Genomic DNA, 56,127 nt, shown 5'->3' with positions numbered 1-56,127 from the left:
GCGCCGCTCGCGTCGGGAGCGGCCGGCACGGGCGGCTGGGCCGGCGCAGCCGAAGGAGCGGCGGCCGGCGCAGCACCGAGGCCCGAACTGCCCCCGCCTGGCGTGCTCGCCCCCGCTGGCGGCTGAGCGGGCTGCGGTTGCGATGCGCCGGCCGACAGCGCGGCAGCCGACGCGGCCACTTCGGACGCCGGGACCCATTCCTCGACGATGCCACCCGATGCCGCCTCCGGCGCGGAGGCGGCCGAGGCGGTCGATTCCGTGCCGGTGTCAGCCTCGGGCGCGCGCTCCACCCGCTGCGTCCTGACCGGCGCGGGCGCCTTCTCAGGCTTGGGCGGGAACCATGTGTCGAACAGGTCCGTCACGCGCTCGCGCAGCGACGCGAACCAGCCCGGCGACGGCTCGGTATCGAATTTCGCCTTCGTGTCGACGATCCGGGCGCGCTGCGCACGCTGGAAGAAATCGCCGACGATCGGCAGCGCGCTGTGCGCACCCTGCCCCCAGTAATCGCTGCGCAACGTCACGCGGCCGTCGTCGAAACCGACCCACGCGCCGGCAACGAGGCCGGGCTGCATCAGGATGAACCAGCCGTCCGCGTTGTCCTGCGTCGTGCCCGTCTTGCCGGCCACGTCGCCGCGAATCCCGAAGCGCGTGCGGATGCTGCCGCCCGTGCCCCGCGTCACGACGTCGCGCATCACGCTGAGCAGCGTCTTGTCGGTCTCGGCGTCGAGCGCGCGCTCGGGCGGCGCCGGAGCGTACTCGGCGAGCACGTCGCCCTGGCGGTTCTCGATGCGCGTCACCATCTGCGGTTCGACATACAGCCCGCCGTTCGCGACCGTCGCGTACGACGCGACCATTTCCTTCAGCGTGACCGGGCTCGTGCCGAGCGCGAGCGACGGCACGCGTTCGAGCGGGCTTTCCCGCACGCCCATGTCGCGCGCGAGCCTGGCGACGGAGGCCGGCCCGACCTTCTCCATCACCTGCGCGGTGATCCGGTTGCGCGACAGCGCGACCGCGTCGCGCAGCGTCATCGGCTTGCCCGTCGGCGGCACGTCGTCGTTTGGCCGCCAGATCTCGCCGCCCTTCAACGGGATCTCGACCGGCTGGTCGATGAACGTGTCGTCCGGCTTCATCCCGTTCGCGAACGCGACGCCATAGACGAACGGCTTGAACGTCGAGCCCGGCTGGCGCCGCGCCTGCGCGACGTGGTCGAACGGCTCGCTGGTGAAGTCGCGGCTGCCGACCCACGCGCGGATCTGCCCGTTGCGCGGGTCGATCGCGAGGAAGCCGGCCTGCACGTCGGTCTTGGTCTTGCACAGCGCACGCATGAAGCCGCGGTCGGCCGCGAGCAGCTTCATCGCGGCCGCGTCGTCCTTGCCGGCGTCCTGCGCGGCCTTGTACTCGGGCGACTCGCGCATGAAGGTGCGGAAGACCTCGTTGTCGGTGCCGCAGCCGTCGCGGCCGCTCCACGCGTTGTTCGCGATGCCCTGCAACTGGTTGCCCTGCAGCGTGAGCGCCTGCGTCGCCATCTGCTGCAGCCGCGAGTCGATCGTCGTGCGCACGATCAGCCCGTCCGCGTAGATGTTGTAGTCGTTGCGGTCGGCCCACGCGATCAGCCATTTGCGGAGTTGCTGCGCGAAATGCGGTGCCGGCCCGGGCGGCTCCTTCTGGCGCTCGAAATCGATCCGCAACGGCCGGCGCTGCAATTGCGCGAACTGCGCGGGCGACAGCTTGCCGTACTTCACCATCTGGCCGAGCACCGTATTGCGCCGCTGCAGCGCGCGCTCGGGATTCAGCACCGGGTTGTAGTAGCTGTTGCCCTTCAGCATCCCGACGAGCGTCGCGCTGTCGAGCACGTCGAGCTCGTCGGCGGACTTGTCGAAATAGGTGCGCGCGGCCATCTCGACACCGTACGCGTTGTACAGGAACGGCACCGTGTTCAGGTAGGTCTCGAGGATCTGGTCCTTGCTGTAGACGGCCTCGATCTTCAGCGCGGTGATCGCCTCCTTCACCTTGCGCGTGAGCGTCGGCGCGCGGCCGATTTCGTCCGGATAGAGGTTGCGCGCGAGCTGCTGCGTGATCGTCGAGCCGCCCTGGCGGCTGCCCGAGAACGTATGGAGCGCGGCCGATGCCGTGCGCTTCCAGTCGAGGCCGTGGTGCTCGTAGAAGCGGTGATCCTCGGTCGCGATCAGCGCGTCGACCATGTGCGGCGAGATCTGCTTGAGCGGCACCCATTCCCGGTTCGACGGCTTGAATTCGGCCAGCAGCTTGCCGTCGGCGGACAGCACCTGCGCAGGCTGGTCGACACGCGCCTTGCGGATGTCGCCGATGCCCGGCGTAAACGGGATGAGCACGACCACGTACACCACGAACAGCGCCGGCACGGCGGCGCCCGCGAGCAGCACGCCGCGGCGCGTCGGATGACGCAGGTGGCGCCACGCAACGGCGGCGAGAGGCTTGACCCGCGCGACGGCGGCAGCCGCGACGGGTTGGGCGCGCGCGACCCATCTGGCACAGAAGTCACGCACTGACGACACGTTTCGGCGATTCACGCGGGTGGAGTTCGGCTGAAAAGGGTGCATCGTACCAAACTCGCGCGGCCCGCCGAACCGCGACGGCGTCGCGCCCGCCTGCACGGGCGGCCGGGCGCCGGTTCACACGCAAAAAAGGCGCGCGCTCCCTGACGGGAACGACGCGCCAAGCCTGGTACGACAAACGGGAAGCCGCGCAACGCGCGGCCGATCGGCGCGGCGACTCAGCGCACGAGAAAACCGTAGGTCAGCGGATCGCGCTCGTCGACGATCCAGTTCGCGAACCCGCAGATATGCGCGTTGCCTTCCACTTCCGGAATCACGGCGGGCATGCCGCCGACCGTCGTTTCGCGCAGCACGCGCCCCTTGAAGACCGTGCCGACGATCGATTCGTTGACGAGCGTGTCGCCGGCCGCGAGCAACCCGCGCTGGTAGAGCTGCGCGACCCGGCCGCCGGTGCCGGAGCCCGTCGGCGAGCGGTCGACCTCGCGATCCGCGAACACGCAGCAGTTCGCCTGCGTCGAGCCCGGATGGCGCGGCGCGTTCGCGATGATCGTGCCGTAGATGTGGTTGATTTCCGGAATCTCCGGATGCACGACCGGGTATCTCGCGTTCGCGGCGGCCTTCACTTCCGCGCCGAAGCGGATCAGCCTTTCCACCGCCGCTTCGCGCACCGGCAGGTCGAACGGCGCGCCGTCGACGTAGAAATAGAACGCGCCGCCGTACGCGATGTCGCCGGTCACGGTGCCGAACGACGGCGTCTCGACCGACACGTCGCGTTGCCAGATGAACGACGGCACGTTGACGAAGCGCACCGGCCCCGCATGCTCGCCGTCCCACTTCACGAAAGCCTCGATGAAGCCGCACGGCGCGTCGATGCCGACCCGCGTTTCCGGCACCGTGCGCTGCACCCAGCCGAGCTCGACGGCGGCGGTCGACAGCGCGATCACGCCGTGTCCGCAATGGTCGCTGTAGCCTTCGTTGTGCACGAAGATCACGCCGAAATCGGCAGTCGGCGACACCGGCTCGGTGAGGTAGCCGCCGTACATGTCGGCGTGGCCGCGCGGTTCGAACATCAGCGCGCGGCGGATCTCGTCGGCGTTCTCCTTGAGCCACGCGCGGCGCTGGACGATCGTGTCGCCCGGCAGTCTCGGCAGCCCGCTCGTGACGATGCGGAACGCTTCGCCGCCCGTATGCACTTCGACGGTGGAAAGGGATCGGGAAATTTTCATGGTCGATCGGATGCGTGGAAACGAAGGACGGCGGTCGCGCCGCCGTCCGGTGACAGGCTTGTGCGGCGCTCGGTGCGTCGCTTACTTCGCGTACGGTTCCGGCAGGCCGTTGCGGATTACGTAGACGGTCGTCGGCGCGCCCTTCAGGTCGCCGTTCGCGTCGAACGAATAGGTGCCCGCGACGCCCGCGTAGTTCGACTTCGCGAGCTGCGCGATCAGCTTCGCCTTGTCGGTGGTCGTACCGGCCTTGACCATCGCGTCGGCGAGCAGCTTCATCCCGTCGTAGTAGTTCACGCCGTAGACCTGCGTATCGGTGTGATACGTGTCGTGGTACTTCTTCAGGAATTCGCGGCCGGCCGCCGTCTTCTCGAGCGCGACGCCGCCCTGCGCGCAGTAGACGATCGATGCCGCGTCGCCCGCGACCTTGCCCATGTCGGCCGAGCAGATGCCGTCACCGCCGAGCAGCTTCGCGCGCAGGCCGCGCTGCTTCATCTGCTTGGCCATCGGCGCACCCTGCGCCGCATAGCCGCCGAGGAAGATCACGTCGGGGTTGCTGGCCTTGATCTTGGTGAGGATGCCGAGGAAATCGGTGGCCGACGAGTTCGTGAATTCCTGGTCGACGATCCTGATCCCGTTCGCCTTCGCGACGTTCATGAACTGTTCGGCGACGCCCTGCCCGTACGCGGTGCGATCGTCGATCACGGCGGCGGTTTTCGCGTTCAGCGTCTTCGCGGCGAACGTGGCCATCGTGCCGCCGAGCTGCTCGTCGCTCGCGCCGATCCGGAAGATGTTCTTGAAGCCCTGCTTGGTCAGCGCCGGGTTCGATGCGACCGGCAGCATCGGCACGCCGGCATTCGAGTACACGCGCGATGCGGGAATCGCAACGCCCGAGTTGTACGGGCCGAGCACCGCGACGACGCCCTTGTCGACGAGGTTCTGCGCCACCTGCACGCCCGCTTTCGGGTCGGCCTGGTCGTCGTCGGAAACCAGTTTGAACGTGACGGTCTTGCCGGCGACCTTGATGCCGGCCTTGTTGAGTTCGTCGACGGCCAGGCGCGCGCCGTTTTCATTGTCCTTGCCGTTCGCGGCCTGCGGGCCGGTCAGCGGCGCCGAATGGCCGATCATCACGACTTCCTGCGCGTGCGCGGAAGTCAGCGCGCCGGCGGCGATGGCCACCGAAAGCGCGGTAACGAGATGTCGCATGATGTCTCCTGATTGGTTTTGTGTGAAACCAATGTAGGACACGCGTGGTCACCGCGCAAGCAATTTCAAAATAAAGTGTTCGATTCTGGTCATTTTTCAGACCAGAACAATTTTGGCGCGGTCACTTCGGCGCGATGTCGCGCCGCACGCGGCGGATGTGCTGTTCGACATAGAACGCCGCCGCATCGGCGTCGCCCGACACGATCGCCTCGTAGATCAGCCGATGCTCGGACACGTAGAGCCGGATCCGGCCCGCGTCGTAGATGCCGTCGTCCTTCAGCCGCTTCCACAGCGGCTGATCCATCGTCTTCGCCACTTCGTCGGCGATCTTCACGATCAGCGCGTCGCCCGTCATCAACGCGAGTTGCCGGTGGAACAACCGGTCGCTCTCGTTCCACAGGGCCCGCTGATGGGGATCGTCGACGTCGGTAATGGTTTCCATCTGCGCCAGGTAGCGTTCGGCGCCGGGGTCGGCCCGGCCGTGCGCGGCCGCGAGGCGCGCGATCGCCGGCTCGAGGATCAAGCGCACGTCGAGCGTCGACGTCGGGCTGAAATCGGCTTCGGACGCCTCGTGCGTGTCGCCGCGCTGCGCGAGCACGTCGAGCGGCGCCGCGACGACGTAGGTGCCCGAATTGCGCTTCGTGAACACGAGCCCTTCGTTCTGCAGCGCGCCGAGCGCTTCGCGCACGGCCGGCCGGCCGACCTGGAACAGCCCCGCGAGCTCGCGCTCGGACGGCAGCCGCGACTCGGCGGCGTAGCGCCCCGCGCGGATCTCGTCGCGGATCTTCTCGGCCACCTGCTCGTAGATCTGCAGCGGCTTGAAACCGCCTTCGAGTGAGTCGGGACGCGCGGACATCATCGTGTAGCTCCTGCCCGGTCGAGGGCGTGAATCTGGAATGGGTTCGCACTATACCGGAGCGCGCCGGCATCGAGGCCATGGCGGCCCTTCTGGACAGATATTAGAACCAAAACCGGCACGGCGCTTTATTTTTTGGGTTGCAGACGGGCCAGCAAGTGGTATAGATTCGATCCACACTGCCCTGTGTCACGGTACCCGGCAGATTTGTGGCGGGCGCGGCACGCGCCCGTCGTCCACGCTCACCGACGCATGCGACGTACACGATGACCGCGCTTTCCCCGATTCCCGTTTTCGATGCGGCCGACACGGCCGCGCTGCTCGACTACCCGGCGCTGCTCGCCACGCTCAGGCAGGCCGTCGCCGACTATGCGGCGGGCGAGATCGTCAGCCCCGAGCGCCTGGTCGTGCCGCTGCAGGCCGGCGGCGTGATGCTGTCGATGCCGTCGAGCGCGCGTGACCTCGCGACCCACAAGCTCGTGAACGTGTGCCCGGGCAACGGCGCGCGCGGGCTGCCGACGATCCTCGGCCAGGTGACCGCGTACGACGCGACCACCGGCGAGATGCGCTTCGCGCTCGACGGCCCGACGGTCACCGGACGCCGCACGGCGGCCATCACCGCGCTCGGCATCCAGGCGCTGCACGGCGCCGCGCCGCGCGACATCCTGTTGATCGGCACCGGCAAGCAGGCGGCCAATCACGCGGAAGCGCTCGCGGCGATCTTTCCCGACGCGCGCCTGCACGTGCGCGGCAATCGCGCCGACAGCGCGGCGGCATTCTGCGCCGCGCACCGCGCGCACGCGCCGCATCTCGCACCGCTCGACGGCGACGCGGTTCCCGATGCGATCGACGTCGTCGTGACGCTGACGACGAGCCGCACGCCCGTCTACCGCGAAACCGCGCGCGAAGGCCGGCTCGTGGTCGGCGTCGGCGCGTTCACCGCGGATGCCGCGGAAATCGACGCGAATACCGTGCGTGCCAGCCGGCTGGTCGTCGACGATCCGGCCGGCGCCCGCCACGAAGCCGGCGACCTGATCGTCGCGCAGGTCGACTGGCAGCAGGTCGCGTCGCTCGCCGACGTGCTGGGCGGCGCATTCGACCGTACCGGGCCGCTGCTGTTCAAGAGCGTCGGCTGTGCGGCGTGGGATCTGGCCGCGTGCCGAACCGCGCGCGATGCGCTGGACGCGCGCCGGGCCGGCTGATCCGGCAGCACGACCCGCCTGCCCCACAGGCGGCACGTCACACCGGGGCCGCTCCGGCGGTTTCCCGTACGCGTTGTAGGAATCGCCCTACAACGCGTCGCCGCGGCCTACATCAACTTCCAATTCGGCCGATTTCATTTTCGGCGGCGCAACACGATACTGCCGGCATGAATGCCAGCCAGTTGCCCGCCGCGCTCCGGGTGTTTCTCGTCGATCACGCCGTCGCCGTCCGACAGCGGATCGCGCTGCTCGTCGGCGCGATCCGCGGTGTCGCCGTCGTGGGCGAGGCGGAAGACGGCCAGGACGCGTGGACGCACATCCGCAGCAGTCAGGCGGATGTCGTGATCGTCGACCTGAGGCTGGCGGACGGCAGCGGCCTCGACCTGATCGGGACGCTGTCGAAGGCCGCGCCGCGCATCGTCACGATCGTGCTGACGAATCACTCGGCGCCGGCATTCAGAGAGGCATGCGCGTCGGCCGGAGCCGACTACTTCTTCGACAAGACCGTCGAATTCGACGCCGCATGCCGCGTCATCGAATCCCTGGTGCACGCTCGCGTGCACCGCCTCTGACGAGCCGGAGTGACTCATGTCCACAGCCACCGCCTGCGCCGCCGACGTATCCATCACACCCCGGCCGACGATTCCGCTTCGCGCGGTCACGCGTGCCGACGCCGCCAAGCATCCCGCCGCGCGCTGCTCGGCGTGCGCGATGCGCTCGATGTGCCTGCCGCCGCAATTGACGGCCGCCGAATACGGCCGCCTCGACGCGATCATCTGCACGACCCGGCAGGTGCGCCAGGGCGACGCGCTGTTCCGCACCGACGATCCGTTCCAGAGCATCTACGCGGTGCGCGCGGGTTCGTTCAAGACGGTGATGATGCATCGCGACGGCCGCGAGCACGTGACGGGCTTCCAGATTGCCGGTGAAACGCTCGGGATGGACGGCATCGGCAGCGGCCAGCACTGCTGCGACGCGATCGCGCTCGAAGACAGCGTCGTATGCATCATCCCGTTCGGCGCGCTCGAAGCGGCGTGCCGCGAGATCAAGCCGATGCAGCACTTCCTCTACCAGATGCTGAGCAGCGAGATCGTCCGCGAATCGAGCCAGATGCTGCTGCTCGGCACGATGTCGGCCGAACAGCGCGTCGCGCAATTCCTGCTGAACCTGTCGTCGCGCTTCGAGGCACGCGGCTATTCGGCGACGGAATTCAACCTGCGGATGACGCGCGAGGAAATCGGCTGCTATCTCGGGATGAAGCTCGAAACCGTCAGCCGGATGTTCTCGCGGTTCCATCGCGAAGCGCTGGTCGAAACGCGCGGCAAGCGCGTGCGCATCATCGACTCGCAAGCGCTCGCCCGGGTCTGACCGGGCGCGCCGGCGCCCGGCCGCCGGCGCGGCATCGCGTGCGATGCCTCATTGCGCCGCGCTGCCTGCCGCCGCATCGCGCAGCCCCACCCTTGCACCGCCCGCCTGGCATGCGATCAGCGCCTGTTCGGCCTGCATGAACGCGCGGCGCAGCGTGTCGTCCATGTCGTCGCCGACACACGCCGGCAGCAGCCAGAGCGACGTGTCGCGCATCACGAGGTCGAGCCGCACGTCGTACCGGCGCGCGCCATCGGCGGCGGCGCGCGATTCGATGGCGAGGTGGCAGCCGTCGATCAGCGCGCGGAAGCGCTCGAGCCGCACCAGCAGCGCGCCGGCTTCGGCTTCGATCGCGGCGGTACCCGCGAATCCATGGCAGGCGATCTGCATGCCCACGCCCATGTCGTGTCTCCTGACGGGGCCGCCCGCTCGTCGACCGCCTTGCATATGCCGCCCGCATCGACATGCGGCGGCACGTGTTGCCCGTGGCACGGCGCGATTTCTTCGATCGCTGCCCGGCCGATAGTCTGCCCGCGCCTTCGTCGGCGCGGGATCGTTCATACGTTGAAGGTCTGCGACGCCTTCATCTCGATCCATGTCATGCCTGCCCGCAGCCCTTCGATCATCGCCTCACGCTCGGTCGGATACGCATGGCTGTGCTCGAACGTATGGTGAAAGCGCGCGGCGCCGGTGCCATGCTCGACCGACACGCGGCAGCGGAATTCGCCCGATTCGCACGGGCGCGTCTCGACTTCGACGGACCAGTCGCGTTCGTGAATGTTGCCCTGCAGTGTCATGCACCCTCCTGCTGTATCCGTCTCAGAGCCGGAAGTGGCCGCTGTGCAGCAGCACCGGCCGGCCGCCGATTTCCTCGAGCATGCGTCGCGCCATCGCCTCGATCGCCGACCGGTGCGCTTCGAATGCGGCCAGCAGGTCGCGTTCGAGCAGCGACGGCGCGCCGAAATGATCTTCCAGCGCCTCGGCCGTGACCGCGCACTGCACGCAACGTCCGTCGACCAGCGCCGAAAACGCCACGACCAGGTCGCGTGCGCAATATTCGGGCGGTTCCGGCGGGAAGGCAATCTGCATCTGTCCGCCTGTCATCGTCGTGATGGCTCCATGACAAGAGCATAGTGGCGCGCGCGCCTCCACGCTTGACCCACGTCAACGGGTTCGCTGCGCTGCACGATGGACGGCGCGGCAGCGTGCCGGCCGCGACTGCGCGACGCCCCCTCGCTCGCTTTCAACCCGCCTTCAACCCACGTTCAACCCGCGTCGGGCTCGATCGTCGCGCCGCGTTCCGCGAGCAGTTCGCGCAGCACGCTGCGGTGGCAATGGCGTTCGTCCTCGCAATAGCAGCCGATCGAGAACGCGGTGGTCGCCGACAGCGCCGCCAGCAGGTCGAGCACCTTCGGCGCGTCGCCATGCGCCATCTCCGCGCGGAAGTGACGCCGGAACGCGTTCCATTCGGCGTCCGTTTCGGCGGCCTGCGCCTGCGCGACGAGTTCCGGGCTCGGCGACAACGTCGGCAGCCATACATCATAGTAGTTGCGCGACGCGAATTCCGCCTTCGGCACGCCGCGCGGCGGCCGCCGCACCGTGCCGATCCGCAGGCCCTCGCCGGCCGCGCGCGGCGTGCCGAGCTGGATGATCCGGATGCCCATGTCGCTCCTTTTCGTGTTGCGTCCGATTGCGTGATCGTACCGCCGCGCCTGCGCCGCCGTCAGCCGGGTGGCGGACATTGCGGCCGCACAAAGAAAAACCGGCTGCCCCCTTGCGGGAGACAGCCGGTTCGGCCAGCCGCGTTGCGCGCCGGGGCGCGCCGCGATCAGACGCCGCTCTTCAGCACCTTGCCGATCGCATCGGCGACGATGGCGACGTTCGAGTCGTTCAGGCCCGCGACGCACATCCGGCCCGAACGCAGGATGTACACGCCGTGCACTTCGCGCAGCGCGTCGACCTGCGATTCGGTCAGGCCCGTGTACGTGAACATGCCGCGCTGCTTCACGTAGCGCGTCAGCGCCTCGCCGCTGACGTGGTCGCGCAGGCCGTCATGGATCGACTGGCGCATCCGCGCGATGCGGCGGCACATCGCCGCCAGTTCCTCTTCCCACTGCTTGCGCAGCGCCGGCGTGCCGAGCACGGCGGCCACGACCTTCGCGCCGTAGGTCTGCGGGTTGCTGTAGTTCGAGCGCACGGCGCCGGCCAGCTGGCCGAGCACGCGGTCGGCCGCGGCGGCATCCTCGCAGACGACGCTCAGGCCGCCCACGCGTTCGCCGTACAGCGAGAAGTTCTTCGAGAACGAGTTCGCGACCAGCGCCGGCACGCCGCGGCGGGCCAGTTCGCGCACCGCGAACGCGTCCGCGTCGAGGCCCGCGCCGAAGCCCTGGTAGGCCATGTCGACGAACGGCAGCAGCCCGCGCGCCTCGATCACGTCGATCAGCTTCTCCCACTGGCCTTCGTCGAGGTCGACGCCGGTCGGGTTATGGCAGCACGCGTGCAGCAGCACGATGCTGCGCGCCGGCAGCGCGTCGATCGCCGCGAGCATCGCGTCGAACTTCAGGCCGCCCGTCGCCTCGTCGTAGTACGGATACGTGTTCACCGTGAAGCCGGCGCGCTCGAAGATGAAGCGGTGGTTTTCCCAGCTCGGATCGCTGAGCCACACCTGCGAATCCGGGAAATAGCGCTTCAGGAAATCGGCGCCCACCTTCAGTGCGCCGGAGCCGCCGAGCGTCTGCAGCGTCGCGATGCGGCCGGCCGCGCGGGCCGGGTGATCGGCGCCGAACACGAGCGCCTGCACGGCATCGCGATACGCGGCGAGGCCGACCATCGGCAGGTACGGCTTCGCGCCGAGGTCGCGCTGCAGCGCGGTTTCGGCTTCGCGCACGGCGCCCATCACCGGAATCCGGCCTTCGGCGTCGAAGTAGATGCCGATGCTCAGGTTGACCTTCTGGTCGCGCGGATCTTTCTGGAAGTTCTCGTTGAGCGTCAGGATCGGGTCGCCCGGGTACGCGTCGATGTGTTCGAACATGGCTTGAGTCTGTCTCGTTTGGAAGAATGATCGGGCCGGCCTGCGTCAGCGTGCGGATGCGCCGTCGTGCACCGCATAGCCTGCATTCTTCTGACGGAAGCGATACCCGACCGCGAGCACCGCGAGCCATACCGGGATCAGGTACACCGACAGGCGGAGATCCGGCGTCAGGTACATCACGACGAGAATGCCGGCCATGAATGCCAGGCACAGGTAATTCGTGAAAGGATAGCCCAGACTGCGGAAGGAAGTCTCCTCCCGGGCCGCACGCTTCGCCTGGCGGAACTTCAGGTGGATCAGCGTGATCATCGCCCAGTTGATGATCAGCGCCGACACGACGAGGCCCATCAGCACCTCGAACGCCTTGCCCGGCATGAAGTAGTTGACCAGCACGCACACGCCGGTCGCGAGCGCCGACGCGCCGAGCGCGGCGAGCGGAATGCCGCGCTTGTTCACCGAGCACAGCACCTTCGGCGCATTGCCCTGCTGCGCGAGGCCGAACAGCATCCGGCTGTTGCTGTACACGCCGCTGTTGTAGACCGACAGCGCGGCCGTCAGCACGACCACGTTCAGCACGTTGGCCACCAGGTTGCTGCTCAGCGCGTGGAAGATCAGCACGAACGGGCTGCCGCCGGTGACGACCTTTTCCCACGGATACAGCGACAGCAGCACGGCGAGCGCGCCGATGTAGAAAATCAGGATCCGGTAGATCACCTGGTTGGTCGCGCGCGGAATGCTGCGCTTCGGATCGTCGGCCTCGGCCGCGGTGATGCCGATCAGCTCCAGCCCGCCGAACGAGAACATGATGGCGGCCATCGACATCACCAGCCCCGACACGCCGTTCGGGAAAAAGCCGCCGTGCTGCCACAGGTTCCGGACGCTCGCCTCCGGGCCTGCATGGCCGCTCGCGAGCAGCCAGCCGCCGAAGCCGATCATGCCGACGATCGCGGCGACCTTGATGATCGAGAACCAGAATTCCGTCTCGCCGTACGACTTCACGCTCGCCAGGTTGAGGAGGTTGATCGCGACGAAGAACACCAGCGCCGACACCCAGGTCGGCACGCCGGGCCACCAGTACTGCACGTAGATCCCGACGGCCGACAGCTCGGCCATGCTGACGAGGATGTACAGCACCCAGTAGTTCCAGCCCGACAGGAAGCCGGTGAAGTGGCCGACGTACTTGTTGGCGAAGTAGCTGAACGAGCCGGCGACGGGCTCGTCGACGACCATCTCGCCGAGCTGGCGCATGATGAAGAACGCGACGATGCCGGCCACCGCGTAACCGAGCAGCACGGACGGGCCCGCCATCTTGATCGTCTGCGCGATACCGAGGAACAGCCCCGTGCCGAGCGCGCCGCCGAGCGCAATCAGCTGGATGTGCCGGTTCTTCAGCCCGCGCTTCAGGCCGTCGCTCTCGTTTCCAGAAACCATGTCTTCTCCACTCTGTCCGCCTCCGCCTGAAGCGGGGTGCGGTGCGCCTCGGTGTGCCGGGCGCTGTTTTGCTGTGCCGGGGCCGTTCGTGGAGCCGCCGGGTTGGGGACTGCAATCTTCGCGTGGCGGCGCCCGATTCGCGTCGGCGTCCCCGCCAGACCGGCCGCCGACCGTCGCCGCGCCCGCCTTGCTGCGATCGCACACGAAAATCCGGCGTCAGTTTAGCGTCGCGACGGCGAAATCGGGTTTCGTAACCCGTTCATGCAAACCCTACATTATGAGATAAGATTGCACCCAGGAGACGGATGAGGAAATAAAAATGCATGAACCGGTTCTGGATCGCCTCGATCGCCACTTGCTCGCGATCCTGCAGGAGAACGGCCGCGCGTCGAACCTCGATCTGGCGAAGGCGGTCGGCCTGTCGCCCGCGCAGACACTGCGCCGCCACCGGCGGCTGGAGGAAATCGGCGCGATCCGCCGCTACGAAACCCGGCTGTGCCCCGATACGCTCGGTTTTGGCGTCACCGCCTTCGTGCACGTGACGATGGAGCGCGGGCATATCCGCGACCTGTCGAAGTTCCAGAAACTCGTGTCGGATCTCGCGCAGATCCAGGAGTGTTTTTCAGTGACGGGCGATATCGACTACGTGCTGAAAGTCGTCGCGCGTGACCTGAAGGGGCTGTCCACGTTCCTGCTCGAGACGCTGATGCGCATTCCCGGCGTGAGCGGCGTGCATTCGAGCGTGTGCCTCGACGAGATCAAGTGCACGAGCGCGATGCCGGTGGAAGGGTGAAGCACCGGCCCGCACGCGCGGCCCGCTTACCTCACAGCCTCGAACGCACTGATCAGCAACGCCCCCGCCGCGATCACCAGGCAACCGGCCGCCCGGCGCGGCGTCAGCCGCTCGCCGAGATACACGCGTGCGATCAGCGCCGCGAACACCACGCTCGTTTCCCGCAGCGCCGATACCGGCCCCATCGGCGCGCGATCCATCGCCCAGATCACGATGCCGTACGCGAGCGCCGCGAACACGCCGCCGCACGCGGCCTTCGCCGTTTCGCCGACATCCCGCGTCAGCCGTAACGGCCCCGCCCGCAGCCGGTAGTACGCGGCCATCATCGCGCCCGTCAGCACGAACATCCACGCGGTATAGCCGACCGTGTTGCCGCTTTCCCGCACGCCGATTCCGTCGACCACGCTGTAGGCCGCGATCGACACGCCGGTCGCGAACGCGGTCGGCAGGACCTGCATCATCCGGTGCTTCGCGTCGCGCCCGCGCTCCAGGCCGATCGCCAGGATGCCCGCGCAGATCAGCACGAGCCCGCATTGCGCGCCGGCATTCAGGTGCTCGCCCGCAAACACCGCCGCGCCGAGCGTGACGAGCAGCGGCGCGGTGCCGCGCGCGACCGGATACGCGACGGTCAGGTCGCCGTGCTCGTACGCACGCACCAGCAGCAACGTATAGACGACGTGGAGCACGGCCGATGCGACGACACAGAGCCAGCTCGCGGGCGTGATCGGCGCCGCGGCCGGCAGGAACAGCAGCGCGAACAGCCCGATGGCGATCTGCAGCACGGTGGCCGACCGCAGCCGGTCGCCGCTGCTGCGCACGAGCGCATTCCATGACGCATGCAGGAACGCGGCACACAGAACGGCAAACAGAACGGGGATCGGCACGATGCGTACTCGCTGACGGTCGGCCACGCGAAATCGTCGCCGCAGGGCGTTCATCGTATGAATACGTCATCCGGTTGTCAAAAAACCTGCGCTGCGCAGCGTCCTGTGCCCCCGCGCCGCCATGCCGTTTCGCCTGTCCCGCCCGCCCCGTGCGGCATCCGCGGCAATCGCCCCGCCCGCCGCGGAATGTGACGCGAAGGTGGCAGGCGGTCCGCCCCTTTCCGTTCTCTTTCGGTTCGTGCCCCGGCGTAATGAAATCGATACCGCAGCGCAATCGGCGCGAAACCACTCCGTCCCCATATCTTCATACGGGACTGTTTCAATGCGCGTGCTCTCTCACGAGCTCCGCGCCGAACCGACACGGCGACGGGGCCGCTCTCCACCATCGAAGACCTTACCTGGAGTTTCCCGATGTTCCGTCAAGCCTTGCTCGTCACCGCCTGCGCAGCCGCGGCGCTGGCGCTGTTCGCCTGCGGCGGCAGCGACGATCCCACGTCGACGCCTGCCGTGTCGTCGCAGGATGCGCTGCAGACCGCCACGCCGATCAAGCATGTCGTCGTGATCTATGGCGAAAACATCTCGTTCGACCACTACTTCGGCACCTACCCGAACGCGACGAACCCGTCGGGCGAACCGGCGTTCACCGCGAAGGCCGGCACGCCGACGCCGAACGGGCTGACGGGCACGCTGCTCACCGCGAACCCGAACTTCACGAACACGGCCAACGGCACCGACGCGGCGAACCCGTTCCGCCTCGACCGCACGCAGGCCGCGACCGCCGACCAGAACCACGCGTACACGGCCGAACAGCAGGCCGAGGACAACGGCCTCGCCGACCTGTTCCCGAAATACACCGGCAAGGGCTCGTCCGGCGGCGCCGGCGCATTCGGCACGAAGGGCCAGGTGATGGGCTACTTCGACGGCAACACCGTGACCGCGCTGTGGAACTACGCCCAGCGCTTCGCGATGAGCGACAACACGTTCACGACGGTCTATGGGCCGTCGACGCCGGGCGCGCTGAACGTGGTGTCGGGCCAGACCAACGGGATGCAGATCGTCAAGACGTCGAAGCAGCCGTCGACGCTCGCGTCCAGCTCGTACTACATCAATGACGGCCAGGGCGGCCTCACGATGATCAACGACGTCGACCCGGGCTTCGACGTGTGCTCGAGCACGACCGACCAGGCGATGATGACGGGCAAGAACATCGGCGACCTGCTGAACGGCGCGAAGATCACGTGGGGCGGCTTCATGGGCGGCTTCAACCTGTCGACGACGAACGGCAACGGCACGACGGGCTGCGCGCGCAGCACGGTCGCGACCGCCGTGAACGCCGCGACGGCCGACTACATCCCGCACCACAACTGGTTCCAGTACTACGCGTCGACCGCGAACCCGCAGCACACGCGCCCGAGCTCGGTCGCGGCGATCGGCTCGAGCTTCCAGACCGACGGCAAGACCGCCGAACCCGCGAACCACCAGTACGACACGGACGACTTCTTCGCCGCCGTGAAGGCCGGCAACTTCCCGTCGGTCAGCTACCTGAAGGCCCCGGCCGCACAGGATGCGCACGCCGGCTATTCGGATCCGCTCGACGAGCAGGCGTTCGTGACGAAGGTCGTCAACTTCCTGCAGCAGCAGCCGGACTGGCAGAACACGGCCGTGATCGTCACCTATGACGACTCGGACGGCTGGTACGACCACGTGTATACGGCGCCGACCCACGCGTCGTCCGATCCGGTCGACCAGGTCAACGGCAACGGCAAGTGCGGCACGGGCGGCACCACCGGCGTGAACGGCGCGACCGTGAACGGCCGCTGCGGCCCGGGCGTGCGCATTCCGCTGATCGTGATCTCGCCGTACGCAAAGCAGAACTACGTCGACCACACGATGCTCGACCAGTCGTCCGTCGTGCGCTTCATCGAGGACAACTGGCTGGGCGGCCAGCGCATCGGCGGCGGTTCGTTCGATGCGACGGCGGGCGACCTGCGCGCGCTGTTCGACTTCTCGTCGAAGCCGAACACGACGCCGCTGTACCTCGACCCGACGCTCGGCACCGCATTGAGCGCGGCACCGGCGATCTGACCGGTATTGCATGACCGCATGGCCGGCGCCTCACGCGCCGGCCGTTTCCGTTTGTTCCGTTCAACGCGCCGCTTCGTGCGGCGCCCGATTTCCGACCGACAGCATGACAGCTCGCCCCGCGTTCCCGTCTCCCGACGCCTCCGGCACCGCCGCGCCGCGCGCCCCTTCCCGCCTTCTGCGCCGCGCGGCATTCGCGATCGGCGCCGCCGTGCTCGGCTACGGCGCGTTCGCGATCGCGTTTCCCGCGCAGGTACCGGCGGCGATCGGCACCGTCGCCGCCGACTGGACGGGCGCGAACCCGCATCCGGTCGTGCTGCAGCGGCCCGCCGCGCAGCCTCTGTCGGCAGTCGCGCAGCTCGGGCGCGCGTTGTTCGCCGATCCGTCGCTGTCCGCGTCGGGCAAGCAGTCGTGCGCGTCGTGCCACAGCCCCGATCACGCGTACGGCCCGCCGAACGCGCTCGACGTGCAGCCGGGCGGCCTCGCGATGACGCAGCAGGGTTATCGCCCGCCGCCTTCGTTGATGTACCTGTACCGCCAGCCGAACTTCAGCATCGGCCCCGACGCCGGTGAAAACGACGCCGCACCGAGCGTCGCGCAGCAGGCCGCTTCGGCCGCCGGCGTGGTGAAGGCGCAGAAGGTGGCCGGCACGTCGGCCGCGCCGCAACTCGTGCCGCAGGGCGGGATGTTCTGGGATGGCCGCGCCGATACGCTGCAGCAGCAGGCGTTCGGCCCGCTGCTGAATCCGGTCGAGATGGCGAACGCGAGCGTCGACGACGTCGCGCGCAAGCTCGCGCAGTCGTCGCACCGCGCGCAGTTCGAGAAACTGTTCGGCGCGCGCGTGTTCGACAGCCCGCAGCTCGCGGTGTCGGAAGCGATGTTCGCGATCGCGCGCTATCAGGTGGAGGATCCGTCGTTCCACCCGTACAACAGCAAGTACGACCGCTGGCTCGAAGGCCGTGCGCGGCTGACTCGGGCCGAACTGCGCGGGCTGCGCCTGTTCAACGACCCGGACAAGGCGAATTGCGCGGGCTGCCACCTGTCGAAGCCCGGCAAGGACGGATTGCCGCCGATGTTTACCGACTACCAGTACGAGGCGCTCGGTGTGCCGCGCAACCAGCAGCTCGCGCAGAACCGCAACCCGGCGTTTCACGATCTCGGCGTGTGCGGGCCGTTCCGCGACGACCTGAAGGACCAGACGCAGTATTGCGGGATGTTCCTCACGCCGACGCTGCGCAACTCGGCGACGCGCCATGTGTTCTTCCACAACGGCGTGTTCCACACGCTCGACCAGGTGATGGCGTTCTACAACGAGCGCAGCATCTCGCCGCAGAAGTTCTATTCGCGCGGCGCGGACGGCAAGGTCGACGAGTACGACGACATTCCGCCGAAATACCGCGCGAACGTCGACGTGACCGATGCGCCGTTCGATCGCAAGCCGGGCGACAAGCCTGCGATGACGGCGCAGGACATCAGGGATATCGAAGCGTTTCTGGGAACGTTGAACGACGCGCCGGCGCGCTGAGAGGCCGGCGGTCGGTTGCCGTGCGCGCCGTGTTCGTCAGCGGCGCGCACGGATGCACAGGAAGGCCGGCGCCAGCGACAGCTCCGCGTGGAGCCGCTCCGATACGGCCTTCATCTCGGGTAGCGGTGTCGGTTCGACGAAACGGTCGAGGCGCCAGCCGGCGTCGGCGAGCGCATTCAGGATGTCGGCGAGCGGCCGGCGCCAGGCCTCGACATAGGGTTTCGGTTCGCCGAAGCCCGACCAATGGAAGCCGAAACGGCTCGTATCGAAGTACGTGCCGTCCCCACGCGTGCGTTCGTCCATCCAGTCGCGCATCGGATGCGCCATCGAGAACACCAGCGTCGCGCCCGGCCGCGCGACGCGTCTGAATTCGCGCAGCGTCGGCGTCAGATCGCGCACGTAGTCGAACGCGAGCGAGCACAGGATCTTGTCGAAAGCGTGGTCGGGCAGCCAGTCGAGCGGCGCCGCGAGATCGCCCTCCGCGACGTCGACCGCGAGCCCCGCGCAACGCGCCTTCGCGAGCGCGACCATCTCGGGCGTGATGTCGAACGCATGGACGGTCGCACCGTGGCGCGCGAGGTGCTCGCTGCAGATGCCGGGCCCGCAGCCGGCGTCGAGCACCGTCAGGCCGTCGACGTCGCCGAGCAGCGCCATCGTAGCCGGCCGCTCGTAAAGCGCGTTGTGTGCCTTGGTCGGCGCGATGTCCGCGTAGCGTTGCGCGAAGCTCGCGTAAACGCGGCGGGCGGACGGTTCGTTCGGGTCGGTCATGCGGCATCCGTCGGTGGAGACTGGGCAGGCCGATTCTGCCCGATCCGACGGCGGCTGGCGACCTGCCCTCGCGCCGGCGTCAGGACAGGCTGTCGAGCAACCGATACCACGCGACCCCGGCCGCGATATAGAAGCGCTGCAACCCGTGCAACGGGATCGGGCGGATCGGCGTGACCCGGAACGGCAGCGGCAGTTGCGCATCGCCCGACAGATGCGCGGCCAGGTGCTTGCCGAGCGTCGTCGCCATCGCGATGCCGCGGCCGTTGTAGCCGAGCGCGATCGTCACGCCCGGCGCGGGCTCGTGCACGTGCGGCAGGAAATCCGCGGTGATCGCGACGCGCCCCGCCCAGCGGTATTCGAACCGGACGCCCTTCAGTTGCGGATACAGCAGCGTCGTTGCGCGTTCGAGGTGGCGCCAGTCGCTCGGCGCGCGCGGGTCGGCGAACGGGCCGCGGCCGCCCATCAGCAGGCGCCCGGCCGCGTCACGGCGGAAGTACAGCAGCAGACGCCGCGCATCCGACGCAACCTCGCCGCCGGCGAGGATGTCGCGGCCAAGCGCCGGCGCGAGCGGTTCCGTCGCGACGATGAAACTGTTCGCGGCGATCACCGACTGACGCAAGCCGGGCCACAGCCCGTCCGTGTAGCCGTTGGTCGCGATCACGACGCGTTCGGCCGACAGCGTCGTGCCGCCGGACGTCGCGATCCGCCAGCGGCCGTCGGTGCGCGTCAGCCCGACGGCGCGGGTCGACCCATGCACGACCACCCCGCTCGCCTGCGCGGCGCGCACGAGGCCGCGCGTATAACCGAGCGGCTGCACGCTGCCGGCGCGGCGATCGATCCAGCCGCCCGCATACGCCGGCGTGCCGAGCCGACGCGCGATTTCGTCGCGGCCAAGCACGTCGACCGGCGCGCCGCGCGCGGCCCATTGCTGCGCCCGACGTGCGACCGTGTCGAGCATCGCGGCGGTCGGCGCCGGCTGGATCCAGCCGGCGCGACGCGCATCGCAGTCGATTCCGTACCGCGCGATCAGGTCGAACACAGTGTCGGCCGCGCCGCCGACGATGCCGACAAGCTGTTCGCCGGCCTCGTCGCCGAACCGGCGTACCAGCTCGTCGGGGTCGTATTTCAGCCCGGGAATCACCTGCCCGCCGTTGCGGCCCGATGCGCCCCAGCCCGGCTGCGCGCCGTCGATCACGCGGACGTCGACACCGCGTTCGGCCAGATGAAGTGCGGTCGACAGGCCCGTGAAGCCCGCGCCGACGATCGCCACGTCGCACGACACGGACGCGTCGAGCGCGGGCGTATCGGGCGCCGGCGCGGCGGTTGCCGCCCACAGCGAATCCGGCCACTGCGCGTCGGGCCGTCCGGGTGCCGCGTTCGTTGCGCTCATGTTCGATCCGGGTGGTCGGCGCCGTCCGACGCCAGCAGGCGGCGCAGGAATTCCTGCGTGCGGGGATGGGTCGGCTGCGTGAGCACGTCGCGCGCCGGTCCGCTTTCGCAGATCGTGCCGTCGTGCAGGAAGCACACGCGATCGGCCACCTCGCGTGCGAATGCCATTTCGTGCGTGACGACCACCATGGTCATCCCGTCGCGGGCGAGCCCGCGCATCACGCCGAGCACTTCGCCGACGAGCTCGGGGTCGAGCGCCGACGTCGGCTCGTCGAACAGGATCGCCTGCGGCGCCATCGCGAGCGCGCGTGCGATCGCGACGCGCTGCTGCTGGCCGCCCGACAGTTCCGACGGATACGCGTTCATCCGGTGCGAAAGCCCGACCTTGTCGAGCAGCGCACGCGCCTGCTCGCGTGCCTGCGCGGCCGGCATGCGCCGCACGTGCACGGGCCCTTCCATCACGTTCTCGAGCGCCGTGCGGTGCGCGAACAGGTTGAAGCGCTGGAACACCATGCCGACCCGCATCCGCAGTTCGTGGATCCGCTTCGAATGCGCGTCGACCTTCACGCCGTCGATCGTGATCGACCCTTCGTCGTAGGTCTCGAAGCCGTTGATACAGCGCAGCACGGTCGACTTGCCGGAACCGGACGGCCCGATCAGGCACACGACTTCACCCGCCTGCACGTCGAGGCTCACGCCCTTCAGCACCGCGTGCTGCTGAAACCGTTTATGGATGGCATCGATCCGGATCATGCGCCTCTCCTCAGTGCGAGCCGCTTGCCGAGCCGGTTCACGCCGAACATCAGCGGCAGGCCGAGCGCGAGATACAGCAGCGCGACGAGCGTGTAGACGCTCATGTTCTGGAACGTCGACGACGCGATCAGCTGGCCGGCGCGCGTGATCTCGGCGACCGTGATCGTCGACGCGACCGACGAATCCTTCAGCAACATCACCAGCGTGTTGCCGTACGGCGGCAGCGCGATGCGGAACGCCTGCGGCAGCACCACGCGCCGCATGATCATCGGCCCGCGCATGCCGATCGCGTGCGCGGCCTCGATCTGGCCGCGGTCGATCGCCTCGATGCCCGCGCGGAAGTTCTCGGCCTGATACGCCGAATACGCGATGCCGAGACCGAGCACGCCAGCCTGGAATGCCGACAGTTGCACGCCGAGATCAGGCAGCACGAAGTACATGTAAAACAGCTGCACGATGATCGGCAGCCCGCGGATCACGTTGACGATCGTGCTGCCGGCCGTCGAGACGGCACGATTGCGCGACACCTTCAGCAGGGCAAGGATCAGCCCGAGCACCGAGCTGAGCACGAACGCGCATGCGGTGATCTCGATCGTGACCACTGCGCCCTTCAGCAGGATCGGCAGGAAATCGATCGCATTCTGGAAAAACATGAGGCCTCCTATGCAACGGCCGGACGGCCCGCCGCCGGGAATGTCCGCGACGCGCGGGCGATGCCGGTCGGGAATCGAATGCCGACGCTCAGCTCATGTGCCACTTCTGCAGGATCTGCTGCAGCGTGCCGTCGCTCTTCATCTTGCGGATCGCGCCGTTGAGCTGTTCGAGTGTCGCAGTGTCACCCTTGCGCACGATGAAGCACACCTGCCCCTTCACGACGCTCTGGTATTCCGGCACGAGCCGCACCTGGCGATTGACGCCGTGTTCGATCTGGTACGCGACGATCGGCTGGTCGGCGAAGCCGGCCTTGATGCGCCCGAGCGCGACGTCGCGCATGATGTCGGCGATCGAATCGTAGGTCCGGACTTCCTTGAAGATGCCCTTCTTGTTGAGCGCATCGACGAACGCCGTGCCGACCTGCGCGCCGACCACCTGGTCCTTGAAATCGTCCATCGACGTATAGCGGCCCGGGTCGTCGGCCTTCACGATCAGGCCTTCGCCGAATGAGTAGACGGTGTCGGAGAAATCGACGACCTGCTGGCGCGCCGGTGTCTTCAGCATCGCGGCCGAGATGATGTCGATCTTCTGCGTGGTGAGCGACGGGATCAGCGCCGAGAACACGGTCTGCTGCACGTCGACGCGAAACCCGGCCGACTTCCCGGCTGCCGTGATCGCATCGACCATCATCCCCTGGATCGAATTGCTCTTGACGTCGAGAAACGTGAACGGCACGCCGGTGGCCGTCGCGCCGACCTTCAGCGTCGGCTCGGCCGCAACGGCACCCGCCGATGCCGTGGAGAGGGCGATACAGGTGGCAAAACCGGCGGCCAGTGCGCCGAACCGCTTGATGAACGGAACCATGGTGACTCCTTCTCGAATAATCCGGGCGCCGGCCGGTCGCTGATCGACACTGCGACGATGGCCCGATCTTAAAACGAATCAAAAACATCGAAAATAGATTTTTGCGTATCGATATTCGATACGCTATGATGCGATATCGAATCGATTCCGCTCCTCGCCATGGAAACGTCGCCCGACCAAGCAAACGATCTGCTGTTCAACCAGTCGCTGGAAAAAGGGCTGAACGTGCTGCGCGCGTTCAGCGCGAAACGGCGCACGATGACGCTGGCGGAGGTGGCCGACGCGGCGGGGATGACGAAAAGCTCCGCGCAGCGGATGGTCTATACGCTCGAGAAGCTCGGCTACATCCGCAAGCATCCGGTCACGCGGCGTTACCAGCTCACGCCGCACGTGATGCGGATCGGCTTCAACTATCTCGCCGCCGACACGTTGATCGACGTCGCGAATCCGTTCCTGTCCGAACTCACGAACCTGACCGGCGAAACCACCAACCTCACCGAGCCGGACGAGGACGAAATGGTGTACGTCGCGCGTTTCGTGTCGACCAAGTTCGTGCCGATTCACATGCCGATCGGCAGCCGCATCCCGATGTACTGCACCGGTTCCGGGCGCGCGTTCCTGAGCGCGTTGGCGCCGGAAGAAGCACGCGCGCGGCTCGACGACATGGTGCGCACGCCGCATACGCCGCGCACCGTCACGGCGCTCGACGATCTCGTCGCATTGCTCGACAACGCGCGGCGCGAAGGCTATGCGACCAACCAGGAAGAACTGTTCATCGGCGACATGTCGATTGCCGCGCCCGTACTCGGCAGCCAGGGGCAGCCGGTCGCGGCCGTGCACGTGGTCGCGCCGACTAGCCGCTGGACGTTCGACGACGCGCGCCGCAAGCTCGCGCCGGCGGTGATCGACTGCGCGCGCGGGATCAGCAACTCGATCCGGACGCTCGAGTAGGGTTCGTGAGGCGGGAGACCGTGCGCCCCGGCGGTGCGCAACGGCGTTTGATCGCTACTGCGGCTTCCGCGATGCCTCGCTCCGATAAGTCCGGTTCGGATGCAACACGAGCGGCTTCGCGACAGCGTCCAGTTCCTTGCCGTGATACAGATCGAGGCACTTCAGGAAGTCGAACTTCACGTCCCCGACTTCCGATTCGACAACCGGATTCCGATAGTCTCGAGCCAGATACTTCGCGACCAGCGCGTGAATGACATCCGGCGCACGCTCCATGTCGTAGTAGGTCCAGTCGCGCAACGCGCTGATGCTGCTGCCGATATCCTTGCTCACGCCGGGCGCCTGCTTGTACGCGGTAGCGAGGCACTCCGCGAGCACCATGTCCTTGAAGTTCTGGAGGTATGTTCGTGAGCCGGACTCCGGCGAGGCTTGTGCCACATCCTTCGCGCCAATCGCTGCTGGTTAAAGCGCAACGCACGTCAGCACGGCCGTGATCCGGACTCCCCTCATGACAGGCTCCAAAAATTTGCGCGATCGGTACGATACCGCGCGCCCGGTTCGTTGAAGTAACCATGGTCGCGCCCCGGATGCTCGCGTCCGTCGCCCTCCGCGGCCGGACCTCGAGGATCGGATCAAACCCCGACGGGGAAAAGTATGGCCGACTGTCGCCGACAGCCTCTTCGTCCACCCACCCCCTCGTTTTCCCCGATCCCGTTCATCTTGACTCCGCCGCACCGATCGACAAAACTTCGCACATCGCAAGTGTGATCACAGATCGCAGATCAATCCCAGGAGAACCCCGCCTTGCCGCCTCGTATCGTCCCGCCCGCACTGAAAGCCATCGAACAGGAAACGATGGCCGACAAGGTCTACCAGCAACTGCGCGAAGCGCTGATGAGCGGCCGCTTCGCGCCCGGCCAGGCGCTGAGCCTGCGCAGCGTCGCCGAGGCAGTCGGCTCGTCGACGATGCCGGTGCGTGCCGCGCTCACGCGGTTGCGCGCCGAGCGCGCGCTGGTCGACGGCCCGAACCGGGCGCTCGTCGTTCCGCCGATGACGCTCGACATGCTCGACGAACTGCGCGACGTGCGGATCGCCCTCGAAGGCTGCATCGCCGAGCGCGCGTGCGAGCGGATGACCGACGCGCAGATCGCGGTCGTGCGCAAGACCTGCGAAACGATGCAGGCACACGTCGAGGCCGGCCGCTCGCGCGCCTACCTGCAAAGCAATTTCGCGTTCCACAGCGCGATCTACGCGCACGGCGCCAGCGAAAACACGCTCGCGATCGTCGAGAACCTGTGGATGCGCGTCGGCCCGTTCCTCAACATGGTCGCGCTCGACATTCCGCACATGCGGCGCTCGATGGATGCGCACCGTGCCATCGTCGATGCACTCGAGCGACGCGACGGCGCAGGCGTGCGGGCCGGCATCGCGCTCGACATCGGCGGCGCCGCGCACGATCTCGCCAAGACGCTGCGGGCCGAACAGACGCCGCGGACCGTGAACGCGAAACCGTAGCCGCCGCCCGCCTCGACCCGCCGAATCGCGAGCGGCCGCAATCCGACTACACCAACGATGGAGACAACCCGGCATGACAGCTTCCGACCTGCTGAAACCCTATGACGGCCTGCGCGTCCTCGTGACGGGCGGCGCGTCGGGCATCGGTCTCGAAATCGCCGACGCGTTCGCCGAATGCGGCGCGCGCGTGCACGTGTGCGACGCCTCGCAAGCCGCGATCGCGGCGCTCGCCGACCGGCCGCCGCGCGCCGCGGCCGGCGCGATCAGCGCGACGCTGGCCGATGTATCCGACCCGGCCGCCGTCGAGCGCGTGTTCGCCGACGTGTCGACCGGGCTCGGCGGCCTCGACGTGCTGGTCAACAACGCGGGGATCGCCGGCCCGACCGGCGGCATCGACGAAATCGACCCCGTGCAGTGGGAACAGACCGTCGCGATCAACCTGAACGCGCAATTCCAGTTCGCGCGCCGCGCGGTGCCGCTGCTGCGCGAGTCGAAACACGGCGGCGCGATCATTGCACTGTCGTCGGTCGCCGGCCGGCTCGGCTATGCGTTCCGCACGCCGTATGCGGCCACCAAATGGGCGGTGGTCGGCCTCGTGAAGAGCCTCGCGATCGAACTCGGGCCGCTCGGCATCCGCGTGAACGCGATCCAGCCCGGCATCGTGCGCGGCCCGCGGATGCGCCGCGTGATCGAGGCGCGCGCGCAGCAGCTCGGCATCGGCTACGACGACATGGAGAAGCGCTATCTCGAGAAGATCTCGCTGCGGCGCATGACCGATCCGGCCGAGATCGCCGCGACCGCGCTGTTCCTGTGCTCGCCGGGCGGGCATGGCATCACCGGCCAGGCGATCTCCGTCTGCGGCAACGTCGAAGTGCTCTGACGCGTCCTGCATCGTTCATCGAAAGGAATCCATCCGTGGCAAACGCTCGTAAAGTCATCATCACCTGTGCGCCGACCGGCGCGATCCATACGCCGTCGATGTCGCCGTACCTGCCTGTCACACCGCACGAAATCGAAACGGCCGCGGTCGCGGCCGCACGGGCCGGCGCGGCGATCCTGCACCTGCACGCACGCAACCCGTCCGACGGCAAGCCGACACAGGATCCGGCCGTGTTCGCCGAATTCCTGCCGCGCATCAAGGCGCAGACCGACGCGGTGATCAACCTCACGTCGGGCGGCAGCCCGCACATGACGGTCGACGAACGGCTGCAGCCCGCGCTGCATTTCCAGCCCGAGGTCGCGTCGTTGAACATGGGCTCGATGAACTTCGGGCTGTACCCGATGCTCGAGCGCTTCCGCGAGCTGAAGCATCCGTGGGAGCGCGAACATCTCGAGAAAAGCCGCGATCTCGTGTTCAAGAATACGTTCGCGGACATCGAGACGATCCTCACGCGCTGCGGCGCGAACGGCACGCGGTTCGAATTCGAGTGCTACGACATCTCGCATCTGTACAACCTCGCGCACTTCGTCGATCGCGGGCTCGCGAAACCGCCGTTCTTCGTGCAAAGCGTGTTCGGCCTGCTCGGCGGGATCGGCGCGCACCCGGAAGACCTGATGCACATGCGCCGGACGGCCGACCGCCTGTTCGGCAGCGATTACGTGTGGTCGATCCTCGGCGCGGGCCGCAACCAGATTCCGCTCGCGACGATCGGCGCCGCGCAAGGCGCGAACGTGCGCGTCGGGCTCGAGGATTCGCTGTGGATCGCGCCCGGCAAGCTCGCGGAATCGAGCGCCGCGCAAGTCCTGAAAATGCGTCAAGTTCTCGAAGGCCTGTCGCTCGAGATCGCAACGCCGGCCGAGGCGCGCGCGATGCTCGCGCTCAAGGGCGGCGACGCCGTGAATTTCTGATCGCCGGGTCGCTCCCCCACACCCGCATCCGCAAGCGCAGTGACAAGGCGCCGGCCCGAACCGGCCGGCGCCAGGACGCCCTTCATCGCCCCGCTCCGTTCGAGCGCCGCCGGCGCGGCTCCGTCGACTGCCCATCCGCTGCCTGCCGCGCAGCGGCATTTGCCGAACGCGGCGCGCCGTGCTTGCCGTGCGCGCCGGTTCGCCCTTACCGGAGTCGTCCGCATGTCCACTCATCACGCTCAGGCCCTGTCGTCCACCGCGACCGACGCGAATGCGTCGCTGAACCGGCTGCTGTTCCGCAAACTCATGCCGCTGCTGATCGCCGCGTATGTGATCAGCTTTCTCGACCGCACCAACATCGCGTTCGCCAAACATTCGATGGGCGTCGATCTCGGCATCTCATCGGCCGCGTACGGGCTCGGCGCGGGGCTGTTCTTTCTCACCTACGCGCTCTTCGAGATCCCGAGCAACCTGATCATGCATCGCGTCGGCGCGCGCTTCTGGATCACGCGGATCATGATCACGTGGGGCGCGCTGTCGATCGCGATGGCGTTCGTCCGCGGCGAGACGTCGTTCTACGTGATGCGCCTGCTGCTCGGCGTGGCCGAAGCCGGCCTGTTTCCCGGCGTGATGCTGTATCTGACGTACTGGTTCGGCCGGGAGGAACGTGCGCGCGCCACCGGCTATTTCCTGCTCGGCGTGTGCATTGCGAATATCGTCGGCGGGCCGCTGGCCGGTGCGCTGATCGAACTCGACGGCACGCTCGGTTTCCACGGCTGGCAATGGTTGTTCGTCGTCGAAGGCATTCCGGCGATCCTGCTCGCGTTCGTCGTGTGGACACGCTTGCCGGACCGCCCGAGCGCCGCGCCGTGGCTCGCCCCGGAAACCGGCCGCGCGCTCGAGCGCAAGCTGGCCGCCGAACAGGATGCGGGCGTCGCCGCGCACGGCGGCCACGCGTTCGGCGCCGCATTGCGCGACCCGCAGATCTGGCTCGCAATCTTCGTGTACTTCTGCCACCAGTTGACCATCTACACGGTGATCTTCTTCCTGCCGGGGATCATCGGCGCGTCGGGACGTCTGTCGCCGGTCGCGGTCGGGTTGCTGACGTCGCTGCCCTGGCTCGCCGCCGCGCTCGGGGCCGGGACGTTGCCGCGCTTCGCACGCGAGTCGCGTCATTCGCGGCGGATGCTGTGCGCGGGGCTCGCGATCATGGCGGCCGGGATGGTCGGCGCCGCGCATGCGTCACCGTTGGCGGGCCTGCTTTGCGTGTGCGTGTCCGCGTCGATGTTCTTCGTCGTGCAGTCGATCGTGTTCACGTTTCCGGCGTCGCGGCTCGCCGGCAGTGCGCTGGCCGGCGGGCTCGGGCTCGTGAATACGTGCGGGCTGCTCGGCGGCTTCGTCGGGCCCACCGTCGTCGGCGCGATCGAACAGGCGACCGGCAATGCAAAGAACGGGCTGACGCTGCTGGCGGCCGCGCTCGTCGTCGCGGCATTCGCGAGCCTCGCGTTGCGTCACGGGCACGAGCGCGCCGACGTGCGGTCGCGCGGCTGAAAGGCAGGCTGGAACCAGACCGGCGTGAGACGGGCTGCGCCCCGCCCGCCTCACGCGGTCAGAACAGATACATCCCCGCGACGAACACGACGCCCGAGAACAGCAGCGTCGTCACGCAGTACCCCATGATGTCGCGCACACCGAGCCCCGCGATCGCCAGCGCGGGCAGCGCCCAGAACGGCTGCGCCATGTTGGTCCAGGCCTCGCCGTACGCGATCGCCATCGCCGCCTTGCCGAGATCGGCACCGAGCGCCTGAGCCGCCGGCATCACGAACGGGCCCTGCACGACCCAGTGGCCGCCGCCCGACGGCACCGCGAAATTGATCACGGCGGAACTCAGGAACGCGAGCAGCGGGAACGTATGCACGTTCGCGATATCGACGAACCACTTCGTGATCACGCCCGCGAGCCCCGAATGATCCATCAGCGCCTGGATGCCCGCGTAGAACGGGAACTGGATCATGATCCCCGACGCGCCGCGCGCCGCACCGGCCACCGCACGCGCATAGGCCATCGGCGTACGGTGCAGCAGGATGCCGGCCGCGAGGAACGCGAGGTTCACGGTGTCGATGTCGAGTGCGAAGCCCTTCTGCACGAACTTCAGTACGAGGAACGCCGCACACAGCGCCGCGACGAACACCGACAACGCACGGCTCTCCTCCATCCGCTCCGCGAACGTCGCGTCGGGCCCGAGCTGGCGCTCGACGCTCGGCGGTTCGGCCAGCAACGCCGGATCGACGCTGACCACGTCGCCCGGCTTCGGCATCATCAGGCGCGCGAGGAACGGCAGCATCACGATCAGGCCGATCGTGATGAACGCGTTGTAGCCGGTGAAGATCGTCTGCGACACGGGAATCAGCCCGATGGTCTTTTCCATCGGGTTGCCCTTCGTGGCCGCGACGAGCGGGACCGAACCCGACAATCCGCCGTGCCAGCTCAGGAAGCCCATGTACGCGGACGCGACGAGCAGCCGGTAATCGCTGCCGGCCACGCGACGCGCCACTTCGCGCGCGAGCATCGCGCCGAGCACGAGGCCGAAGCCCCAGTTGATCGCGCACGCGAGCGCGCCGACGAACGCGACGAGCATCACGCCCTGCCCCGGCGTGCGCGCGGTGCTCGCGAGCGCGACGAGCATGCGCTTCACGGGCGGCGAACTCGCGAGTGCGTGACCGGTGACGAGAATCATCACCATCTGCATCGAGAACGCGAGCAGGTTCCAGAAACCCGAACCCCACATCGTCGTGAGTTGGGCGGGCGTATTGGGTGTGAGGCCGAACGCGAGCGCGAACGTGACGATCGTCAGCAGGATCGCGAAAATCAACGGGTCGGGCAACACGCGGTGAACCACCTGCGTGAAAAAGCGGGAAATGCGCTGGATCAACTTGAGCTCCTCGTTTCCTGATAGGGACGTCCGCGCGTGTCGTTGTGGGTGGATGCGCGGAAACGCGCGGATTCTTGCATAGAACCGGCGGACGCGCTTTGGTATGCGGGGGGCCGCGATCGCGCGGTCGTATCGACAGGAAAACGGGATAAATGACAGGCAGCCCTTACGTCGCTTCGACGCCTCGATCAACGCACCGCGTTCGTCACGCCTCCCAGCGCCCGCGCTCCATCGCCTCGACCATCATGCCGAGTGTGAGCGACCGGCCGCCCAGGATTTCGCGCGCCTTGTTGCTGAACGGCGATCTGACGACCGTGGCAAGGAACGAACCGATGCCGAGCTTCGCCGACGGGTAGTAATCGTGGATGTCGAACATGGACAAGTCGACGTCAAACGTCACGGCCCATCGCCGGACGAACGCATCGATGTACTCCGGCTCCATGTCGAGATCGTGATAGAGATCCGTGTCCCGCGTGAGCTCGATCCGACCGACTGGAAGCTTGCCGATATCGGTCGCAATGAACGCTTCGAGGTTTTTCCAGGCGTCAGCCATACAAACGATCCTCGGGCTTCACGATGCTGTTGTACGTGCCGATCGTGCGACAAGTGATCAGCGAGATATCCGTTGCCAGGAGGACCCAACCTGCTCCTGGAATGGCGCGCCCAACAAAAGCGCCGATATTCCGCGTGAACTTGATCCGCAACATGACAAGACTCGTGAACGACGTAACGGTTGGCAAAATCCGATGCTTCAGTTCGTACGGCAGCAAGCGACGAGAAACCACCGACGCGATCGAGGTGCCCTTGACGGCGTTTGCGAACTTGCCGCGCGTGCGGATAAAGCGCTGGCCCAGCAACACCATCGCGATACCGATCGCGTCATCTACACCCGCCGCCTTGCCAGTCTCTTCGATGAAGATCAGGAAAAGCAACGCTTCGCGCCTCAAGCCGTCATGAACGCCGTACTTGTACGAATTCGACATTTTCCCTCAGATCGTTTGAATTTGAATGAGCGGAAAACGCTATCGTGAATGACTCGGGAAGGACAACGGACCCAGGGAAGCAATGACTGTTGCACGCGTGCATCCGGGCGCAGGTGATCGACGGGATGCCGTTCCTCTAAAGCGGCCCCACGCTTGGCGCCTCCGATCGTATCGGCTTCATCGTCCTGCGTGGATCACCGCGGCAACAGCTTGCTTTGGAACGGATACAAATCGTCAACTTTCGGTGATTTGTTGGCGACAAAAAAGGCAAACGTCGTTCGCCTCCTGGCTGCGTGGACGCATTAACGCATCGCCACCGCACGCTCCTTGACCACCTCCATCGCCTTCGCCCGCCCCTCACTCCACCGTTGCGCCACCCGATACGCGACGAGCGACCCGGTCACGGCAAGCAGCATCGGCACGAGGCTGTCGTGATCCGCGCGCGTGAACTCGAGCAGCAGCACGACCGCCGTGATCGGCATCTGCATCGACGCGGCGAGAAACGCGGTCGCGCCGACGAGCGCGCAAGCGCCGATCGGCGCACCCGGCCACACGAGGCTCCACAGCCCGCCGAGCACGACGCCGAGCAGCGCACCGTTCGCGAGGCCCGGTGTCAGCAGGCCGCCTTCCGCGCCGGCCCGCAGGCTGCCGGCCTCGATCAGCACCTTCAGCACGAGCAGCGCGGCGGCGAGGCCGATCGTCAGCGTGCCGTCGAAACCCAGCGACGCCGGACCCTTGCCGTTGCCGAGCAGTTGCGGAAACCGCATCGCGAGCACGCCGATCACCGCGAAGTTGATCAGCGCAAGCACGGGCAGCCGCCCGTCTTTCGGCGCGTTCGCCCGGGCGCGCGTCGTGAGCCGCACGAAGCCGTATGCGGCGAAGCCGAACAGCGGCCCGCAGACGATCGACCATGCCACCAGCGGCGTGGTCAGCACGAACGGCGGCACCGTGTACTGGTGTTCGTTGCCGAGGCCGATCCACGCGACGGCCGCCGCGATCGCCGACGTCGCGACCGCCACGACCAGCGCACGCAGTTCGAACGTGCCGAGCAGCACTTCGAGCACGAAGATCGCGCCGCCGAGCGGCACGTTATAGACGGCCGCGAGGCCCGCGCCCGCACCGCACGCGACCATCAGCCGGCAATCGTCGGGGGTGAGCCCCGCACGATGCGCAAGCTGCCCCGCCAGCAGCGATCCGATCTCGCGCGGGGCGACTTCGCGGCCGAGCGGCGAGCCGAGCGCGACGGTGACGATCTGCAGCAGCGCGTGAATCGTCGTGCTGACGACCGGCATCCGCGGATCGGCCGCGCGCACCGCGCGGCGGATGCTGACGAGCGGCCGGCCAAACCGGTACAGCGCCCACCAGCCGCCGCCGGCGACGATCCCGCAGACGATCAGCACCGCGAGCCGGCGCAGCGGATCGGCGCCGGTCACGCCGGTGAGGAAGCTCTCGGTGCCGATCACGTGCGCGATGCTGTAGCCGAACGCGACGTGCTGGATCGCATGCAGCAGCAGCGCGAGCAGCATGCCGCCGAAGCCCGCGCCGACGCCGGTCAGGATCGTGACGACGGCCATGCGCGCGAACGGGCTGGCGGCCGGCGAAGGGGATGCGGGAGCGGACGGGAGATCGGGGCGCATGGGGTTCGCGGATGGGATCGAAAAAGACGGCGCGCCACTCGCGCCGTCGTCAGGACCGCATCGTAGGCCGGCGACAATCATGAGACAAACGTATTTTTCGAATCGACTCATGCATTTGATGAATATACGAAGACCGGCGGGTCAAGGCAGCCCGAAGTTCACCGTCCGCTTCAATCCGGGTACCGGATACGTGATGCGTTCCGGTTCACGCCGCAGGATCGCCTTCCCGTTGCGGCGTATTCGTGAGAACGGCCGAGTGCTTCGAGTAGGCCGGTCGCGCGATCCGGTTGACGAGCCTGGAATGTGTGCACGCGCCCGCCTTTGAACACGAGTGATGCCGGTCGCGGGCGTGGATGCAGGCGAGCCGTTCTCCGCGCGCCAGTCGCACCGACCCACCGCCGTGCCACGCCCCGCTCATGTTGCACCGACGCGACAGCACGCCCGCGACGGAGGGATACCGCCCGCGTGCGACCGTGCAAAAACCACCACCGTCACGCGCGCACCGCGCGTCGTGTCAGTTTTGTGAACGACTCTTGCCTGATCCGGAAAGGTGCGCTCGCGGCCCCCGGCGGCCTTGCGCGCGGGTTGCGTTCCTATACTTGCGCCGAACTTTCGTTCCCCTTCCACACGCAGGAGCCTCACTTGAAAAAAACCCTCGTCGCCGGCGCATGCACCGCCACGCTGTTCGCCCCGCTCGCTCACGCACAGAGCTCGGTCACGCTGTACGGCCTGATCGATGCCGGCATCGTCTACACCAACAACGCCAACGGCGCGTCGCTGTGGCGCCTGAACAGCGGCACCGTCAACGGCAGCCGCGTCGGGTTTCGCGGCACCGAGGATCTCGGCGGCGGCCTGAAGGCGCTGTTCGTGCTCGAGAACGGCTTCAACGTGAACAACGGCGGGCTCGGGCAGGACGGCAAGCTGTTCGGCCGCCACGCGTACGTCGGCCTGAGCCAGAGCGGCTATGGCACGCTGACGCTCGGCCGCCAGTACGACACGATGGTCGATTTCGTCGCGCCGCTGTCCGCCACGGCCGGCGACCTCGGCGACACGAGCTTCGCGCACCCGTTCGACAACGACAACCTGAACCACTCGCTGCGCATCAACAACGCGGTCAAGTACACGAGCGAGACGTATGCGGGCTTCAAGGTCGGCGCAATGTACGCGTTCTCGAACGCGACCAGCTTCGGCGCGAACCGCGCATACAGCGTCGCGGCGAGCTACACGAACGGCCCGCTGAAGCTGGCCGGCGCGTACCTGCAGATGAACGGCACGAAGGGCTCGACGAGCGCGAGCCCGGGCGCGACCGACGCGGCCGAAGCGAAGAGCCTGAACCAGGGCGGCTGGTCGATCGGCTCGGACCGCATGCGTTCGTACGGCGGCGGCATCAGCTACGGGTTCGGCCCGGCCACCGTCGGCTTCGTCTATACGCGCTCGCAGTACGACAACACGGGCTCGTTCGGCTCGACCGGCCAGGTCGCGTTCAACAACTACGACGTGAACGTGCGCTATGCGGTGACGCCGGCCGTCAGTCTCGGCGCGGCCTACGTGTACACGGACGCCAGCGTGTCGAACCCCGACAGCAGGCACGGCACCGATCCGAAGTGGCACCAGGTCGACCTGCAGGCCGTCTACAAGCTGTCGCGCCGCACGGACGTCTACGCGGAAGCGATGTATCAGCACGCATCGGGCCGCGGCTACCGGGCGTTCATCGACGGCTCGGGCGGCGCATCGAGCACCGCGAACCAGATCGTCGGCACGATCGGCATGCGCACGCGCTTCTGATCGACGCGATGCATCGCCGCCCGACGGTCACGCACCTGCGTTCGCATGCGGGTTCGTTCGCGGCGGGCGGCGCATCAATGTTGTTCCATCTGGAAGGCAGCCTGCCTGGAATCGGGGTTTTTACGCGCGCGGGCGCTGCGTAGACTGCCAGCGAAGGTCGGGGGCGCGCATCGCGCGTCGCGCCGGCCACCCACCCCGTACCCAGGAGAACCTCGTGAAATCGCTCGTCGTTACCGCCGCCGCTGCCGTCCTGCTCGCTGCACCGGCCCTGTCGTTCGCCCAGTCGGCAAAGTCGCCCGTCACGCGCGCGCAAGTGCTGCAGGAGCTGAGCGACCTCGAATCGGTCGGCTACAACCCGGCGCGCGGCGAATCCATCAACTATCCGGACGACATCCTGGCGGCACAGGAGCGGCTCCACGAAAAGCGCCTCGCGCAACAGAAGGCCGCGCACGCCGCATACGGCCCGGCCGGCGAGCCGGCAACGGAATCGGGCACGGCGGCAAAGCCCGCGCTGTAACGTCATGACGATGCGCCGCGCCCACGGGGACGATGTACCGTGGGCGCGGCGAGTCGCGTTGGCGTGGTTGCCGAAATTCGCGTGAAGAGAAGAAGCCGGCTGAAGAGAAGAAGCCGGCGCTACGCCGATACGCGTCGGCCGCTCAGGCGGCCTGCGGTTCGCGGTCGATCGCGTTCAGCATCTCGACGTCGCGCGCAATCATCCCCGGCACCTGGGCACGCAGCATCTCGACCCACGTCCGCACCTTCGCATCGACGAAGCGGCGCGACGGATACAGCGCGTACACGTTCATCTTCTGCAGGATGTGCGCGGGCAGCACGCGCACGAGCGTGCCGTCGCGCAGCGCGTCGATCGCCGAGTAAAGCGGCAGCATGCCGATCCCGATGCCGTCGCGGATCGCGAGCGCGAGCGATTCGGCCGTATTGGTCTGCACCGGCCCCGCGACGTGGATCTGCTCGACGCCTTCGGGCCCTTCGAGCACCCATTCGTGCGTCGGGAACGCCGGCGTGCACAGCGTCAGGCACGCGTGCGCGGCAAGATCCTGCGGACGGGCCGGCGCGCCGTGGCGTTTCACGTAGTCGGGCGACGCGCACAGGATGCTGAAGGTCGAGCCGAGCAGGTGCGACACGAGTTCCGAATCGGGAAGCGACGACGCGGTCACGACGGCCATGTCGCTCGTCCCGTCGAACAGGTCGGGCATGCGCTGCGACAGCGACAGCTCGATCGACACGTCCGGAAACTGCGCGTGATAGCGCGTCAGTGCGGGCAATACATAGTGATGGCCGACGCTCGCGAAGCTGTGCATGCGCAGCACGCCGGCCGGCCGTTCGTGCGCGCAGCTCGCCTCTTCTTCCGCGCGGTCGACGTCGGCGAGGATCTGGCGGCAGCGCCGCAGATAGCTTTCGCCGGCCGACGTGAGTGCGAGACGGCGCGTCGAACGATTCATCAGACGAGTACGCAGGCGCGCCTCGAGCTCCGACACCGCGCGCGACATCGCGCCCGTCGTCGAATTCAGCGATTGCGCGGCGGCAGTGAAACTGCCCGTCTCGACGACACGCGCAAACACCCGCATGTTTTGTAGGGTATCCATTCCTGTGAGCAACCTGTAGCGGAGCCGCTATTTTCCTCCACTGGATGCGACAGATTGTTACTCCGGCTGCAACTATCGTTTCCCCGCAGCTGCGTTAATGCACGGGCGCCGCGCTCCTACAATCGGCGCCTCACCAGTCGAACGGACCCGTTCGGACGTGCCGTGGCACCGTGCCCGGCCCCGTACCGGCCCCCTCTTTTCATGAAGCCACAACCTGCGATCGAGCGACCTTCCATCGAACCGGCACGATGGAGGGCATGGCTCGATCCACTCGGCGACGCGGCACGCGACTGGGCCGCGAGCGACGGGCTGATCTGGCTGCACCTCGCGAAAACCGTGTTCGCGGCGCTGCTCGCGATGGGCATCGCGATGCGCCTGGAGATGTCGCAGCCGCGCACCGCGATGACGACCGTGTTCGTGCTGATGCAGCCGCTGTCGGGAATGGTGTTCGCGAAGAGTTTCTACCGCGTGCTCGGCACGGCGGCCGGTCTCGTCGCCGCGCTCGCGCTCGGCGGGCTGTTCGCGCAGCAGCCCGAGCTGTACATGGCCGGCATCACGCTGTGGATCGGCAGCTGCATCGCACTCGCGGTGCGCAACCGCCACTTCCGCTGGTACGGCTTCGTACTCGCCGGCTATACGGCCGCGCTGATCGGCCTGCCGGCCGTGATGACGCCGCAGACGCTGTTCCAGTCCGCGCTCACGCGTGCCGCGGAAGTCGCGCTCGGCATCGCCTGCTCGGGCGCGGTCAGCGCGCTGATCCTGCCGCTCAGCTCCGCGAAGGCGCTGATGCGCTCGCTGGGCACCCGCCATGCGACGTTCGCGGCGTTCACGGCCGGCGCACTCGCGGGCGACGTCGCCCGCGCCGATTTCGAGCGGCGCTTCGCGGATTTCGTCGACGACATCGTCGGCTTCGAGGCCAACCGCGCGTTCGCGTCGTTCGAGGATCCGCACATTCGCGCGCGCAGCCGCCGGCTCGCGCGGCTGAACAGCGAGTTCATGAACGCGTGCACGCGGCTGCATGCGCTGCACCAGCTCGTCAAGCGGCTGCGCGCGAACGGCTCGGACGCGGTGCTCGATGCGCTCGCGCCGCACGTCGATGCGCTCGCGCAGCGTTTCGCCGCGCTGCGCGACGAGCGGCAGCGCGGCATCGCGCCGGCCGCCGGTGCACTGGTCGATCTGCGCCGCTTCCACAGCGCGTTGCCGAAAGCCGCGCGCGCCTCGCGGCGAAACATCGAGGAACACGCGCCCGGCGGCCTGCTCGACTTCGATACCGCGATCGAGCTGCTGTACCGCTTCATCGGCGAATACCTCGGCTACGCCGACACCTATGCGTCGCTCGACCAGGACGACCATGCGTTCGAGCGCTCGGTCACGCATTACGCGGTGAAGACCAATACGTTCTTCGTCGGCTTCGCGTTCCTGCGCACGGTCGTCGCCGTCGGTGCGATGAGCGTGTTCTGGATCGCCTCAGAATGGCCAAGCGGTCCGCTTGCCGTGACCGCCACCGCGATCGCGTGCGCGCTCAGCTCGACGTCGCCGCGCGCGCCGAAGTTCGTGGCGCAGATGAGCGTCGGCGCGACATTCGCGACCGCCATCGGCTACCTGTTCCTGTGCTACGTGTATCCGAACATCGAAGGCTTTCCGCTGCTGTGCGCGGCGCTCGCGCCGGTGCTCGGCGTCGGCGCGTTTCTCGCGATGCGGCCGGGATTGTCCGGTTACGGGATCGGCTTCGCGGTGTTCTTCTGCCTGCTCGCGGGGCCGGACAACGTGATCGCGTATACGCCCGAGGTGCTGATCAACAACGGCCTGGCCGTCGTCATCGCGATGCTCGTGTGCTCGCTCGTGTTCGCGGTCGTGTTCCCGACTCACATGCCGTGGCTCACGGGCCGCATCGCGCACGACCTGCGCCGCCAGGTCACGCTGGCGTGCGAAGGCGCGCCGGACGGCCTCGCGCAGCGCTTCCAGTCGAGTACCCACGACCTGATGGCGCAACTGCGCACGCTGCTCGTGCGGCGCACGCGGCAGCATCGCGACGCGCTGCGCTGGATGCTGTCGACGCTCGAAGTCGGCCACGCGGTGATCGACCTGCGCGACGAAATGAACGCGTTCCGCGCATCGAAGCCGCCGCAGACGCTGCGCTGGACCGGCTCGATCGACGCGGTGCTGCACGAGCTGCCGCGCTTCTTCGACGATCCGACGCCCGGCCATCACGCACGCACGCTGAAATCGGTGAATCTCGCGATCCGCGCCGCGCAGCACGCGCTGCAGGCGTGGTATGCGGTGCCCAACGAGCGGCACCGCATGCAGCGCATCGTCGGCTGCCTGCACTTCATGCGCAGCGCGCTGCTGGACAAGGACGCGCCGTTCAACCGGCATCGCCATTGATCCCATCGATGCCATCGACGCCCTTGACGATCGGTGCGTGCGCAACGGGATCCTTGTTCCGGATGGAAATATGCTCTACAGGCGCGGTGATTAATCTTTAAGCAGTGCGAGCCTATAGTTTCCTCACTGCCAGCGAGACTGGCACTCACCCAGGAGAAACAAAAATGAAGCCGCTGCACCTCGCCCTCGTTGCCCTGTCGCTCACCGCTGCTGTCGCTCACGCACAGCCGGCACCGGCAGACGACGCACAGCAACAGGCGAACCGCGTCGAAGCCGTGAAGGCCGCCGGCCGCGTCGATCGTGCGCAATCGAAGCAGGACGACCCGAACGCCTGCGTCGGCCCCGTCAGCTTCTGCAACATCTACTTCGGCAGCTGAGCATGACGCCGCGTCGTCACGGCCAGGCCCGCACCGCCCGCATGACCTGCGCGGGCGAGCGGCGGCCCGGCCGATCGCGGCCCGGCCGATCGCCGCATCGCCGCTCCGCCCCACGCCGCTTCGATTGAAGCGGCGCATGCCGTTTCAGGCGCCGCGCCCCGGCCGCCAGCCCACCTCGCGCAACGCATCCAGCAAGCGCGCCTGCCCCAGCCCTTCGACCCGCGCACCGCGCGACTCGACGTCGCCGCCCGCGACGAGCGCGTTCACGATCGCTTCCTCCACCGCTTCCGCCGCCGCGACGAACAGCGCGGAAATATGGTCGTTGTTGACCATCTTCACGCCGGTGGTCGGCGCCCCCTTGCTGCCGTAGTTCGCCGCCGGCAGGCCGTCGTTGCCCGTTGCGAACGCAAGGAAGATGTCGCCGCTCGAATCCTCCGTGCCGCCGCCGACCCGCGCGAGCCCGACACTGGCACGCTGCGCGAGCCGCGTGCATTGATGAGGCAGCAACGGCGCGTCGGTCGCGATCGTCACGACGATCGAGCCCATCCCGGCCTCGCCCTGCGCGTCCGGCGCGCGGAACGGCGAAGGCACGTGCCGCAGCACTTCGCCGACCGGGTAGCCGGCCACGCGCAGCATCTCGCGCACGCCGTAGTTCGCCTGGACGAGCGCGCCGACGGTCCAGCCGCCCGCATCGGCCGCGAGCACACGCGACGCGGTGCCGATGCCGCCCTTGAACTCGTGGCAGATCATGCCCGTGCCGCCGCCCACGCCGCCTTCGGCAACCGGCCCCGTCTGCGCGGCGGCCAGCGCGCGCAGCACGTGCGCGGCGCTCACGTGCTGCCCCCAGATGTCGTTCAGCAGGCCGTCGTAGGTTTCCATCACGACCGGCATGCACCAGTACACGCGGCCCGCCGCCGCTTCGCGCTCGTTCGCGACGAGTGCATCGCGCACCGCGCCGACGCTGTGCGTGTTCGTATAGGCGATCGGCGTGGTGAGCAGGCCGGCTTCGCGGATCCATTCGAGCCCCGTCGCATCGCCGTTGCCGTTCAGCACGTGCACGCCCGCGAAACAGGGTGAATCGTGCGCGGCGCCCGCGCGCGGCTCGATGACGGTGACGCCGGTGCGGATCGATGCGTCGCCGTTCTCCTCGTTCAGCGTGCAATGTCCGACCCGCACGCCCGGAACGTCCGTGATCGCGTTGAAGCGGCCCGGCGTGCCGAGTCCGATGCGGATGCCGAGATCCCTCGTGCGCATGATGCAATTCCTCCCGTCTTTCAATGGTTCGGTGTTTCGGTACGGCAAGGCTTCGACCCGTCGCTCAGAGCGCGCGGAACGCTTCGCTGTGGCGCGCCCAGACTGCGTACATCGCGAGCGCGGCAATCAGCAGGCCGGCGATGATGATGAGGTCGGTCGGTTTCGTGGCTGTGGCCAGCGTCGTGTAGAGCGTGTACGCGGCGCCCGCCACCGCGACGAGCGGCGTCACGGGCCACAACGGCATCCGGTAATGATGCTCGACGTCGCGGCGCACGAACCGGCTCGCGAGCGCGGCCAGCCCGACGACCAGGTAGATCAGCAGCAGCAGGTCGACCGTGAACGCGGTCAGCTCGTCGAGGCTCGACACGAACACGAGCCCCGCCGACGGCACCGCGAGCGCGAGGGTCGCGAGCCACGGCGATTCGAGACGCGGGTGGATCGTCGAGAAGGCACGGTTGCAGGTGCGCGACCAGAGCGCATGCCGGCCGCTGCTGTACAGCAGCCGGCCCATCGTGATCACGATCGCGATGATCGCGTTGAACACCGACAGGAAGATCCCGCCGCTGACCACGCGCGACACCGCCGGGTTGCTCAGCGAACGCACGACATAGCCGATCGGGTCGGCACTCTTCGTCAGCTCGGTCAGCGAAGGCGCGCCGAGCACGATCGCGGTGAGCGGAATCAGTTCGACGACGAGGATCACGAGCAGCGAGTAGATCACTGCCTTCGCGACATTGCGGTTGCCGCCGCGCAGGTCTTCCGCGAGATACGCGGCCGATCCGAAGCCGTTGTAGCAGAAGATCGCCGTGCCGATCGCCGGAACGATCGCGGCCAGCGTCGCGGGCACGAGCGCGTTGCCGCTCGCGACGACCGGCGCGACCAGCGCGTCGGCGCTGCGATGCGGGGAACCGAAGCCGAGGCCCGCGATCAGCATCAGCACGCCGATCTCGACCACCAGGAACGCGCCCGTGATCCACGCGTTCGTCTTGATGTTCAGCATGCCGAGCAGGTAGCTGAGCAGCACGATCGTCAACGCGACCGACTGGTTGCTGAAGTGCGTGCCGAGCGCATTGTTCAGGTATGGCGCGGCGCCGCTCGCGAGCACGGCCGGGATAAACACGCTGACGGACAGCACCGTGATGAAGGTGAGGTAGCCGGGCAGCGTGCCGAACACGCGCTTGGCCATCACATACTCGCCGCCCGCGCTGCGGTGCGCGGCGCTGAGTTCCGCGTAGCAGAGCGCGAACGCGAGCGCGAGCACGCCGCCGAGCAGGAACGACAGCACGGCACCGCTGCCGGCCTGCTGGATCGCGAACGGCGCGATCACGAAGATCGAGCTCGCGGGCGTCACGCCCGATACGGTGATCATCACCGCGTCGCGCACGCTGAGCGTCTGCGACAGCGCGCGCGGCGCGTCCTCCGTTGCAGGCGCCGCTTGCAGCGTGCCCGTCGATTCCGACATCATCGCCATCTCGTTCTCCTGTGCTGCACTTTTTTGAACGCCCATACTCGGGCCCGACTGATTGCGTGGCAGTCTAGGAAGCCAATTTCAGGACCGCTATTCCCCCTTCGTGTTACGCCCTTCCGGTGGTGGTATGGATCGTCTCTTTTCCGAAATCGCGATGCACCAGGCGCTCGGCCGCGCAATCGATCACCTCGGCCAGCCGCGCTTCTGGCGCTTCCTGGTGCTGCTGCTCAATGAAATGGCGCCGTTCGACAATGCGCTCGCGACCGCGATCGGCCCCGACGGGGTGCCGCTCGTGCTCGAGGAATACGACACGGGCGGCACCGATGCCGCGTCGCCCGTGCCGCTCTACCTGAACGGCGTGTATCTGCTCGACCCGTTCCTGCAGGCCGCGCACGACGGGCTCGCAGATGGCTGTTACCGGCTCGAGGAAGTCGCGCCCGACCTGTTCCGGCAGAGCGAGTATTTCCTGAGCTATTTCCGCGACGCGGTGGGCGACGACGAGATCCAGATCCTCGTGCGGCCGAGCGCCGACATGCTGCTGTCGCTGTCGCTGGGCGCGAGCACGCGTTTCGACGTCGAGCCGCTCGGCAAGCTGACGGCCGCGATGCCGTGGGTGCTCGCGGCGATCCGGCAGCACTGGCGGCTGGTGGGCGACGCCGCACGCGCGACGCCCGACGCCGATCTCGGCGCGCGGGTCGAGCAGGCACTCGCCCGCTTCGGCGCAGGCGTGCTGACCGATCGCGAGATGTCGATCGCGAGAATGGTGCTGCGCGGCAACTCGTCGAAGGCGATCGCCGAGCGGCTCGCGATTTCGCCGGAAACGGTGAAGGTGCACCGGCGGCACCTGTACGCGAAGCTCGGGATTTCATCGCAGCCCGAGCTGTTCTCGCGCTTCATCCAGGCGCTGGGGGAAGACGCGGCCGGATGACCTTCCCGAGCCGGACGGATGGCAACCGGCGGTCTTCACGTTTCTGCGGGAACCCGACGCCACGGCCGGGAATGCCGGCGGCACAGCATCCGACATGCGAGATTCAATGGAACGAACGGTTCTTATTCGTATGCGTTGCCGCGGCGGCGCTGAGCAGCCTGCTGTTGCTGTTGCGACCGAAGGACAGGCAGGCGGCGAACGTCGAGCCGCCGCCGGCTGCGCGATAGCCGGCGCGCGAACGCCGCGCGATGCTGCTCACCCGGCCTTCGGGCAGCGGCATGCGCATGCGCGGCTCACCGCTACCGCCACTTCGCGCCGAGTTGCGCGAGCCCGGCGTTCCGGAGATCGTCCGGCAACATCACCACGCGGAACTCGCAGTCGGCATTCAACATCAGGAACCACGGCTCCGCGAGCGCGGGGATCTGCGACGGGTCATCCACGTTGACGATCGCGACCGCCCCGCGACCGCCGCCCTGCTCCGTGAAATACACGGCCTCCGGCTTGACCGCTTCGAGTATTCGCGAGATCACGTCGCCGACGCTGCCGTCCCGCACCAGCGTGTTGAACGGCTCGTGAGGGATTCGTATGTTGAGAAGCATGCGCATGACCATCCTCCTTGGGCGTCACCCGGCCTGGGCTCTTCAAGCATAGGTGCTGCGCGATGCCGCGCCAGTGGCGCCGAAAGCGGTTGGCGGCACGCCTTCACATTCCGACGATTCGACGACACCGCATCGCGCGCACGGCATGCGCTCGCGCGATGCAGGCCCCGTCGAATCGGCCGCTCTTGCCCCCGTCATTCGGAGACCGTATCGGCCGCCAGCTCCGTCGGCGCGATCGCCAGATGCAACGCCTGCCGCGGTCGCAGCGTCACGTTCAGCACCGCGCGCGGCGGCGCCATGCCGGGCGGCACCGACAGCACGTAGCGCTGCAGGACCATGGCGGCCACGACCGTCATCTCCGTCATCGCCAGATGCTGCCCGAGGCACACGCGCGGTCCCGTGCCGAACGGCATGTAGGCACCGCGAGGCAACGCCGGCGCATCGGCACCGAAGCGTTCGGGGCGGAACGTATCGGGCTCGGGGAACCATCGAGGATCGCGCTGCATCAGTTGCAGCGGCAGCATGAACAGCGTGCGCGCGGGAAACTGCCACGCGCCCAGCGCGATCGGCCGCGCTGCGCGACGGCTGATCAGGATCGGCGCGGACGGGTACAGGCGCAGCGTTTCGTCGAGCGTCTGCGACAGGTAACGCAACGACGCGCGCGTCTCTGAGGACGGCGCACGACCGCCCAGCACGCGGGACACCTCGTCGCGCGCGGCGGCTTGCACGGCCGGATTCGCGGCCATGCACCATGCCCACCAGGTCAGCGCCCCGGCGGTCGTCTCGTGGCCGGCCAGGAACGCCGTCACGCATTCGTCGTGCACGGCCCGCAGCGGCCATTTCCGCGCATCGGCCCGATGCAGCCGCAACAGGCGTGACAGCAGATCGTCGGGCCAGGTACGCTCGGGCCGGTCGAGGCGCGCATACAGCTGCCGGTCGATCAGCCCTTTCAGCACCGCCATCGCGCGTGCCGTGCGGCGCTTCCACGGCACCCAGCTCGGCGTGTTCACCGGCTGGTAAAACGCCGCGTTCGCCGCGGCGCTCACCACGCGCACCGCCTCTTCGGCCGCGCGCGCATCGTCGCCGATCGTATCGGAGAACATCGTGCGCATGATCACGTCCATCGCCAGCGACGTCAGCGCGCTTTCGATCGGCCACTCCGGATCATGCGCGGGCCATTGCGCGAGGGCGTGACCGGCCGTCGCCGCGATCGCCGGAACGAACGCCTGAACCGGCTTCGGCATGAAGCCGGGCTGCAGCGCCTGCCGCTTGTCGCGCCACGCATCGCCCTCGGCGACCAGCACGCTTTGGCCGTGGACCTCCGCGAAGACGCGGATGGCGTGCTCCCAGCGCCCGAGCGCATCGTGGTGCGTGACCAGCAGCTCGCGCACGAGCGCCGGATCGGTCACGACCACGGCATGCTCGGGCCACACGCGCAAGTGCACGACGTCGCCGTAGGTGCGCTGCCAGTCGCCAAGCGCGCCGATCAGGTCACGCGACATCGTGCGCAGCAACCCCCAACCCGTCAGGCCGGCGGGCGGCCCCGGCGGCCATACGCCGGGCGGGTGAAGCACGGGCGCCGGCGCAGCGGTGCCCGCGTGGAATGGACATGGGGAGGAGGATCGTGTGTTCATGTGCCGGATTCTCCGCATCGGTGCGGCGGCGGTCTTGAACGCAAACGACATCGACACGCGTTGGCCCCGTCCCTATACTGCGGCGTCATGTTCTCCGGCCCGCCATCGATTCCGCCATCATGCCCCGATCCGCTTGCCCGCGCCCCTCGCGTCGCGGGCGGCGGGCCGCTGCCGCATGCGCGGCTGCATCCCGCGCCTGCCGCGCTGCAGGGCGCGGTGGTCGCGATCGTTCTGTGCGACACGCGCGGCGTCGCGTCGAGCGACGCGCAACGGCTTTCGCATTTTCCGGCCACGCCGCTCGTCTGCGTGTCGTGGTACCGGGGTCTCGACGTGGGCTTCATCGAACCCGCCCCCGACGGCCCGCGATGGCGCTCCTTCGGCGCGGCGGCGACGCTGTCGGGCAGCCATTCGGCCCCCACCGTCGCGTGGGCGCCGACAGGCGGGCTGATCGGCATGATCTGTTTCACCGCCGATGCCGCGCGGACGTTGTTCGGCATCGCGCTGCCGGACGTCCACGACCGCGTGCTCGACGCACACGCGTGCCTCGGCCGCGACTGGCACCCGCTGCTCGATGCACTGCTCGGCGCGGATGGCGACGCGGACGTGCTGGCGGCGATCGATCGTCATCTCGCGCCTCGCTGGCGGGCGCTGCGGCCCGCGACGCCGCTGTCTTCGCTTCGCAATGCAGGGCGCAGCTGGGTCGAGCGTCTCGCGCTGCAGGCGCGCGAGTGGCGCGGCACGCACAGCCCGCGCCAGGTCGAACGGCGCATCAAGACCTACAGCGGCCGATCGCTGCGCGAATGGCAGGCGCTCGTCAGGACGGAAAGCGCGTTCTTCGCGGCGCGCGACCGGTTCGAAGCCGGCACCGCGTTCAACTGGGCGACGCTCGCACTCGACGAAGGATTCGCCGACCAGGCGCACCTGAGCCGCGAGGTCAAGCGCATCACGGGATTCTCGCCGAGCGAATTCACGCAGCGCTTCATCGACGACGAATCGTTCTGGATGTACCGGCTGTGGGTGTGACGCACGGCGGCTTCACGGCCCCGGCCGCGCGAATGAGCCATACATTCCAAGAGTAGAATGTTGGGCATTAACAGGCGCCATGCCTGCCCCGCCCGATCAACCCGCCACCCGCATCATTCCAGGAGCCCGTGATTGAACCCGTCGCCGCCCGCCGAACGCAAAGGGGTTGCCCTTTATGCGCGGATTGCCAGCCTGCTTCGCGGACGAATCCATCAAGGCGAATGGAAGCGCGGCGACCAGTTGCCGCCGATTCCCGAGCTGTGCGCGTTCTATCAGGCGGGCACGATCACGGTGCGCCAGGCGCTGGCCGAACTGAGCGCCGAAGGGCTCGTGAGCAGTGCCCGCGGGCGCGGCACGTTCGTCACGGCCGACGTCGTCTCTCCCCCGGATAACCCGGCGCTGCGCGCCGCGATCAACGATCCGCTGCAACTCGCACCCGGCCAGACCCTGCGCGTGCTGCTGCGCGAAGCCGTGACCGCGCTGCCCGCCGCGTTGCAAACGGGCCAACCCATGCGCGCCGCCTACATGCGGATCCGCACGCTTCAACTGCACGACGGCGCACCTTACGGCGTGATGGACAGCTACGTCGCGCGGGAAACCTACGACCGGTTTCCGAAGGGCAGCGACGCGCGGCGCAAGGTCGGCTATCTCGTCCGTCAATACAACCGTCTTCCGCTCGCGAAGGCCCGCCAGGAAATCACGGCCGCCTATGCGGACCAGGAGACGGCCGACCTGCTCGCGTCGGACGGTGCCGACTTCAGCATGGCCGACATGCTGATTCGCATGCGCCGCTGGTGGACCGACGGCGACGGCTGCATTGTCCATGCGGGGCTCTACCTGTATCGCGCCGACCGTTTCGTGCTCGACATCACGCACGATCTCGACGGCAACGACCGGAGCGCCGACTTGATCCCGTCACCGCGCGCCGGTACCCGGAAAGGCGCGCGCAAACCGGCGGCCTGACCCGCCTGCCCCGCCGGCCCTTCAAGCCGCCGCGTCGCCATCGCCGTCGCACATCGCCCCGTAGACCCAATGCCGCAGATCGCGGCGAATCCGGTATGTCGTCGACGGCAGAAGCTGCGTCATGAACACCACGATCAGGTCCTCGGCCGGGTCGATCCAGAAAGCCGTGCTGGCGCCACCGCCCCAGAAGTAATCGCCGACGCTGCCTGGCTGCATCGTCGCGGCAAGGTCCTGCGTCACGGCGAAGCCGAGCCCGAACCCGAGCCCCGGATACACGGCCTCGCTGAACGTGGAGCGCGACATCCGGTCGAGCGTCCGGCCGCCCGGCAGATGGTTGATCGTCATGAGTTCGACGGTCTTGGGGCTCAGGATCCGGTGCCCGTCGATCGAACCGCGGTTCAGCAGCATCCGGCAGAAGCGCAGGTAATCGCCGGCCGTCGACACGAGCCCGCTGCCGCCCGAAGCCAGCGCCGGCGGCCGGCGAAACGCGCTGGCCGCCGGGTCGTCCTGCAGCACGAGAGCGCCATCCGGGCCCGGGCAATAACACGCGCACAGGCGCTCGGCCTGCGCGTCCGGCACGAAGAAACCGGTGTCGGGCATGCCGATGGGATCGAACAGCACCTGCTTCAGGTAGTCGGCAAACGGCTGCCCGGAGATCTTCTCGACGAGATAGCCGAGCACGTGCGTCGCGACCGAATAATTCCACGCTTCGCCCGGCGAGTAGTCGAGCGGCAGCCCGGCCAGATCCGCGATCATGCCGTCGAGACCGCCCGGGTTGCCCGGTTCGCCGATCGCGAGTTCGCGGTACGCGGCATCGACGTTCGTCCTGGCCTGGAAGAAATACGACAACCCCGCCGTGTGGCGCAGCAGATCCACCATCAGCATCTCGCGCGCGACCGGCCGGGTCTGGAACCCGCCGAGGCTCCGTGCGCCGGCCACGGCGACGCCCAGATTCTTCCACGCCGGAATCACGCTCGACACGGGATCGTCGAGCGCCACCCGCCCCTGCTCGACCAGCGTCATGAACGCGACGCTCGTGATCGGCTTGGTCATCGAATAGATGCGGAAAATCGCGTCCTCGCGCATCGGCTTCGCGCGCTCGACGTCCATGGAACCGACGACGTTCACGTGCGCCAGCTCGCCACGGCGATGGATCATCGTCACCGCCCCCGGCAAGCGCCCGGACGCCACGTACCGTTCGTTCAGCCGCATGTCGAGCGCCTTCAGCCGCTGCGACGACAAACCCGGATATGCCACCTTGGTCATGCCCCTGCCCCTCTTTCCACTTCGGTCTCGACGCGCCGGAACCCGCGCCCGCCTCGCTTCAGGCAGCGCGCTTGTCCGATCCAAACATTCTAAAAATAGAACTATATCATTTTAAAGAATGTCCGAACCGGCGCGACGCGTCGGCAACATGCGGCGCGCGTCATGTGGGCCGGTTGCCCGATTCGGGACGCGCGGGCATGATGTCGCGAACCCTGGCGGCTGCCTTGCGAACCGTTTCCCCCGTCGCATTGCCAATGCGCCGGCCGGGCTGCGTTTCGCACACGACTGCCTCTTCCCACCTCAGCCCGCTTATGTCACTCCGCGCCTTCAGAACGCTGGTCGCCATCGCCCGATACCGGACTTTCGCGCGCGCCGGCGAAGCCATCGGCCTCACGCAATCGGCGGTGAGCCTGCAGATCAAGACGCTCGAAAGCGAATACAACGTGCAGTTGTTCGATCGCTCGCGCCGGCAGCCGGTGCTCACCGAGGCCGGCAACATCCTGCTCGCGCAGGCCGAGCAGGTGCTCGCGATGGTCGACCGGATTCCCGATGCGCTCAGCGACGAGAAGAAGCTCGTCGGCCGCCTGCGGATCGGCGCGATCCAGACCGCGCTGTCGGGCCCGCTGCCCGACGCGCTGCTCGCGCTGCGCGCAGCGCACCCTGGGCTGCGCGTACACGTGTCGGCCGGCATGTCGGCCGAACTGGCGAACCGTGTCGCGGCCGGCGAACTCGATGCGGCGATCACGACACGCCCCGTGCGCCCACATCCGGCGGAACTCACGTGGACCACGCTGTACGAGGATCGCTTCTGGCTGCTCGCGCCGCCGGACCAGACGGAACGCGACGCGGGCACGCTGCTCGGCGCGCTGCCGTTCATCCGCTTCGATGCGCAGGCGTGGGCCGGCCGCATGATCGCCGCCGAACTGCGCCGCATCGGCGTGCGGGTGCGCGAGGAGATGGTGCTGGACAGCGCGGAAACGATCGCGCGCATGGTCGCGCGAGGGCTCGGCGCGGCGATCGTCGCACTCCCCGATTCGACGCTCGCGCGCCTGCCGCCCGTCACGCGCTTGCCGTTCGGTCAGCCGCAGATGGGGCGCGCGGTCGTCCTGCTCGAACACCAGTCGCGTCCGGCCGAACGTTTCGCACGTGCGCTGGCGGCCGAAGTCACCGCGTCATCGATGAGAATTTCTCATTGAACACCCGATAATTAACCATTATTCCTGTTGTTTGCGCGTGTTAACTTGGCGGCATCGTCACTCTTTCGCTTGCGCGTCGCCATGTTGCCCGCCGGATGGATGCCCGCCTCGTTCCGCCGTTTTGCGTGCCTGCCGCTCACGGCAGCGCGTGTGGCCTGCACGGTCGCCCCGCCTCATGTGAAGGCGCCCCGATGATCGGCCCGATCCTGCTCGCGCTGGCGCCGGTCGCGCTGCTGGTCGCGTGCGGCCACGGCCTGCGGCGCACGGGCTTCATCGCCGACGCCTTCTGGCCGCAAGCCGAGCGGCTGTGCTACTACGTGCTGCTGCCCGCGCTGTTCGCGGACGGCCTCGCGAACGCGCGGCTGCAGGCACTGCCAGTTTTACCGCTCGCGGCGGCGCTGGTCGGGTCGACCGCACTCGCCGCGGCGCTTCTCCTGCTGGTTCGCCCGTTCGTGCGGGTCGACGGCGCCGGCTTCACGTCTGTGTTCCAGGGTGCCGTGCGCTTCAACAACTATGTCGGCACAGCACTCGCGGCCGGGTTGTTCGGCGCAAAAGGCATCGCGCTCGCGGCCGTGTGCGTCGCGGCGATCGTCCCGACCGTCAACCTGATGTGCGTGCTCGTATTCGCGCGCTACGGCGACACGCGGCTCGGCGCGGCGGCCCTCGTGCGCCAGATCCTGTCGAATCCGCTCGTCGTCGCGTGCGCGCTCGGGATCGCGATGCAGGCCGGCGGCGTCGCGTTCCCGGCGGCCGTCGAGCCGGCCGTGCGCGCGCTCGGCGTCGCGTCGATGCCGCTCGGCCTGCTGTGCGTGGGCGCGGCACTGAAATTCGATGCGGCGCGTGCGTGGCTGCAGCCGGTCTGCGTCGCGTCGGCGTTCAAGTTCATGGCGATGCCGCTCATCACGCTCGCCGCCGGCCGCCTGTTCGGGCTCGGCGATGCGGCGCTGACGGTCGCGCTGCTGTTCCAGGCGCTGCCGACGTCGTCGGCGTCGTACATCATGGCGCGCCAGCTCGGCGGCGACGCGCCGCTGATGGCCGGCATCACCGCGTTCCAGACGATCGCGGCGGCGCTCGCGATGCCCGTCGTGCTGACCGCGCTCGCGTCGGCACCCGCGTTTCGCTGACGACGCAACGACCGCCCATTTCCCCCTGAATCCAGCCTGCACGCGGGCCATCGCGCGATTCGGCATAACCGGCCGCGCGCGCTCGTTCACGCGTTGCCGCAGGCGCTCACCGAGAAACCCCGTCACATGAATGCTCCCGCCCCGCCCGCCGCCATCGCCGCCACCCGGCCGCACGCGGCCGTCTACGTGAAGCTCACGCTCGTCGCGCTGTTCTGGGGCGGGACGTTCATCGCGGGCCGGATCCTCGCCGCGACGATGTCCGCGACCTCGGCGGCCACCGGCCGCTTCGCGATCGCCGCGCTGATGCTGGTCGTGCTGATGTGGAAGATCGAAGGCGGGCTGCCGAAGCTGAGCGGCCGCCAGGTCGTGACGACCTTCGGCCTCGGCGCGACCGGCATCTTCCTGTACAACGTGTGTTTTTTCGCGGCGCTCGCGCGGATGCCGGCGGGCCGCACCGCGCTGTTCGTCGCGTTGAACCCGGTCGCCACCGCCGTGCTGCTGTCGATCGTCGTGCGCGGGGAACGCCTGTCGCTGTCGCGCTGGGCCGGCATCGCCGTCGCGCTGTTCGGCGCGCTGGTCGTGATCAGCCGCGGCGAATTGCTGCGGGTGCTGACCGATCTCGGCAACACGTTCGGTGCCGGCGAACGCTTCATGCTGTGCGCGGTGCTGAGCTGGGCCGCCTACACCGTGATCGGCCGGCGCGCGCTCGACGGGCTGTCGCCGCTGGCGGCCACGACGTACGCGGCGCTGTGGGGCCTCGCGCTGCTGGTCGTCGCGCACCTGTTCGGCTCGCCCGCCGGCAGCGGCACGGCGCTGACGTGGCAGGCCGTCGCGTCGATGATCTATCTCGGCGCGATCGGCACGGTGGTCGCGTTCGTCTGGTATTCGCAGGGCATCCGCGAACTCGGGCCGGCCCGCGCGGCCGTGTTCACCAACCTGGTGCCCGTGTTCGGCGTGCTGCTGTCGGTCGCGCTGCTCGGCGAGCCGTTGTCGCCGTCGATGCTGGCGGGCGGTGCGCTCGTGATCGCGGGCGTCGCGCTGACCAATCGCGCGAAACGCTGATCCATGGGCGTGCGCGACGCGCACTCGGGGACGGATGCCGAATACCGGAGCGGCGCGCGGCGGCGATCACGCCCCGGTTCCGTGACGCAGACGGGCGGCCGCTACCGATATGCCCCCCGATACGCCCCCGATGTTCTCGCAGCCCCGCCAAAAACCGCCTATCGTGAATGGAGCGCTCCGTTTGCCGCCATTCGACCCTGCGTCGCTCGCACCGGCGGCGACGGCCCCGCGCTCCGGCACCATTCACCGCGATCCGGCGCACGCTCGCCCGTGCACGATCGCGGCCGCCCACCGGATTACAGGAGGCCCTCATGAAAGCCGCGCTGCTCGTCAGCTCCGCCCTGCTCGCCATTGCATCCGCATCGGCGTCGGCTCAAGGCTCGATCACGAAAGTCGAAAACGGTTCGCTCGTCGCCGCGAACGGGATGACCGTCTACACGTTCGACAAGGACAAGGCCAACGCCGGCACCAGCGCGTGCACGGGCCAGTGCGAATCCTTCTGGCCGCCCTACAAGGCCAGCGCGACCGACGTTCCGGTCGGGCCCTACACGATCGTCAAGCGCGACGACGGAAGCCCGCAATGGGCATACAAGGGCAAGCCGCTGTACTTCTTCTCGAAGGACATGAAACAGGGCGACCGCAACGGCGACAACTTCAAGGACATGTGGCACGTGGTCGCGCCGTAAGCGTCGTCCCGCCGTCTTCCGCGCCCGCCTCGAGGACGTAAAAAAGCCCGCCCGGATCGTCGATCCGGGCGGGCCTGCCGGCCGCGTTGCGTCGTCCGCCCGCAGGCGGGCGATTTATGCGGCCGGGTAACGCATCAGCGGTTCGACGGGAAGCTGAACACCGTTCCTTCGCGCACGCCGGCCGACGGCCAGCGCTGCGTGATCGTCTTGCGCTTCGTGTAGAAACGCACGGCATCCGGGCCATACGCATGCAGGTCGCCGAACAGCGACCGCTTCCAGCCGCCGAACGAGTGATAGGCAACCGGCACCGGCAGCGGCACGTTGATGCCGACCATGCCGATCTGGATGTTGTCGCTGAAGTAGCGCGCGGCCTCGCCGTCGCGCGTGAACAGGCACGTGCCGTTGCCGTACTCGTGCGCGTCGATCAGCGCCATCGCCTCGTCGAGCGACTTCAGGCGAATCACGCCGAGCACGGGCCCGAAGATCTCGTGCTGGTAGATCGGCATGCCGGGCTTCACGTTGTCGAACAGGCACGGGCCGAGATAGTAGCCGCCGTCGTGGCCGTCGACCTTCACGCCGCGGCCGTCGACGACGAGCGTCGCGCCCGCCGCCACGCCGGCGTCGACGAAGCCCGTCACCTTCTCGAAATGCTGCTGCGTGACGAGCGGGCCCATGTCGACGCCCGCGCCGTTGCCCGGGCCGACCTTCATCTTCTCGATCTCGGCCTTCAGGCCCGCGACGACCTTGTCGCCCGTCTCGTCACCGATCGCGACGACCAGCGGAATCGCCATGCAGCGCTCGCCGCACGAACCGTACGCAGCGCCCATCAGCGCGTTCACCGCGTTGCCGATGTCGGCGTCCGGCATCACGACCGCGAAGTTCTTCGCGCCGCCGAGCGCCTGCACGCGCTTGCCGTGCGCGCAGCCGGTCGAATAGATGTATTCGGCGATCGGCGTCGAGCCGACGAAGCTCACGGCCTTCACGCGCGGGTCGGTCAGCAGCGTGTCGACCGCTTCCTTGTCGCCGTTCACGACGTTCAGCACGCCCGGCGGCAGGCCCGCTTCGAGCGCGAGCTCGGCCATGCGCAGCGTCGACGACGGCGTGCGCTCGGACGGCTTCAGCACGAACGTGTTGCCGCACGCGACGGCCATCGGCCACATCCACAGCGGCACCATCACCGGGAAGTTGAACGGCGTGATGCCGGCCGCGACGCCGAGCGCCTGGAACTCGCTCCACGAATCGATCGCGGGGCCGACGTTCTTGCTGTGCTCGCCCTTCAGCAGCTCGGGCACGTAGGTCGCGTATTCGACGTTCTCGATCCCGCGCTGCAGTTCGCCCATCGCATCGGCGAGCACCTTGCCGTGCTCGGCCGTGATCAGCGCGCACAGCTCGTCGGCGTGTTCCTCGAGCAGCGTCTTGAAGCGGCTCATCACGCGGGCGCGCTTCAGCGGCGGCGTGTTGCGCCAGGCCGGGAACGCGGCCTGCGCGGACGCGATCGCGGCTTCGACGGTCAGCTTGTCGGCGAGCGCGACGCTCTTGTGCGATTCGCCGGTCGCCGGGTCGAACACCGGCTGGACGCGGCTGCCGCCGTCGACGCGCTTGCCGTCGATCAGGTGGCCGACGGTGGAGGTCACATTGCTGTCGTGTTTCATCGTTGAGGCTCTTTCGTGAATGCGGTTGTCGGTCGGTGCGCGCCGCGGCTCAGTCCACTTCGTTCAGTGCGTCGGACAGCGCGTTGACCAGGTTGTCGATCTCGCGCTTCTCCGAGATGAACGGGGGCGCCAGCTGGATCGTGTCGCCGCCGTAGCGCACGTAGAAGCCCTTCGCCCAGCAGCGCATCGCGATCTCGTACGGGCGCCGTGCCGGCTCGCCCGGCAGTGCCGCGATCGTCAGGCCGGCAGCCAGCCCGTAGTTGCGGATGTCCGCGATATGGCGCTGGCCCTTCAGCCCGTGCACGGCCGCCTCGAAATGCGGCGCGAGATCGCGCACGCGGGCCACCGCGTCTTCCTTCACCAGCAGGTCGAGCGCCGCGACGCCGGCCGCGCACGCGACCGGATGCGCCGAATACGTGTAGCCGTGCGGAAACTCGAGCATGTACTCGGGGCCGCCTGCTGCCATGAACGTGTCGTAGATTTCCTTCGTCGCGACCACGCCGCCGAGCGGCTGCGCGCCGTTCGTCACCTGCTTCGCGAAGTTCAGGATGTCCGGCACCACGCCGAATGCGTCGGCGCCCGTCATCGCGCCGGCACGGCCGAAGCCCGTGATGACTTCGTCGAAAATCAGCAGGATGTCGTGCGCGGTACAGATGTCGCGCAGGCGCTTCAGATAACCCTTCGGCGGCACGACCACGCCCGCCGAACCGGAGAACGGCTCGACGATCACGGCCGCGATGTTCGACGCGTCGTGCAGCGCGATCAGGTCGAGCAGGCGGTCGGCCAGCTCGGCGCCGTGCTCGGGCATCCCGCGCGAGAACTTGTTTTCGGCGAGTTGCGTGTGCGGCAGGAAGTCGGCGTCGAGGCCCTGGCCGAACAGCTTGCGGTTCGGCCCGATCCCGCCGACCGAGATACCGCCGAAGTTCACGCCGTGATAACCCTTCTCGCGGCCGATCAGGCGCGTCTTCGTACCCTTGCCCTTCGCGCGCCAGTACGCGCGGGCCAGCTTCAGCGAGGTGTCGGCCGCTTCCGAGCCCGACCCCGTGAAGAACACGTAGTCGAGGCCGGCCGGCGTCAGTTCCTTGATCTTGTTGGCGAGCTCGAACGATTTTGGATGGCCGAACTGGAACGCCGGCGCGTAGTCGAGCTGCGCGACCTGGCGGCTCACGGCTTCGACGATTTCCGTGCGGCCGTGGCCGAGGCCCGTGCACCAGAGGCCCGACAGGCCGTCGAAGATCTTGCGGCCTTCGGCGTCCGTGTAATACGCGCCCTTGCCCGACACGATCATGCGCGGGTCGGCCTTGAACTGGCGGTTGGCCGTGAACGGCATCCAGTGCGCGTCGAGCCACGCGGCGTCGGTGCGGATGGTCGTGTCGTCCTGCTGCGCGGCGGTGGTGATGTCGGTCATGTCGGTCGGCGCGGCGCGCCCCTCCTTCTTGTGATGATGTTGCGCATTGTCGGGAGGCCAATTAGTCTCTTCAATATCGCAATATCAATGTTCACTTGCGCAACTATGCAAGCAAAGAAACCGAAGAGCCGCGCGCTGCTCGGGCAGCTCAGCGACATGGATCTCCGCCTGCTGCGGGTCTTCAAGGGCGTCGTGCAGTGCGGCGGGATGGCGGCGGCCGAACTGGAACTGAATATCGGCATCTCGACGATCAGCCGGCACGTGAAGGACCTGGAAACGCGCGTCGGCCTCGTGCTGTGCCGGCGCGGCCGCGCGGGCTTCACGCTGACGCCCGAGGGACAGACCGTATACGAGGAGACGCTGCGGCTGCTCGCGTCGATGGAAGCGTTTAGAAGCAGGATAGACGGCATTCACGACCGGATGGGCGGCGAATTGCACGTCGCGGTGTTCGACAAGACGGCCACCAACGCAAACGCCCGCCTCGGCGACGCGATCCGCCAGTTCGCCGACGAAGCGCCCGACGTCGCGCTGAACCTGCATGTCGCGTCGATCAACGAGGTCGAGCGCGGGATCATCGACGGCAGCTACCAGGTCGGGATCATTCCCGCGCACCGCAATTCCGGCAGCCTCGTGTATTCGGAGCTGTTCGACGAACGGATGCTGCTGTACTGCGGCCGCCAGCATCCGCTTTACGACGCGCCGCACGGCAAGCTCACGTGGACGACGATCCGCAACCACGCATTTGCGGGGCTCGGCTTCCATTCGCCGAACATGGAGCTGAGCCACCGCGCGAAGCTCACGCGCAGCGCGACCGCGTCGGATCAGGAGTCGATCGCGACGCTGATCCTGTCCGGCCGTTATCTCGGCTTCCTGCCCGACCATTACGCGGAAAGCTTCGAAAACAAGGGGCTGATGCAGCCGATCGCGCCGCACCGGTTCAATTACCGGTGCCGGTTCGTGAGCCTGCTGCGGCGCTCGCCGCGGCCGTCGCGGGCCGCGCTGCTGTTCCAGTCGTGTCTGGAAGCCGCGCACGCGGCGACGGCACGGCCGGCGGCGTAGGCGACTCACGCAAAGGATCGGGCTCCCGGCCGCCCGCCGTGCGGCAGCGTGCCGGCAATGAAGGGATCGACAAGCGCGGCGGCGGCACCAGCGCCCCGCCCGTTCGCCCCGGTCACACGCCGTCGAACCGGTCGCGCGCGCGGTCGGCTTGCGCTTGCGCGCGGCTGCGCTTCACGAAATGCGTCGCGACGAGCGCCGCGCCAAAACCGGACATCGCGCCGACGCCGA

The 56,127-nt window shown here is 68.0% G+C and carries 53 protein-coding genes (1 of these 53 only partly in view); 23 read left to right on the top strand and 30 right to left on the bottom strand.

All coding sequences use genetic code 11. From position 1 onward, the window contains the following. From DPV74_RS01355 to DPV74_RS01340, 4 genes are all read right to left on the bottom strand, one after another. Positions 1–2,579: the 5' portion of a penicillin-binding protein 1A gene (locus DPV74_RS01355; protein ID WP_119336384.1), read on the bottom strand. The gene continues 10 nt to the left of window position 1, outside the view; 2,579 of the gene's 2,589 nt are visible here — the first part of the coding sequence; it begins with the start codon at positions 2,577–2,579; its stop codon lies off the left edge, out of view. A gap of 173 nt (positions 2,580–2,752) precedes the next feature. Beyond that, complete coding sequence (lhpH, locus tag DPV74_RS01350; protein WP_119336374.1) at positions 2,753–3,760, bottom strand: trans-3-hydroxy-L-proline dehydratase; 1,008 nt, start codon at positions 3,758–3,760, stop codon at positions 2,753–2,755. 81 nt (positions 3,761–3,841) lie between these two features. Next, positions 3,842–4,963: a branched-chain amino acid ABC transporter substrate-binding protein gene (locus DPV74_RS01345; RefSeq protein WP_059694892.1), complete on the bottom strand. Its 1,122-nt coding sequence runs from the start codon at positions 4,961–4,963 to the stop codon at positions 3,842–3,844. A 121-nt stretch (positions 4,964–5,084) separates the two neighbouring features. Next, entirely contained in the window at positions 5,085–5,822 is a 738-nt protein-coding gene (locus DPV74_RS01340; protein ID WP_059683474.1) for a FadR/GntR family transcriptional regulator, read from the bottom strand. Between the two features lie 263 nt (positions 5,823–6,085). Between DPV74_RS01340 and lhpI the strand changes: the two genes are divergently transcribed. From lhpI to DPV74_RS01325, 3 genes are all read left to right on the top strand, one after another. Continuing rightward, on the top strand, positions 6,086–7,021 hold the full coding sequence (gene lhpI / locus DPV74_RS01335; protein ID WP_119336373.1) for a bifunctional Delta(1)-pyrroline-2-carboxylate/Delta(1)-piperideine-2-carboxylate reductase: 936 nt from the start codon (positions 6,086–6,088) through the stop codon (positions 7,019–7,021). Between the two features lie 167 nt (positions 7,022–7,188). After that, on the top strand, positions 7,189–7,593 hold the full coding sequence (locus DPV74_RS01330; RefSeq protein WP_119336372.1) for a response regulator transcription factor: 405 nt from the start codon (positions 7,189–7,191) through the stop codon (positions 7,591–7,593). 16 nt (positions 7,594–7,609) lie between these two features. After that, complete coding sequence (locus DPV74_RS01325) at positions 7,610–8,389, top strand: helix-turn-helix domain-containing protein (RefSeq protein WP_021159167.1); 780 nt, start codon at positions 7,610–7,612, stop codon at positions 8,387–8,389. 48 nt (positions 8,390–8,437) lie between these two features. Here the strand turns inward: DPV74_RS01325 and DPV74_RS01320 are convergent, their stop codons facing one another. The 6 genes from DPV74_RS01320 to DPV74_RS01295 all read right to left on the bottom strand — a co-directional run bounded on the left by DPV74_RS01320 (position 8,438) and on the right by DPV74_RS01295 (position 12,848). Beyond that, on the bottom strand, positions 8,438–8,788 hold the full coding sequence (locus tag DPV74_RS01320) for a hypothetical protein (protein WP_027791547.1): 351 nt from the start codon (positions 8,786–8,788) through the stop codon (positions 8,438–8,440). Between the two features lie 155 nt (positions 8,789–8,943). Next, positions 8,944–9,183 (bottom strand): UDP-glucose 4-epimerase, encoded by a 240-nt coding sequence (locus tag DPV74_RS01315; protein WP_089453021.1) that lies wholly within the window; start codon positions 9,181–9,183, stop codon positions 8,944–8,946. Between the two features lie 22 nt (positions 9,184–9,205). After that, positions 9,206–9,490, bottom strand: coding sequence for a DUF1488 domain-containing protein (locus tag DPV74_RS01310; protein WP_027791546.1), 285 nt, complete (start codon positions 9,488–9,490; stop codon positions 9,206–9,208). Positions 9,491–9,651: 161 nt separating this feature from the next. After that, the gene (locus DPV74_RS01305; RefSeq protein WP_060359022.1) at positions 9,652–10,050 is read right to left on the bottom strand and encodes a DUF488 domain-containing protein; all 399 of its coding nucleotides are present in this window, start codon (positions 10,048–10,050) and stop codon (positions 9,652–9,654) included. Positions 10,051–10,214: 164 nt separating this feature from the next. Beyond that, complete coding sequence (locus DPV74_RS01300; RefSeq protein WP_021159172.1) at positions 10,215–11,417, bottom strand: amino acid aminotransferase; 1,203 nt, start codon at positions 11,415–11,417, stop codon at positions 10,215–10,217. Positions 11,418–11,462: 45 nt separating this feature from the next. Beyond that, the gene (locus DPV74_RS01295) at positions 11,463–12,848 is read right to left on the bottom strand and encodes an amino acid permease (protein ID WP_021159173.1); all 1,386 of its coding nucleotides are present in this window, start codon (positions 12,846–12,848) and stop codon (positions 11,463–11,465) included. A 319-nt stretch (positions 12,849–13,167) separates the two neighbouring features. On the opposite strand from DPV74_RS01295, the gene DPV74_RS01290 reads away from it, so the two are divergent. Next, positions 13,168–13,641: an Lrp/AsnC family transcriptional regulator gene (locus DPV74_RS01290; protein ID WP_021159174.1), complete on the top strand. Its 474-nt coding sequence runs from the start codon at positions 13,168–13,170 to the stop codon at positions 13,639–13,641. Between the two features lie 26 nt (positions 13,642–13,667). Here DPV74_RS01290 and DPV74_RS01285 read toward each other — a convergent pair whose 3' ends face one another. Beyond that, the gene (locus DPV74_RS01285; RefSeq protein WP_119336371.1) at positions 13,668–14,579 is read right to left on the bottom strand and encodes an EamA family transporter; all 912 of its coding nucleotides are present in this window, start codon (positions 14,577–14,579) and stop codon (positions 13,668–13,670) included. Between the two features lie 357 nt (positions 14,580–14,936). On the opposite strand from DPV74_RS01285, the gene DPV74_RS01280 reads away from it, so the two are divergent. Further along, positions 14,937–16,610 (top strand): phospholipase C, encoded by a 1,674-nt coding sequence (locus DPV74_RS01280; protein WP_119336370.1) that lies wholly within the window; start codon positions 14,937–14,939, stop codon positions 16,608–16,610. Between the two features lie 103 nt (positions 16,611–16,713). Next, entirely contained in the window at positions 16,714–18,132 is a 1,419-nt protein-coding gene (locus DPV74_RS01275; RefSeq protein WP_119336369.1) for a cytochrome-c peroxidase, read from the top strand. Between the two features lie 36 nt (positions 18,133–18,168). Here DPV74_RS01275 and DPV74_RS01270 read toward each other — a convergent pair whose 3' ends face one another. From DPV74_RS01270 to DPV74_RS01250, 5 genes are all read right to left on the bottom strand, one after another. Beyond that, positions 18,169–18,900, bottom strand: a complete 732-nt coding sequence (locus DPV74_RS01270) for a class I SAM-dependent methyltransferase (protein ID WP_060085238.1) — start codon at positions 18,898–18,900, stop codon at positions 18,169–18,171. A 79-nt stretch (positions 18,901–18,979) separates the two neighbouring features. Further along, positions 18,980–20,290, bottom strand: coding sequence for an FAD-binding oxidoreductase (locus DPV74_RS01265; RefSeq protein WP_119336368.1), 1,311 nt, complete (start codon positions 20,288–20,290; stop codon positions 18,980–18,982). Next, positions 20,287–21,042, bottom strand: coding sequence for an amino acid ABC transporter ATP-binding protein (locus tag DPV74_RS01260; RefSeq protein ID WP_027791539.1), 756 nt, complete (start codon positions 21,040–21,042; stop codon positions 20,287–20,289). Before DPV74_RS01260 ends, DPV74_RS01265 begins: the two co-directional genes overlap by 4 nt. Further along, complete coding sequence (locus DPV74_RS01255; RefSeq protein WP_006482843.1) at positions 21,039–21,695, bottom strand: amino acid ABC transporter permease; 657 nt, start codon at positions 21,693–21,695, stop codon at positions 21,039–21,041. The genes DPV74_RS01260 and DPV74_RS01255 overlap by 4 nt, the downstream gene beginning before the upstream one ends. Before the next feature lie 88 nt (positions 21,696–21,783). Continuing rightward, positions 21,784–22,560 carry an ABC transporter substrate-binding protein gene (locus DPV74_RS01250; RefSeq protein ID WP_027791537.1) on the bottom strand — a complete coding sequence of 259 codons (777 nt, stop codon included), beginning with the start codon at positions 22,558–22,560 and terminating at the stop codon, positions 21,784–21,786. 159 nt (positions 22,561–22,719) lie between these two features. Between DPV74_RS01250 and DPV74_RS01245 the strand changes: the two genes are divergently transcribed. Further along, complete coding sequence (locus tag DPV74_RS01245) at positions 22,720–23,511, top strand: IclR family transcriptional regulator (protein ID WP_059694911.1); 792 nt, start codon at positions 22,720–22,722, stop codon at positions 23,509–23,511. A 54-nt stretch (positions 23,512–23,565) separates the two neighbouring features. Here DPV74_RS01245 and DPV74_RS01240 read toward each other — a convergent pair whose 3' ends face one another. Continuing rightward, positions 23,566–23,961, bottom strand: coding sequence for a type VI secretion system amidase immunity protein Tai4 (locus DPV74_RS01240; RefSeq protein ID WP_119336367.1), 396 nt, complete (start codon positions 23,959–23,961; stop codon positions 23,566–23,568). A 351-nt stretch (positions 23,962–24,312) separates the two neighbouring features. Between DPV74_RS01240 and DPV74_RS01235 the strand changes: the two genes are divergently transcribed. The 4 genes from DPV74_RS01235 to DPV74_RS01220 all read left to right on the top strand — a co-directional run bounded on the left by DPV74_RS01235 (position 24,313) and on the right by DPV74_RS01220 (position 28,422). After that, positions 24,313–25,023 carry a GntR family transcriptional regulator gene (locus tag DPV74_RS01235; RefSeq protein WP_060314860.1) on the top strand — a complete coding sequence of 237 codons (711 nt, stop codon included), beginning with the start codon at positions 24,313–24,315 and terminating at the stop codon, positions 25,021–25,023. 73 nt (positions 25,024–25,096) lie between these two features. After that, on the top strand, positions 25,097–25,903 hold the full coding sequence (locus DPV74_RS01230) for an SDR family oxidoreductase (protein WP_027791533.1): 807 nt from the start codon (positions 25,097–25,099) through the stop codon (positions 25,901–25,903). A 35-nt stretch (positions 25,904–25,938) separates the two neighbouring features. Then, positions 25,939–26,871, top strand: a complete 933-nt coding sequence (locus DPV74_RS01225) for a 3-keto-5-aminohexanoate cleavage protein (protein ID WP_021159186.1) — start codon at positions 25,939–25,941, stop codon at positions 26,869–26,871. A 222-nt stretch (positions 26,872–27,093) separates the two neighbouring features. Beyond that, a complete protein-coding gene (locus tag DPV74_RS01220; RefSeq protein WP_027791532.1) occupies positions 27,094–28,422 on the top strand; it encodes an MFS transporter in 1,329 nt (442 codons plus the stop codon). Between the two features lie 58 nt (positions 28,423–28,480). Here DPV74_RS01220 and DPV74_RS01215 read toward each other — a convergent pair whose 3' ends face one another. From DPV74_RS01215 to DPV74_RS01200, 4 genes are all read right to left on the bottom strand, one after another. Next, complete coding sequence (locus DPV74_RS01215) at positions 28,481–29,803, bottom strand: TIGR00366 family protein (RefSeq protein WP_027791531.1); 1,323 nt, start codon at positions 29,801–29,803, stop codon at positions 28,481–28,483. A gap of 205 nt (positions 29,804–30,008) precedes the next feature. Next, positions 30,009–30,356, bottom strand: a complete 348-nt coding sequence (locus tag DPV74_RS01210; RefSeq protein ID WP_119336366.1) for a DUF1493 family protein — start codon at positions 30,354–30,356, stop codon at positions 30,009–30,011. Further along, positions 30,349–30,786 (bottom strand): STM2901 family protein, encoded by a 438-nt coding sequence (locus DPV74_RS01205; RefSeq protein WP_119336365.1) that lies wholly within the window; start codon positions 30,784–30,786, stop codon positions 30,349–30,351. Before DPV74_RS01205 ends, DPV74_RS01210 begins: the two co-directional genes overlap by 8 nt. A gap of 302 nt (positions 30,787–31,088) precedes the next feature. Next, positions 31,089–32,423 carry a chloride channel protein gene (locus tag DPV74_RS01200; protein WP_119336364.1) on the bottom strand — a complete coding sequence of 445 codons (1,335 nt, stop codon included), beginning with the start codon at positions 32,421–32,423 and terminating at the stop codon, positions 31,089–31,091. Positions 32,424–33,065: 642 nt separating this feature from the next. Here DPV74_RS01200 and DPV74_RS01195 point away from each other — a divergent pair. Further along, the gene (locus tag DPV74_RS01195) at positions 33,066–34,208 is read left to right on the top strand and encodes a porin (RefSeq protein WP_027791527.1); all 1,143 of its coding nucleotides are present in this window, start codon (positions 33,066–33,068) and stop codon (positions 34,206–34,208) included. A 214-nt stretch (positions 34,209–34,422) separates the two neighbouring features. After that, a complete protein-coding gene (locus tag DPV74_RS01190; RefSeq protein WP_059694929.1) occupies positions 34,423–34,725 on the top strand; it encodes a DUF4148 domain-containing protein in 303 nt (100 codons plus the stop codon). A 142-nt stretch (positions 34,726–34,867) separates the two neighbouring features. Here DPV74_RS01190 and DPV74_RS01185 read toward each other — a convergent pair whose 3' ends face one another. Next, complete coding sequence (locus DPV74_RS01185; protein WP_119336363.1) at positions 34,868–35,815, bottom strand: LysR family transcriptional regulator; 948 nt, start codon at positions 35,813–35,815, stop codon at positions 34,868–34,870. Positions 35,816–36,016: 201 nt separating this feature from the next. Between DPV74_RS01185 and DPV74_RS01180 the strand changes: the two genes are divergently transcribed. Further along, complete coding sequence (locus DPV74_RS01180) at positions 36,017–38,200, top strand: FUSC family protein (protein WP_119336362.1); 2,184 nt, start codon at positions 36,017–36,019, stop codon at positions 38,198–38,200. A 164-nt stretch (positions 38,201–38,364) separates the two neighbouring features. Further along, entirely contained in the window at positions 38,365–38,577 is a 213-nt protein-coding gene (locus tag DPV74_RS01175) for a hypothetical protein (RefSeq protein ID WP_059694933.1), read from the top strand. 144 nt (positions 38,578–38,721) lie between these two features. On the opposite strand, the gene DPV74_RS01170 is transcribed toward DPV74_RS01175, so the two are convergent. Both DPV74_RS01170 and DPV74_RS01165 read right to left on the bottom strand, forming a co-directional pair. Next, positions 38,722–39,831 carry a P1 family peptidase gene (locus DPV74_RS01170; RefSeq protein ID WP_119336361.1) on the bottom strand — a complete coding sequence of 370 codons (1,110 nt, stop codon included), beginning with the start codon at positions 39,829–39,831 and terminating at the stop codon, positions 38,722–38,724. 64 nt (positions 39,832–39,895) lie between these two features. Next, on the bottom strand, positions 39,896–41,302 hold the full coding sequence (locus DPV74_RS01165) for an APC family permease (protein ID WP_059694935.1): 1,407 nt from the start codon (positions 41,300–41,302) through the stop codon (positions 39,896–39,898). Positions 41,303–41,426: 124 nt separating this feature from the next. On the opposite strand from DPV74_RS01165, the gene DPV74_RS01160 reads away from it, so the two are divergent. Then, positions 41,427–42,227 carry a helix-turn-helix transcriptional regulator gene (locus tag DPV74_RS01160; protein WP_027791520.1) on the top strand — a complete coding sequence of 267 codons (801 nt, stop codon included), beginning with the start codon at positions 41,427–41,429 and terminating at the stop codon, positions 42,225–42,227. 103 nt (positions 42,228–42,330) lie between these two features. On the opposite strand, the gene DPV74_RS01155 is transcribed toward DPV74_RS01160, so the two are convergent. The 3 genes from DPV74_RS01155 to DPV74_RS01145 form a co-directional block, all read right to left on the bottom strand. Next, positions 42,331–42,513: a hypothetical protein gene (locus DPV74_RS01155; protein WP_059694938.1), complete on the bottom strand. Its 183-nt coding sequence runs from the start codon at positions 42,511–42,513 to the stop codon at positions 42,331–42,333. Between the two features lie 13 nt (positions 42,514–42,526). Next, complete coding sequence (locus DPV74_RS01150) at positions 42,527–42,832, bottom strand: Panthothenate synthetase (protein WP_021159202.1); 306 nt, start codon at positions 42,830–42,832, stop codon at positions 42,527–42,529. Between the two features lie 188 nt (positions 42,833–43,020). Continuing rightward, entirely contained in the window at positions 43,021–44,460 is a 1,440-nt protein-coding gene (locus DPV74_RS01145; RefSeq protein WP_119336360.1) for a cytochrome P450, read from the bottom strand. Positions 44,461–44,547: 87 nt separating this feature from the next. Here DPV74_RS01145 and DPV74_RS01140 point away from each other — a divergent pair, with 87 nt between their 5' ends. Next, positions 44,548–45,483, top strand: a complete 936-nt coding sequence (locus tag DPV74_RS01140) for a helix-turn-helix domain-containing protein (RefSeq protein ID WP_059694941.1) — start codon at positions 44,548–44,550, stop codon at positions 45,481–45,483. 132 nt (positions 45,484–45,615) lie between these two features. Continuing rightward, positions 45,616–46,446 (top strand): GntR family transcriptional regulator, encoded by an 831-nt coding sequence (locus DPV74_RS01135; RefSeq protein ID WP_059694943.1) that lies wholly within the window; start codon positions 45,616–45,618, stop codon positions 46,444–46,446. Between the two features lie 21 nt (positions 46,447–46,467). On the opposite strand, the gene DPV74_RS01130 is transcribed toward DPV74_RS01135, so the two are convergent. Next, entirely contained in the window at positions 46,468–47,712 is a 1,245-nt protein-coding gene (locus DPV74_RS01130) for a serine hydrolase (protein WP_119336359.1), read from the bottom strand. 311 nt (positions 47,713–48,023) lie between these two features. Between DPV74_RS01130 and DPV74_RS01125 the strand changes: the two genes are divergently transcribed. The 4 genes from DPV74_RS01125 (at position 48,024) to DPV74_RS01110 (ending at position 51,780) form a co-directional block, all read left to right on the top strand. After that, positions 48,024–48,908, top strand: coding sequence for a LysR substrate-binding domain-containing protein (locus DPV74_RS01125; protein ID WP_027791516.1), 885 nt, complete (start codon positions 48,024–48,026; stop codon positions 48,906–48,908). Between the two features lie 191 nt (positions 48,909–49,099). Continuing rightward, positions 49,100–50,032 carry an AEC family transporter gene (locus DPV74_RS01120; protein ID WP_162922918.1) on the top strand — a complete coding sequence of 311 codons (933 nt, stop codon included), beginning with the start codon at positions 49,100–49,102 and terminating at the stop codon, positions 50,030–50,032. Positions 50,033–50,158: 126 nt separating this feature from the next. Next, entirely contained in the window at positions 50,159–51,094 is a 936-nt protein-coding gene (locus tag DPV74_RS01115) for a DMT family transporter (RefSeq protein WP_119336382.1), read from the top strand. Between the two features lie 311 nt (positions 51,095–51,405). Next, positions 51,406–51,780, top strand: coding sequence for a hypothetical protein (locus tag DPV74_RS01110; RefSeq protein ID WP_021159211.1), 375 nt, complete (start codon positions 51,406–51,408; stop codon positions 51,778–51,780). Positions 51,781–51,914: 134 nt separating this feature from the next. On the opposite strand, the gene DPV74_RS01105 is transcribed toward DPV74_RS01110, so the two are convergent. Both DPV74_RS01105 and DPV74_RS01100 read right to left on the bottom strand, forming a co-directional pair. Further along, positions 51,915–53,432 carry a CoA-acylating methylmalonate-semialdehyde dehydrogenase gene (locus DPV74_RS01105; RefSeq protein ID WP_021159212.1) on the bottom strand — a complete coding sequence of 506 codons (1,518 nt, stop codon included), beginning with the start codon at positions 53,430–53,432 and terminating at the stop codon, positions 51,915–51,917. 49 nt (positions 53,433–53,481) lie between these two features. Continuing rightward, complete coding sequence (locus DPV74_RS01100) at positions 53,482–54,840, bottom strand: aspartate aminotransferase family protein (RefSeq protein WP_027791512.1); 1,359 nt, start codon at positions 54,838–54,840, stop codon at positions 53,482–53,484. A gap of 105 nt (positions 54,841–54,945) precedes the next feature. On the opposite strand from DPV74_RS01100, the gene DPV74_RS01095 reads away from it, so the two are divergent. After that, the gene (locus DPV74_RS01095; protein WP_021159214.1) at positions 54,946–55,899 is read left to right on the top strand and encodes a LysR family transcriptional regulator; all 954 of its coding nucleotides are present in this window, start codon (positions 54,946–54,948) and stop codon (positions 55,897–55,899) included. The last annotated feature ends 228 nt before the right edge of the window (positions 55,900–56,127 follow it).

It is taken from the genome of Burkholderia sp. HAN2018 (assembly GCF_024704855.1).
GTDB classification, from domain to species: domain Bacteria; phylum Pseudomonadota; class Gammaproteobacteria; order Burkholderiales; family Burkholderiaceae; genus Burkholderia; species Burkholderia cepacia.
This window is presented reverse-complemented; position numbering and strand designations above follow the sequence as displayed.

Coding starts and splice junctions, on each gene's coding strand:
- lhpH (WP_119336374.1), bottom strand. CDS start 3,760: ATGAAAATTTCCCGATCCCTTTCCACCGTCGAAGTGCATACGGGCGGC.
- DPV74_RS01345 (WP_059694892.1), bottom strand. CDS start 4,963: ATGCGACATCTCGTTACCGCGCTTTCGGTGGCCATCGCCGCCGGCGCG.
- DPV74_RS01340 (WP_059683474.1), bottom strand. CDS start 5,822: ATGATGTCCGCGCGTCCCGACTCACTCGAAGGCGGTTTCAAGCCGCTG.
- lhpI (WP_119336373.1), top strand. CDS start 6,086: ATGACCGCGCTTTCCCCGATTCCCGTTTTCGATGCGGCCGACACGGCC.
- DPV74_RS01330 (WP_119336372.1), top strand. CDS start 7,189: ATGAATGCCAGCCAGTTGCCCGCCGCGCTCCGGGTGTTTCTCGTCGAT.
- DPV74_RS01325 (WP_021159167.1), top strand. CDS start 7,610: ATGTCCACAGCCACCGCCTGCGCCGCCGACGTATCCATCACACCCCGG.
- DPV74_RS01320 (WP_027791547.1), bottom strand. CDS start 8,788: ATGGGCGTGGGCATGCAGATCGCCTGCCATGGATTCGCGGGTACCGCC.
- DPV74_RS01315 (WP_089453021.1), bottom strand. CDS start 9,183: ATGACACTGCAGGGCAACATTCACGAACGCGACTGGTCCGTCGAAGTC.
- DPV74_RS01310 (WP_027791546.1), bottom strand. CDS start 9,490: ATGACAGGCGGACAGATGCAGATTGCCTTCCCGCCGGAACCGCCCGAA.
- DPV74_RS01305 (WP_060359022.1), bottom strand. CDS start 10,050: ATGGGCATCCGGATCATCCAGCTCGGCACGCCGCGCGCGGCCGGCGAG.
- DPV74_RS01300 (WP_021159172.1), bottom strand. CDS start 11,417: ATGTTCGAACACATCGACGCGTACCCGGGCGACCCGATCCTGACGCTC.
- DPV74_RS01295 (WP_021159173.1), bottom strand. CDS start 12,848: ATGGTTTCTGGAAACGAGAGCGACGGCCTGAAGCGCGGGCTGAAGAAC.
- DPV74_RS01290 (WP_021159174.1), top strand. CDS start 13,168: ATGCATGAACCGGTTCTGGATCGCCTCGATCGCCACTTGCTCGCGATC.
- DPV74_RS01285 (WP_119336371.1), bottom strand. CDS start 14,579: ATGAACGCCCTGCGGCGACGATTTCGCGTGGCCGACCGTCAGCGAGTA.
- DPV74_RS01280 (WP_119336370.1), top strand. CDS start 14,937: ATGTTCCGTCAAGCCTTGCTCGTCACCGCCTGCGCAGCCGCGGCGCTG.
- DPV74_RS01275 (WP_119336369.1), top strand. CDS start 16,714: ATGACAGCTCGCCCCGCGTTCCCGTCTCCCGACGCCTCCGGCACCGCC.
- DPV74_RS01270 (WP_060085238.1), bottom strand. CDS start 18,900: ATGACCGACCCGAACGAACCGTCCGCCCGCCGCGTTTACGCGAGCTTC.
- DPV74_RS01265 (WP_119336368.1), bottom strand. CDS start 20,290: ATGAGCGCAACGAACGCGGCACCCGGACGGCCCGACGCGCAGTGGCCG.
- DPV74_RS01260 (WP_027791539.1), bottom strand. CDS start 21,042: ATGATCCGGATCGATGCCATCCATAAACGGTTTCAGCAGCACGCGGTG.
- DPV74_RS01255 (WP_006482843.1), bottom strand. CDS start 21,695: ATGTTTTTCCAGAATGCGATCGATTTCCTGCCGATCCTGCTGAAGGGC.
- DPV74_RS01250 (WP_027791537.1), bottom strand. CDS start 22,560: ATGGTTCCGTTCATCAAGCGGTTCGGCGCACTGGCCGCCGGTTTTGCC.
- DPV74_RS01245 (WP_059694911.1), top strand. CDS start 22,720: ATGGAAACGTCGCCCGACCAAGCAAACGATCTGCTGTTCAACCAGTCG.
- DPV74_RS01230 (WP_027791533.1), top strand. CDS start 25,097: ATGACAGCTTCCGACCTGCTGAAACCCTATGACGGCCTGCGCGTCCTC.
- DPV74_RS01220 (WP_027791532.1), top strand. CDS start 27,094: ATGTCCACTCATCACGCTCAGGCCCTGTCGTCCACCGCGACCGACGCG.
- DPV74_RS01210 (WP_119336366.1), bottom strand. CDS start 30,356: ATGGCTGACGCCTGGAAAAACCTCGAAGCGTTCATTGCGACCGATATC.
- DPV74_RS01205 (WP_119336365.1), bottom strand. CDS start 30,786: ATGTCGAATTCGTACAAGTACGGCGTTCATGACGGCTTGAGGCGCGAA.
- DPV74_RS01200 (WP_119336364.1), bottom strand. CDS start 32,423: ATGCGCCCCGATCTCCCGTCCGCTCCCGCATCCCCTTCGCCGGCCGCC.
- DPV74_RS01185 (WP_119336363.1), bottom strand. CDS start 35,815: ATGGATACCCTACAAAACATGCGGGTGTTTGCGCGTGTCGTCGAGACG.
- DPV74_RS01180 (WP_119336362.1), top strand. CDS start 36,017: ATGAAGCCACAACCTGCGATCGAGCGACCTTCCATCGAACCGGCACGA.
- DPV74_RS01175 (WP_059694933.1), top strand. CDS start 38,365: ATGAAGCCGCTGCACCTCGCCCTCGTTGCCCTGTCGCTCACCGCTGCT.
- DPV74_RS01170 (WP_119336361.1), bottom strand. CDS start 39,831: ATGCGCACGAGGGATCTCGGCATCCGCATCGGACTCGGCACGCCGGGC.
- DPV74_RS01165 (WP_059694935.1), bottom strand. CDS start 41,302: ATGGCGATGATGTCGGAATCGACGGGCACGCTGCAAGCGGCGCCTGCA.
- DPV74_RS01160 (WP_027791520.1), top strand. CDS start 41,427: ATGGATCGTCTCTTTTCCGAAATCGCGATGCACCAGGCGCTCGGCCGC.
- DPV74_RS01155 (WP_059694938.1), bottom strand. CDS start 42,513: ATGCGCATGCCGCTGCCCGAAGGCCGGGTGAGCAGCATCGCGCGGCGT.
- DPV74_RS01150 (WP_021159202.1), bottom strand. CDS start 42,832: ATGCGCATGCTTCTCAACATACGAATCCCTCACGAGCCGTTCAACACG.
- DPV74_RS01145 (WP_119336360.1), bottom strand. CDS start 44,460: ATGAACACACGATCCTCCTCCCCATGTCCATTCCACGCGGGCACCGCT.
- DPV74_RS01140 (WP_059694941.1), top strand. CDS start 44,548: ATGTTCTCCGGCCCGCCATCGATTCCGCCATCATGCCCCGATCCGCTT.
- DPV74_RS01130 (WP_119336359.1), bottom strand. CDS start 47,712: ATGACCAAGGTGGCATATCCGGGTTTGTCGTCGCAGCGGCTGAAGGCG.
- DPV74_RS01125 (WP_027791516.1), top strand. CDS start 48,024: ATGTCACTCCGCGCCTTCAGAACGCTGGTCGCCATCGCCCGATACCGG.
- DPV74_RS01120 (WP_162922918.1), top strand. CDS start 49,100: ATGATCGGCCCGATCCTGCTCGCGCTGGCGCCGGTCGCGCTGCTGGTC.
- DPV74_RS01115 (WP_119336382.1), top strand. CDS start 50,159: ATGAATGCTCCCGCCCCGCCCGCCGCCATCGCCGCCACCCGGCCGCAC.
- DPV74_RS01110 (WP_021159211.1), top strand. CDS start 51,406: ATGAAAGCCGCGCTGCTCGTCAGCTCCGCCCTGCTCGCCATTGCATCC.
- DPV74_RS01105 (WP_021159212.1), bottom strand. CDS start 53,432: ATGAAACACGACAGCAATGTGACCTCCACCGTCGGCCACCTGATCGAC.
- DPV74_RS01100 (WP_027791512.1), bottom strand. CDS start 54,840: ATGACCGACATCACCACCGCCGCGCAGCAGGACGACACGACCATCCGC.
- DPV74_RS01095 (WP_021159214.1), top strand. CDS start 54,946: ATGCAAGCAAAGAAACCGAAGAGCCGCGCGCTGCTCGGGCAGCTCAGC.